This is a genomic window from Pseudomonas sp. WS 5146, from assembly GCF_012985495.1.
GTDB lineage: Bacteria > Pseudomonadota > Gammaproteobacteria > Pseudomonadales > Pseudomonadaceae > Aquipseudomonas > Aquipseudomonas edaphica.
Map to the genome: position 1 here is coordinate 1 of NZ_JAAQWL010000015.1, position 57,671 is coordinate 57,671.

A 57,671-nucleotide genomic window follows, 5' to 3' on the forward strand; every position below is an offset into this window, starting at 1 on the left:
TAGCAATCCGCCCGAACGCAGAAAGCGATGGTCTGTTCGACGTCTATTTCTGCCATCACTTTTTGCGAACAATCGACATTAGTAAGCCTGATTATGGTCAATAATGTGTCCACCATGTCCCCGCACACCCGTCAACCATGTGTCCGGTCCGTACACGTCCTTGCAAAAGTGACCCGCTGTAAGAGCGGAACCATAGGCCGCCGTTACCGCAGCAACGGATATGCCCCCCCGACCGCCCAGCCCCACCAAGGCCACCTCAACGTTAATGTTGTGTAGATGCCCATGCTGCGATGGCCTGACATACCGAGGCGTCTGCATCGCAGCGGTGCGACGATTCGACAAGCCAGCTCCCACAGAAATCAGCTCTTTGGTGTATGCCATTCGCTTTCGCTTTAGATCTAACCACTCAGGTCGAACGCAGGCTTGAATCAATGGCTAATCGGGTATGTACACAATCAACCCGCCGCAGTAGAGGGCTCCAACTGCCGCTGCGCCAACCAGATCTCCTCCTGCAACCACCGCCCGAAGACCTGCAACTGCGGCATATCCGTCTGCTCCGGCCGGGTCACCAGCCAATAGGACTGATGCCCTTCCACATGCACATTCAGCACCTGCGTCAACTGCCCACTGGCCAGTTCCGCTGCGACCATGTGCCAGTCGGCAATGGTAATCCCCAACCCATCCGTTGCCGCCCGAATCGCCAGGTCCAGCAAGTCGAATTCATAGCCGCCCTGGGTATCCACCCCATGAATCCGCGCCGCGTCCAGCCAATGCTTCCACGTCAAGTAACGCTGATCTTCACTGGCCAACACATGCAACAAGGTCATGCGATTCAGATCCACGCCATCGCTGCATTCCCGGGCATACAGCGACGGCGCGCACACCGCGATGTGCCGCTCCTGAATCAGCAACGAACTGTCCAGGCCATCCCACTCGCCATTGCCGAACCGAATGGCGCAATCGAGCGTGCTGGTCTGCGCCAGGCTGTCTTGCAGGCACGTGGTGATGCTCAGCTCCAACTCCGGATGCGCCTCGCGCAAACGCCCCAAACGCGGCATCAACCAGCGGCTGGTAAACGTCGGCGGCGCGTTGATGTGCAACCGGTTGGAATGGGTTTTCTGCTGGATGCTGCGCACTGTCAGCTCGATCTTGTCGAACGACTGGTGCAACGCCCGCAACAACACGCGCCCGGCGCTGGTGAGCTCGAGGTGATGGTGGCGCCGTTCCAGCAGGCTCTCCCCCAATTGTTCTTCCAACTGGCGTACCTGGCGACTGACCGCGCTCTGGGTCACGTTCAACAGCTCGGCAGCCCGGGTAAAGCTGCCGGTGCTGCCGGCGACTTCGAAGGCTTTGAGGGCATTGAGACCGGGCATTTTGCGTTTCATGGAGAGCACTCGACAACGATTAACAAGGAAGATTGAGCAGAGAAATACCCGTACAACATACCTTTTTGTATTGGGCCAGCGGTAGCACTCCCCCCACAGAGGAAAATACTCGACCGAAATCAGTCGTGTCGTTTTTTGACTAAACACGTCGCTGACGAATAAATAGCACGCGTATAACGCATGCACACTAAGACAATTAAGCATTGGCTGCCCGCGCACTACAAAAGTTAGTCTTCCCTCCAACTAATTCCATTGGCTCGTCGCCAACTAAATCGAGGCCGCGCCATGTCTAGCACCCCTATTTCAACGCGGCGAAGTATCGGTTTACTGGCATTGGTATTTACCGCCTGTAACGCGACCACCCACGGTTTCAGTATTTTTCTGTACTCCGCCTTATTGCCGCAGATCCGTGGGGTATTTGAACTGAACTACAGCCAGGCCGCCTTGATTGCAGCCGTGCTGCAGCTGTTCTACATGGGTGCCTCGATTGCCAGCGGCATCGCCGCGGCCTGGGTGAGCCCACGCAATATGGTGCGCCTGACCATCGTGTTAAGCCCGGTGTTGCTGGCACTGGCCGTCGCCACGCCTTGGGTAGTGCCGTTTGCGCTATGCCTGGCGCTGGTGTCGGCCTGCGCGGTGTCGAACTGGAACGCGATTGCCGCATTGGCCCGAGAAGTGATCCCGGCGACTCATCGCAGCCGCGTGCTGGGGTTGGCGTCGTCGGGGGCCGCTTTTGCCATTTGCGTGAATGGGCTATTGATCGCACTGTTGCAAGGTCTGTCATTGCGCCAGTTTTGGTTGATCTGTGCAGGCCTGACGCTGCTGGTCACGCTGCTGACCTTGTGGACCTTGGCTGCGCACGTCGAACAAGCGCCCCGCTCTGTCCAGCCGCCCGCATTCACCCAAGTGCTCAAACAATGGCTGCAACTGTGCGTGGACCAGCCAGTGGCCTTGCACATTGTGTTACTCAGCGGATTTATCGGCGCAATCAGTGGACCGTTCCTCAACTTTTTATCGGCCTTTGTCAGTGACCGCCTGCACGCCGGTGCGGCGGTTACGGGCTCGATGTGGACGTTGATCGGCATTGGCGGCGCCATCGGCGGGCTGCTATTGGGCTCGCTGGCGGATCGCTGGGGCGCACTGCGGGTGCTGGCGCTGAGCATTAGCGCATTCGGCCTCGCCATGCTCGGCCTGCTGGGGCATCCCAGCCTATTACTGAGTTGGTGCGCTGCCGGATTGTTCGCGCTGTTCTATTTCCCTTCATGGGGTTTGATGGCCGCCTACCTCAGTGCACGCCTCGATCCGGTGCAAAGCCTGCAAGTGGTGAGCCTGAGCATGGTCAGCTACGGGCTGGCCAGTGCTTCGGCCAATGGGCTGTGCGGTTGGCTGTTGCAGGTCAGTGGCGAATTTACCGTGGTACATGCCTGGATTGCCGGCTGGGTACTGGCAAGTTTGCTACTGCTCAAGCGCATGGCCCATCGGCAGGCCGTGGACGCGTTGGCCGTGCAAATACCCTGAACGTCCCAACTGGCGCTGCAAAATTTCCACCAGCGCCTCCACCTCCGGAACCTGGCAACCCACCGAGCGCCAAAACATCAGGCGCGCCGGTGCAATGGCTGGGAAGCCTTGCTGCTCATCCAGAATCTGCCAGCCCTCCGGCACCAGCCGCCGTGCCATCACGCCCACCGACAAGCCTTGCTCGATGGCAATCGCAATGCCGCGCGGGCTCTGACTCGTATAAACCACCTGCCACGAACGCCCGGCCTGGGCCAGCGCTTGCACGGCATTGGCACGGAACGCACACCCTTCGGCGTACACCGCCAGCGGCACCGACTGGCGCCCTACGCCACTCCAACTCGGCGCCGCCACCCACACCAACGGCTCATCACACAGGTATTCCCCCGGCTGCAGGCCCGCATGCTCAACACCCAGCACCAAGTCCAGCTCGCCGCGATGCAAGCGGCTGACCAGCGCGGTAGACATCTCACAGCAAATATCCGGGCGCACCTGGGCAAACTGCGCCTGAAAGTCCTTGAGCATCCCGCCCAGGCAGTATTGAGCGTAGTCCTCGGGCATACCCAGATGGATACACACCTGCTCATTGGGTAATTGAGCCGCGCTGACCGCCTCAAGGTGCAGCTTGAGGATCTGCCGCGCATAGATCAGAAAGGTTTCGCCGCTCGGCGTGAGGCCGATGGAGCGGCTGGTGCGGTGAATAAGCGGCGTTCCCACGATCTCTTCCAGGCGCTGCAAGCTCTGGCTGACGGTGGACTGGGTTTTATGCAAACGCTCAGCAGCCGCCGAAAACCCCTGGCATTCGATAATTGCCACAAACACTTTAAGTAAGCCCCCATCCAGTTCGCCTGACATAACTATCGCCCCTGCCGATGGATTCGATCACAACTTGTAATTTCCACTTCAAACCGGTTTACGCAACTATCGACTCAACACAACAGCCTACTTCAGGAGCCGTGTATGAGTCTTAAACTTGCCGATGCCGAAACCGGTGATATCAGCGATATCATTAATACAGCGCTGTATCCCATACATGATTCGGGCCATGTTCAACTGCGCGCATTAATTGAACATGCGCGTGCCGAACTGGCCGAAGACGGTTGCTGCCTGCTGAAGAACTTCCTGCGCCCCGAAGTGCTGGAACAGGCGCGCCTGGAAGGCCAGGCGCTGTCGGGCAAAACGTTCTATTCGGTGCGCAAGGTCAACCCCTACTTCACCGAAGACGACCCCAGCCTGCCCCAGGATGACCCGCGCCGCACGTTCATGGAGCGCACCAGTGGATTCGTGACCCGCGACATGATCGCCCCCGACGCGATCATCCATCGCCTGTACGTGTCGCCAATGATGAAGCGCTTTATCGGCGCCTGCCTCGACGAACCGGAGATTTTCGAATACGCCGACCCTTTCGCCGGCCTGGTGATCAACGTGATGCCCGAGGGCACCGAGCAGCCTTGGCACTTCGACACCAACGAATTCATCGTCAGCATGATGACCCAGAAGCCCGAGGCCGGTGGCCTGTTCGAGTACGCGCCGATGATCCGCTCGCGCAGCCAGGAGAACCTCGGCGCCGTCGGCAAAGTGGTGCGCGGCGAAGACCGCTCTCGGGTGCAGAATCTGGCGCTCAACCCCGGTGATTTGCAGATCTTCAGGGGCCGTTTCTCAGTGCACCGCGTCACCCGCGTGGAAGGCTCAACCGAGCGCAACACCGCGATCTTCGCCTACTCCGAGAAACCCGGAATCATTGGCCGCGCCCAACGCACCAAACAGCTTTACGGACGCCTGTCCGAAGCCCACCTGCAAGCCGAACGCAACCTGGTGCGCAGCGACCAGTTGCTCGACTGATTCACGCCCATAAAAAACCAAAAAACCGTCTTTGCCCTGCGAGGAACACCCATGAGTCTGTCAGGCCCCAACCGCAACCCCGCCGACTGCGAGCCCACTTATGACGAAATCCAGCAAATCCAGCTGGACCGCCTGCAACGGGTACGCAACGAACTGAAAAAACGTGACTACGCCGCTTGTGTGCTGTTCGACCCCACCCATATGCGCTACGCCACCGGCTCACGCAACATGCAGGTGTACTCGGCACGCAACCCGGCGCGTTATGCCTTTATACCGGCAGAAGGCCCAGTGGTGATCTTCGAGTTCGGCGGCTGTCTGCACCTGGCCGAAAGCCTGAATACCGTGGATGAAGTGCGCCCGGCCAAAGCCATTTCCTACTACTTCTGCGACAGCTTCTTGAACAATGTGACGGCCGACTGGGCCGCCGAGATAGATGAACTGGTGCGCCAGTGCGGCGGCGGTAAACGCATTGCCATCGAAAGCGCCACCTCGGCCGCCGCGTTCGAACTGCAACGGCTGGGTTACCAAGTGTTTGACGCCCAGGAACCGCTGGAGCGTGCGCGCTGCATCAAGGTGCCCAACGAACTGAAAATGATCCGCGCCAGCCTGCGCGCCACTGAAACGGGAGTGCGCCTGATGGAAAGTAAACTGGTGCCGGGCATCAGCGAGAACGAACTGTGGTCGCATCTGCACCAGCATGTGATCGCCACCGATGGTGATTACGTCGAGACTCGCCTGCTGTCCTCCGGCCCACGCACTAACCCGTGGTTCCAAGAGTGCAGCACGCGGCCCATCGAAGCCGGTGATCTGGTCGCGCTGGACACCGACGTGGTCGGGCGCTTCGGCTACTACGCCGACTTTTCGCGCACCTTCCTCTGTGGCGACCAGGCCGCCACCGCCAAGCAACAGGAACTGTACAAACTGGCCTACGAGCAAGTGCAGACCAACGTAGAAATGCTCAAGGCCGGGCGCAGCTTCAAGGAGTACGCCGAGATGGCCTGGAAGATTCCCGAACATTACAAAAACAACCGCTACTTCGCCCTGGCGCACGGGGTTGGCATGACCGGTGAATACCCTTACGTGGTACACCGCGAAGACATCGACGCGCTGGGCTATGACGGCGTGTTCGAAGCCGGCATGACCATCTGCGTGGAAAGCTACATCGGCCACGATGACGGCGGCGAAGGCGTGAAGCTCGAAGAACAGATCTATATCCACGAACACGGTATCGAGTTGCTCTCTGATTACCCGTTCGACCCGCGCCTGTTGCCACGCTGAACACGTCTAGCTCGAGAGGTGGCCTTGGGAAGGATCGGTAACATGCATTTATAGAAGGTTACTGCGCAGAATTTGTCGTTTGTCCATCTTTGCGCAAATGACAAAACTGCGGGCATCTCTAATAAAAACAACATGAGAGCTGCCCCTATGTCCTATCCCATTGCCCGCCTTCTGACTTCGTTGCGCCTTGTTCTTCTGCCGGTTTCACAGCGGTTCGTGCTGCGCCGTTGCTGCGCTTGCCACTGACCCTTGCGGTTCAACAAAAACGCATATTCGCAAGTACCGGAGAGGCTTATGAAAGACTTGACTACCCTGGACGGCGCCCCGCCGCATCCAGCCATCAACGACCTGTGTGTGCAAGTTAAAAGCGCTGAAATCAACCGCCGCCAGTTCCTGCGCACCGCCGCGCTATTGGGCGTCACCGTCGCCAGCGCCAGCACCTTTCTGGGCTCTGCTTTACTGGGCAGCGACGCCCAGGCCGCCGACGCCACACCGGCCCGCCAGGGCGGCAGCCTGCGCTTTGCCTGCGCGATCCAGGAAATCCAGGACCCGATGCTGATCACCTGGATCGAAGCCTCGAACCTGTTGCGCAATTCGCTGGAGTACCTGACCTGGGTCGACGCCGACAACATCACCCACCCGTACCTGGCAGAAAGCTGGAGCCCGTCCGACGACCTCACCACCTGGACCTTCAACCTGCGCCAGGACGTGAAATGGAGCAACGGTGACAGCTTCAACGTCGACGACGTGCAGCACAACATCGAACGCTGGATCGCTGCCGACTCCAAGTCGGTCAACCGCACCGCGTTCCAGGACATCAAAGCCTTCGAAAAAGTCAGCGACTACCAGTTCCGCCTGCAACTGAAACGGCCGATCCTGGCGATTCCGGAAATGCTCAACGCCTTCACGTGTGCCATCGTGCACCGCAGCTTCAAGGCCGGCGACGACTGGTCCAAGAACCCGCTGGCCACCGGGCCGTTCAAGCTGGTGGCGTTCGCAGTGAACAAGCAGGCGACCTTCGCCAAGCGCGCCGATTATTGGGGCAAACCCGCCAACCTCGACGAGCTGCGTTACATCGACATGGGCACCGACGTGTCTACCCACCTTGCCGCACTGCAAGCCGGGCAAGTCGACGTGCTGTACCGGGTGACGGTGGCCGAGCTGGACCTGGCCAAGCGCCTGCCGGGCGCGCAGTTGCTGACCTGCAAATCCGCGCAAACCGTGGTGATGCGCATGGCCTGCGACCAGAAGCCCTTCACCGACCTGCGCATCCGCAAAGCCGTGGTGCTGTGCGCTGATAACGCGCAGATGCTCAAGATCGCCTATCGCGGCATGGGCACCTTGGGCGAAGACCACCATGTGGCCCCCTCTCACCCCGAATATTTCCCGTTGCCCAAACGCGAGCGTGACGTGGCGGCGGCAAAAAAGCTGCTGGCCGACGCCGGTTTCCCCAACGGTCTGGACATCGACTTGATCGTCGGCAACACCCAGGGCCGTTATGAGCAGGACTGCGCGCAGATCCTGCAACAGAACTGCCTGGAAGCCGGGATTCGCCTCAACCTCAAGGTGATACCTGCCGCTCAATACTGGCCAATCTGGGACAAAGCCGCGTTCAGTCTCACCTACTGGGCCCATCGCCCACTGGGCGTGATGTCCCTGGAGCTGGCCTATCGTGGCGGCGGCGCCTGGAACGAAAGCCACTACAGCGACCCGGCGTTCGACGCCGCGCTGGACAAGGCCATGGGCATCATCGACCCCAAGCAACGCGCGGTGGCGATGCAAAGCGTCGAGCAGATTTTGCAGGACGCCTGCGTGATCGTGCAGCCGTTCTGGGGCGACAAGTTCACCGCCGTGAGCAAAAAAGTGCAGGGCTTTGAGGTGCATCCTTCCGACTTTTACCCCATGGGTAACGTGTGGCTGAGCGCCTGAGTCAAGGCGCGCGTTTCCTGCCCACATGGGCAGGCATTCCAACCTTCGTCGGAGCATGCACCCATGGCTCATTTTCTATTGCGCAAACTACTGGCGCTGCTGGCGACCTTGCTGTCAGTGTCCTTGATCGTGTTCCTGGCCCTGGAACTGAACATCGAGGACGTCGCCATCAACGTCCTCGGCCCCTACTCCGCCGCAGACCAGCGTGCGGCGTGGCTGGTGGAACATGGCTACAACCAACCCTTTGTGTGGCGTTATCTGTTGTGGCTCAAGGACTTTGTCAGCGGCGACTGGGGCACCTCAGTGTATTTTCGCGAATCGGTGATCAAACTGCTGCTGCCCAACCTGGCGCAAACCCTCACCCTGGCCGGCCTGGCCCTGCTGGTGATGGTGCCCGTGGCGTTGACCTTAGGCATTCTCGCCGGCATTCGCCAGGGTTCGTTGCTGGACCGGCTGGTGTCGTTCCTGTCGATCGTCACCACCTCGATCCCCGACTTTGCCAGTGCAGTGTTCGTCTCGGCGATCTTTGTGTTCTGGCTCAACTGGCTGCCAGGCGTAAGCAGCATGAGCGATGGTTTCAGCGCCGTGCAACTGGTGTTGCCGTTGATGGTGCTGTGCCTGTTCGGCATCGGCTACCTGGCGCGGATCACCCGGGCGTCGATGGTCGAAGTGATGCAGTCGCCCCACATCCGCACCGCGCGGCTCAAAGGCGCCTCCACCGCGCGCATCGTGGTACGCCATGCCCTGCGTAACGTACTGATCGCGCCGATCACGGTGATCATGCTCTACATCCCGTGGCTGCTGTCCAACGTGATCGTGGTCGAGGTGTTCTTCGCCTACAAGGGCTTCGGTTCGCTGCTCTACACCGCATCGCTGAACCATGACGTGTACCTGATCGAAGCCTGCGCGATGGTCAGCGCCGTGGTGGTGGGGGTTACCAAGATCTTCTCGGATCTGGCCTACACCTGGCTCAACCCGCGCATCACCCTGCGCAGCCTTGGGGGAGCAGCCCAATGAATCGTCTGCAAGCGTTTAAGCATCCCTTGGCCTTGCTCGGCCTGTTGCTGGTCGGCGGATGGGTGCTCATCGCAGTGTTCGCGCCTTGGCTCGCGCCCCATGACCCACTGGAAAGCTTCACCCCATTGCTCACGCCAATGACCACCGGCGACAACGGCCAGAGCTTCCTGCTGGGCACTGACATGATCGGTCGCGACATCCTCTCGCGGCTGATCTGGGGCACCCGCACGGTGCTGTTCTGGTCGATCCTGGCCACGCTCACGGCGTTCGCCGTCGGCATCGCCATGGGCCTGTGTGCCGGTTACTTCAACGGCTGGGTCGATGCGCTGCTGTCGTATGTGGCCGACACCGTGCTGTCGTTCCCGGTGCTGGTGTTGTACATCGTGATCATCATTGCCCTCGGCGCCTCGGCGCTGAACATCCTGATTGCGGTGACGTTTACCAGTGCGCCAGCGATCTTTCGCATCATGCGTGCGCTGACCATCGATATTCGCTCGCGCGACTACGTGCTCAGTGCAATCACCCAGGGCGAAGGCTCGCTGCGCATCATGCTGGTGGAGATTTTGCCCAACTGCGGTGGCCCGTTGATCGTGGATTTTTGCCTGCGCATCGGTTACACCGCGATCATGATTGGCGCCCTGGGTTTTCTCGGCCTCGGCCTGCCGCCGCCCACACCCGACTGGGGCGGCATGATCAACGACGGCCGCGCCATGGCCATCGCCTTCCCGCACCTGGTGATCTTCCCGTGCATTGCCATCTCCACCCTGATGCTGGGCTTGAGCCTGCTGGCGGACGGCCTGGATGAAAACGCCCAGCAAGGCGCAAGGAATTGAGCATGAACCCACAACCCGTATTGCGCGTGCAAAACCTCTCGATTGAACTGCCTGTCGGCGCAGACCGCAGCCATGCGGTGCACGGCATCAGCCTGGAGGTACGCAAGGGCGAAATCCTCTGTGTGATCGGCGAATCCGGCTCCGGCAAATCGGTGCTGTCGGCGGCGATTATGGGCGACTACGCCAAAGGCTTGCGCCACGCCGGTGGGGTGATCGACTTTCTTGGCGATGATATTTGCACCCTCGACGAAACCCGCCTGCGCCAGCTGCGCGGCAACCGCATCGCAATGATTTTCCAGGAGCCCATGGCAGCGTTGAACCCGGCGATCCGGATCGGCAAGCAAGTCGAAGAAATCTTCGATATCCATGCGCCGCAAATGCCCCAGCGCGAACGCCGCGAACGCATGCTCGCACTGCTGGAATCCACCCAGTTGCCCGACCCGCCGCGCATCGCCAACAGCTTTCCCCATCAACTCTCCGGCGGCCAATGCCAGCGGGTGGTGATCGCCATCGCCTTGGCGATGAACCCCGACTTACTGATCGCCGACGAACCGACCACCGCCCTCGACGTCACCACCCAGGCCCAGGTGTTAAAGCTGGTGCGCGACCTGCGCGGGCGCGGCCAGCATGGCATTTTGTTTATCACCCACGACTTCGGGGTGGTAGCGCAGATTGCCGACCGTATTGCGGTGATGGAAGGCGGCCGCCTGGTGGAAATCGGCGAGCGCGACCAGGTGCTCAACGCCCCGGCCCACGCCTACACCCGCAAGTTGATCGCGGCGGTGCCGGCGCTGCATCCTGAACTGCACACACCCAGTGCCGACGGCGAGCTGGCGCTGCGCATCCAGAACCTGACCAAGACCTACACCGTCGGCGGCAGTTCGGTCGCGGCCTTGCGTAACGTATCGCTGAACCTGCCACGCGGCAAAACACTGGCGATTGTCGGCGAGTCCGGCTCGGGGAAAAGCACGCTGGTCAAGGCTGCAATCCGCCTGGTGGACAGCGACAGCGGGCATGTATGGGTCGGTGATACGGACTTCCTGGCCTTGCGCGGCTCAGCATTGGCGGCCAATCGGCGGCGCATCCAAATGATCTTCCAGGACCCGTATGGGTCGCTCAACCCGCGCCATCGAGTCGGCGACATCATTGCCCGTGCTGCGCAACTGCGTGGTTTATCGGCCAAGGACGCCTGGGCCGAGGCCGGTGATTTGCTTGAACAAGTGGGCCTCAAGCGCGATGCGCTCAAGCGCAAACCCCGGCAGTTTTCCGGTGGCCAGCGCCAGCGCATCGGCATCGCCCGCGCCCTGGCCATGCGCCCGGAAGTGTTGATCGCCGATGAAAGCGTCTCGGCGCTGGATGTGTCGGTGCAAAAGCAGGTGCTGGAGCTGCTGGCCGATCTGCAAAAGCAACTCAACCTGAGCATCCTGTTTATCACCCACGACCTGCGCGTGGCGGCGCAGATCAGCGACCACATCGCCGTAATGCGCCAGGGCGAAGTGGTCGAATACGGCAGCGCCGAACAGGTGCTGTTGCGGCCCCAGAACAGCTACACCCAGGCGCTGCTTGCCGCCGCACCGGGCGCCACGCAATTACCGGCTGCCGGGCCGCCATTGAGGTTGATCCGCCCCGCGGCTCACTGAGTTTTCCCTTTCCCTGCGTCGCAGCGTCCGCTGCGGCAACGGGCTGCTGTTGCCAAAAATAACTAATAACGAGAGTAAAACCATGCGACCAACCCTACGTTTTATTGCCCTGGTCCCCGTGCTCGGCACCCTCGCGTCGCCTGCCATGGCCATCCAGGTCACCGACAACCTCGACCTCGGGGGCGCCGTACGCGCGCGCTGGGACTATGACCCGGATCGTGGCATCCAGAAGTTCGGCCTCGACACCGCGTTCCTCAGCGCCAAGTACAACTCCGACACCTGGATCGGTGAAGCGCAGTACCGCTTCTACGGGCGTTCGTACCCGTACCAGTACACCAAGAACTACGGTGATATCCAGTTCGCCAAATTCGCGTGGGTGGGCTACAAGTTCAATCCCGACCAGCAAGTGCAAGTGGGTCTGAACACCGTGCCGTTCGGCTTGCAGCCCTATTTCGGCAGCACCTTCTACGAAACCCTGGGCAATGTGATTGGTCTGGAAGACGTGCAACAGGTCGGCGCCAAATACATCCAGCAAAGCGGTGACTGGAATATTCAGGCCGGTTACTACCTGCGGCCGGCGTGGCAAGGTAAAGGCACCAGCAAAGGCGTGACCTATTCCAGCGTGGTCTCCGAAGCCGACAGCTACGTGGCCGACGGCAGCAACAACCAGGAACGCAACACCGTGGTGGTACGCGTGGCCAAGGCTATGGACCTGGGTAACTGGAAATCCGAAGTCGGCCTCTCCGGCTTGACCTCGACCCTGGAGAACAAAGACACCGGCAACGACGGCCGCCGCAACGCCGTGGCCATTCACTACCTGGGCAAGAACGGCCCGTGGGGTGTGCAACTGCAGGCGGCACGCCAGCAAATGTCGCCGCGCAACGAAGGCACCGACGGCGTGGTGACGCTGGGCGGGTATGACGGCACCTTCAACGTCGCCAGTCGCGGCAACTTGTATGTGGCGGATTTGAGTTACGACGTGGGCGGCAAGTACCTGTTCGATCAGATCAGCGGTGTGAAGCTGTATGCCAACTACAGTGCCTTTGACAAGTCTGACAATGACTTCAAAACCTCACAGCGGCTGATCCTGGGTACATCGTTTTCGGTCAGTAAATTATGGGTAGCGACGGAGTGGCTGATCGGCAAGAACGACCCGTACATTGGCGGCAGCAGCTACACCCAGAGTTTGGGCGCAGGCGGCAGTAATCAGTTGGAAAATCAGCTGTACATGAACATCGGTTACTACTTCTAATAGGCCACTGACGCTATCGCAGGCAAGCCAGCTCCCACATTGAAATGCGTTGCCAGCTTGGGAGTGGGCTTGCCTGTGATGAGGCCAGCAAAGACACCATAAAAATAACAAGTATGGACTCCACCCATGCGCCACCTGCCTGCCCTCAACATGCTACGCGTCTTCGAAGAAGTCGCCCGCCATCGCAGCTTCAGCCAGGCCGCCGTGGGCCTCAACGTTACCCAGGGCGCGGTCAGCCGCCAGATCAAGCAACTGGAAGACTACCTCGGCGTTGCCCTGTTCATTCGCACGCCCCAGGGCCTGTCCCTGACCGAAGCCGGCTTTGCCCTCTCGCCGCACCTGAGCGACGCCTTCGACCATATCGAGCGCGCCCTGCAAGCCGTACGCGTGCCCAACCTGCGCCAGCGCCTGCGCGTGGTCGCACCGCCTACCTGGGCCACGCGCTGGTTGTCGGCGCACTTGCGGCGCTTTTGCGAGCGCTACCCGGATATCAACCTCAGTGTCACCCACCAAAACACCCACGACAGCCTCGCGGAGATTGACTGCCGGATTCGTTTCGGCCTGCAGGCGGACCCGCATTGCAGCAGTGAGCTGTTGGTGATGGAGCGGCATATCGCCGTAGCCAGCCCGGAGTTGTTCGAAGGTGACCAGCCGCCGGATCTGCGGCGTTTCCCACTGCTGCATATCCTGCACGACGGTAAGCGTTTGAAGGTTTGGGAGAACTGGCTGGCGGCCATGGGCCGAGACGACATCGATGCGGGCCAGGGCCTGGAATTCAGCACTCTGGACCAGGTGATCCATACCGCCCTGGCCGGCGGTGGCCTGGCGGTGATCGACCGGCAGATGATCGAACGTGAATTGGCCAATGGCAGTTTAGTGCCGATCACTCCCGTGGAAGTGATCGGCCCCTATGGTTATTGGCTGGATGTGGCGGCAGACAAGCAGGGCTTATCCAAGGTTCGCTTGTTTACGCAGTGGCTGGGCCAGGTCAGCAATCCCTGACACCGACGGCGCTTGGGCTTTGCACGCCTGGCTCAAGGTCAACGCCTTGGTCTCTGGCGCCCAGGCCCAAGAGATGATCGCACCCAACATCAGGATAGCCGCGAGAATCCCCATGGTCGGGCTCAAGCCAATGCCCGCCACACTCACCGGCAGCAAAAACGTGCTGATCGCCGACCCCAACCGGCTTACCGCTGTCGCCAGGCCAATCCCGCTGGCACGCACTTCGGTAGGAAAGCTTTCGGCCGGGAACACGCCAACCAAGTTGCTCACCGCCGACAACACCAGCGTGAACACACCAAAGGTCAGCACCATCAACCACGCCATACTCCCTGGCAACACAGCGAGTAAAAACAACGCCGCCGCGAGGATGATGAATGAGTTGATAAGGAAGCCCCGCCGCGAAAACTTCACCGTGCACCAAATACCTATCAATGCACCGACAATCAGCAACAGGTTAAGCAGCAACTCAGTACCGAACCCCTGGGACAACCCCATCTTCTGCAAGATCGATGGCAGAAACGTATAGATCGCGAAATACGGCATCACGATGCAGACAAAAAACAGGCAATTGAACGCGGTGCGCTTACGGTACTCACGACTGAACAACACGCCATAACCGGAACGGGTCTGCGTCGGCGGTTCTTCATCCAACACCACATGCTCGCCCAAGTGCTTTTTGACGATGGCACGGGCCTCGGCGATGCGACCACGGTTGACCAGCCAACGCGGTGATTCCGGTGTGCCGATTCGGGCGATCAGGATCAACCCGGCCGGAATCGCCGACGACGCCAGCATCCAGCGCCAGGCGTCGTCGCCGAGGCTGAGCATCGCGGTACCGACAAAGGTTGCCGCCACATAACCAACGGTCCAGACCACGCTGAAGGAGCCGAGCAACACGCCGCGATGCTTCTTCGGCGCGAACTCGGCGAGCATGGCGTGACCCACGCTGAAATCACCGCCCAGGCCAATGCCGATGAGGATGCGGCACAGCAACAGGCCCATGGCCGTTTCAGCGTAGAACTGCATCACTGACGCGACGGTAATCAGTACAAAGCTGACCAGGAAGATTTTCTGCCGGCCGAGGCTGTCGGAAATCCAGCCGAAAAACAGGCTGCCCACAAACAGCCCGATCAGCGCCGAAGCGCCGATGAGGCCTTGCCAGAAGGCATCCAAGTGCATCTGTGGGCTGAGCAGGGTGAAAGCGATACCGATCAGGCCAAGGATATAGCCGTCGGTGAAATGCGCGCCGAAGGTGAGGCCGGCGATTTTCAGGTGAAAACGGCCGATGGGCAGGTCGTCGATTTTGACGGGTTGAGCGGTCATGGTGTTCTCCATTTTGTTGTTCTTGACGGAGTAACAGCGGGCTTATGCCGAATAATTGCTCTATGTGGGAGCTGGCTTGCCTGCGATAGCGGTGGATCAGCTAAATGATCGGGAACTGACCCACCGCTATCGCAGGCAAGCCAGCTCCCACATTAGGACTGCGTGGTCTTACAGCCCTCCCATCAACAGGTATTTGATCTCCAGGTAATCATCCAGCCCATACTTGGAACCTTCACGGCCCAGGCCTGATTCCTTGATCCCACCAAACGGCGCAACCTCGGTGGAGATGATCCCTTCGTTGATGCCGACCATGCCCGCCTCCAGGCCTTCGGCCATGCGCCACACCCGGCCGATATCGCGACTGTAGAAGTAGGCGGACAAGCCGAACGGCGTGTCATTGGCACGTTGCAGCACCTCGGTCTCATCCTTGAAGCGAAAGCACGCGGCTACCGGGCCAAAGGTCTCTTCCTGGGCGATCAGCATCTCGCCATGGGCTTCGGTGAGAATGGTCGGTTCGAAAAAGGTGCCGCCCAATGCATGGCGACGGCCGCCGCAGAGCAGTTTGGCGCCCTTCTCCAGCGCATCGCCCACATGCGCTTCAACCTTGGCCAAGGCCGCCGCATTGATCAGCGGGCCTTGCTCGGTGTCGCCGTCCAGCGCACTGCCCACACGCATGGCGCTGACGGCTTCGGCCAGTTTGCGCGTGAAGGCGTCGTAAACGCTGTCCTGGATAAAGAAACGGTTGACGCACACGCAGGTCTGCCCGGTGTTGCGGAACTTGGACGCCATGGCGCCTTTGACGGCGGCGTCCAGGTCGGCGTCGTCGAACACGATAAACGGCGCGTTGCCGCCCAGTTCCAGCGAGACTTTTTTCAGCGTGTCGGCGGCCTGGCGCATCAGCAGTTTGCCGATGCGCGTGGAGCCGGTGAACGACAGCTTGCGCACTACGCTGGAAGCTTGCAGCGCGCCGCCGATGGCCACCGCATCGCCGGAGACAATATTGAACACCCCGGCCGGAATGCCCGCCTGCTCGGCCAGTACCGCCAGGGCAAACGCCGACAGCGGCGTTTCTTCCGATGGTTTGAGAATCATCGTGCAACCGGCCGCCAACGCCGGGCCGACCTTGCGGGTGACCATGGCCAGCGGGAAGTTCCACGGCGTGATTGCCGCGACCACGCCGATGGCTTCCTTGGTCACAATAATGCGCGCGTCGGCCTTGTGGGTCGGTATCACGTCGCCATAGGCACGCTTGGCCTCTTCACCAAACCACTCCAGAAAGCTGGCGGCGTAGACCACTTCGCCCATGGCTTCGGCCAAGGGTTTACCCTGCTCCAGACTCAGCAGCCGGGCCAGGTCTTTCTGATTGCTGAGCATCAACTCGCTCCAGCGCTTGAGGCGCTGGCTACGCTCCTTGGCGGTGAGCTTGCGCCAGGCCGGCAGTGCGCGGTTGGCGGCGTCGATGGCCAGGTGGGTTTCTTCAGCGCCAGCGCGTTGCACCTCAACGATCAGCGCGCCATTGGCCGGGTTGACCACCGGATAACTCGGCCCACCGCTGGACCATTGGCCATCGATGTAGTTGCCAGTACGGATCAGCGGGTTCATGCCACGGCCTCGATCAGGTTGAAACGGTCCAGGCCCGGGCGGGCCGCGCGCAGGATGCGCTTGCCGGCGGTGTAATCATTGATCACGTCGCACGGCGTGTAATTGCGTTCCAGCTCGTGCAGTTCTTCGGCGTCGAGCTGGGTGTCCAAGGCCGCCAGCGCGCTGTCGAACTGCGCGGTGGTGTCGGCGCCCACCAGCATCACGTCGACGCCCGGGTGGTTGGCGACCCAGGCCTGGGCGATCTGTGCATTGGACACACCACGGGCACGCGCCACACGCTGAACCGAATGGGCGATGTCGAACGAGGCCTGGTCGCTGTACATCTGCTGGGTGAAAAAGTCGGTCTGGTTGCGCGTCGACTGCACTTCGCCGGTCAACAGGCCACGGGCCAGCGGGCTGAACACCGAGACGCCCAGGCCCTGGTCGCGGCAGAACGGGATCATCTCGCGCTCTTCTTCGCGGTAGGCGCAGTTCAGTTGCAGCTGCATATTGATCGGCTTGACCCAACCATTGCGTTCGCAGGCCATGAGGATTTTCGCCAGTTGACCGGTGAGCATGGTCGACACGCCGATGTAGCGAGCCTTGCCGGAACGCACGATGTCGTTCATCGCCGCCATGGTTTCTTCGACCGGGGTGTTCACATCGAAGTAATGCAGCATGAACACGTCGACGTAATCCATGCCCAGACGGCTGAGGGATGCGTCAATGCTGTCCATGATGTGCTTGCGCGAGTGGCCGCTGGCATTGATGCCACTGCGGGTGCCGTAGCCGACCTTGGTGGTGACCACAATGTCTTCACGCCGTGCCACGCGCTTGAGGATGCGCCCCACCACTTCTTCGCCGACGCCTGCGGAATAAAAGTCGGCCAGATCGATGAAGTTGACCCCGTTGTCCAGGGCGTGGGCGACGATCGGCTCGCTTTGCTTTTCATCGAAAATCCACGGTTTCCAGTCCGGGGTGCCCATGTTCATGGTGCCCAGGCACAGACGCGAGACTTGCAAGCCGGAGTTGCCCAAACGAATGTATTGCATGGCAGTCTCCTCAGGCCTTTGGCGTGTAGAAAGGGTTGCTGATGTGGTTGACCACATCAGCCAGTTGCGCGGTGTACGGCGTGCCATTGAGGGCCGCGCGGATGGCGGTGCGGCAGGCGTTGTAGTTGTTCAGGTAGACCGCATCGAGGTCGTCGCAGCCTGGGTTTACCCAGTTGGCGGTGACAATCGCCCACTCGTCTTCGGCTTCGGGCGGCAAGGTGCCGTCCAGCAAGGCTTCGAGCACCGCCTTGGCGATGCCGGCCTGGGACGCGCCCCAGGTGGCGTTGCCGTGCAGGTCGCTGCCGATCGCGGCTTTGTTGACGTAGAGGGTCATGGGTTTGACCGGGATATTCGGCTGGGCGATCACCATAAATGGGCAATGGCCCTGGCTTGGGGACGCCAGGCTGTTGGCGAACGCTTGGCCGGCAGGGCCGTTGCGGGGGCCGATCAGAATATTGATGTGGGCAGCATTGACGCCTGGGCCTTCGAAGCCTTCGCCGATGTACAGATCAAGTGCTTTCATTTTCGCAAACGCTCATTGTTGTTATGGGGAGCTGGTTGGCGAATTTTTAGCACTGACGGCAAAAGCGCCCGTAACCATTAAAAGTCATGGGGCTGTGAGTTTTTATCATGCCCCCGCTACAGCGCGAGCTCCATCTTGATAATCTCGATGGACACCGGGCTGTTGCCCCGACTGAAGGTGCCCTCGCCGACCTTGCGAAACCCGAAGGCGGCATAGAAGTTTTCGGCGTTGAGGGTCGCTTCCAGGCAGGCCTTGGCATGGCCGGCGTTCTTGATGCGCTGCAAGGCCTCATTGAGCAGGCGCGCACCAATGCCCTGCCCGGCGGCATCGCCGCGCACAAACAGTTTGCTGATTTCATGGCCGTCGATTTCGATAAAACCCTGCAGCCTGTCGGTGTGTGCCAGCCACAGGTTGCCGGCAGCAATGGCCTCGCGGTAGGTCGCGGGTGAGCGGCCGTTGAGCCACATGGCGATCTGCTCGGGGCCGTAGTCGCCCGTGCAGAGGTTTTCGACGGAATGCTTATGCACCTCGAAGATGCTTTGCGCGTCGTCCAGCAGGGCGGATCGGATCAGTACGTTTTTCATTCCCTTGAAATTCCACCGGCAGCCAATGAACCCAGGTTTTATAGCTCAACCGGCGATGTGCCGCGACCCAAGACCGCACATCTTGTGCGTTGACCTGTTTTGTTACACACCATATAGTGTGCCCACAAACACAAATCACCACTACATAGTGTGCAGTATCGGTATTTACCGACCACACTCTGCGCAGTATTTCAATGCCTTGAAGCCTGCAAAAACCTATTTTTCGAGTACCAGGAAGGAGAATTTCAATGTTGAGTTGGGATGAAGTCGACAACGAAGACACCGGTGCAGCGGTGATCAAAGGCGCCAACGCCGGCCACGCCACCGAAGCCAACATGGACCGCCTCGACGGTGCCGGCGCTGCCGCCGCCATCGAAGCCCGCGCCGTCACCGCCAATGACTCCGCCGCCATCGTGCGCGCCAAGGCCGCCCTGGACAAACTCGACGTCGCCGAAGGCCTCGCCGAGCTGGAAGGCTCCGCCGCCCGCGTCGCCGTTGACGAAAAGCGCATGATCAACTGCCGCGCCGACCTCAACCAACTTGTACCCTTCAAGTACGACTGGGCCTGGCAGAAGTACCTCGACGGCTGCGCCAACCACTGGATGCCGCAAGAGGTCAACATGACCGCCGACATCGCCCTGTGGAAAAACCCCGAAGGCCTCACCGACGACGAACGCCGCATCGTCATGCGTAACCTCGGCTTCTTCTCCACCGCCGACTCCCTGGTTGCCAACAACCTGGTACTGGCCGTGTACCGCCTGATCACCAACCCGGAGTGCCGCCAGTACATCCTGCGCCAGGCCTTCGAAGAAGCGATCCACACCCACGCCTACCAGTACTGCATCGAATCCCTGGCCATGGACGAAGGCGAGATCTTCAACATGTACCACGAGATTCCATCGGTCGCTAAAAAAGCAGCCTGGGGCCTCAAATACACCCGTTCGATCTCCGATCCGAAGTTCGAAACCGGCACCGTCGAGACTGATAAAGAGCTGCTGCGCAACCTGGTCGCCTACTACTGCGTCCTGGAAGGCATCTTCTTCTACTGCGGCTTCACCCAAATCCTGTCCATGGGCCGTCGCAACAAAATGACCGGCGTGGCCGAGCAGTTCCAGTACATCCTGCGCGATGAGTCGATGCACCTGAACTTCGGTATCGATGTGATCAACCAGATCAAAATCGAAAACCCGCATTTGTGGGATGCCGAGATGAAGGAAGAAGCGACCCAGATGATTTTGCAGGGGACGCAGCTGGAGATTGAATATGCGCGGGATACCATGCCGCGTGGGGTGTTGGGCATGAATGCGGCGATGATGGAGGATTACCTCAAGTTCATCGCGAACCGTCGTTTGTCGCAGATCGGTTTGAAAGAAGAATACCCAGGGACGACTAACCCGTTCCCGTGGATGAGCGAGATCATGGACTTGAAGAAAGAGAAAAACTTCTTCGAAACCCGCGTGATCGAGTACCAGACCGGCGGCGCGCTGAGCTGGGATTAAAAATGTAGGAGCGGGCTTGCCCGCGATGGCGGCGGGTCAGTTAAGCATATATTGGCTGACACTCAGCTATCGCGGGCAAGCCCGCTCCCACATGGGTTAGCGGTATTTTTTAGACTTGCGTACAAACTTTATGCCCAACCAAACCATCAAAACGCCCTGCGTCGGCCTGTGCTCCACCGTTTACGGCGACCTGGTCTGCCGGGGCTGCAAGCGTTATCACCATGAAGTCATTCAATGGAATGGCTACAACGCCGACGAAAAACAGGCGGTGTGGCTGCGCCTGGAACAGTTGCTGGTGCAGGTGATGGCCAGCAAGCTTGAGGTGTTTGACCCGCAGCTTTTGCGCCAACAACTTGAAACCCGCAAGATTCGCTTTATGCCACACCAGTCGCCGTACTGCTGGGCGTACCAGCTGATTGCCCGGGGCGCGCGGGTGATTTCCAAACTGGACGCGTATGGGCTGGCGCTGCTGCCGGAGTTTCGCGAGCGTCACCTGGCGGATTTGCGTGATGCGATTGACCGCGAGTTTTTCCTGCTGTCCGAGGCGCATTACGAGCGCTATATCGCGCCGGGCTTTTTGAAAGAAGCCTTTGGGCCATCACTGATCGCCACCTTCTAGACTTGCCGTCAGCTATGGACAGGCAGCGCTAACCCGAACAGCACAAAAAAACCACCGCAGACTTTATTGAATCGGCGTCCGGTTCGGGCTAACCAGGGCCTGACCCGATGTGCTGCGCTGGCCACCAGATATTCAACAACAAACTCCACCACGGCGTAGGTCAGCGCAATGGCGGCCGTCTGCGCGATGAGGCTTCGGTGTGGGTCCAGAAAAGGTGGAATGAAGGCGGTGAACAGCAGCAGCGCCTTGGGGTTTGAAATCGCCGATACCAGCCCTTGGCGAAACAGCGACCAGCTTCGCAGGCTGGTCGTAACGGCTGCCTCAAGACTCACAGGCGCCGAGCGCCACAACCCAAACCCCAGCCAGATCAGGTACAGCCCGCCAACCACCTTCAGTGCCGTGAACCAGGTGGCAGACGCCTGGATCAGTGCCCCCAAGCCTAAAGCGCAAAACGACAACACCACGGCAAAACCGAGCACGCCGCCCGAAATCGTGAAGAGTGTTTTGCGACGCCCGTGAATGGCGCCATGGGTCAGCACTAATAACGCATTGGGCCCTGGCACTATAGCGATGCCGCAGCAGGTAACCAGGTAGAGCAACCAGGTGTCGAATGGCATGGTCAAATCCAGCAGGCAGGGGTTGAGGCGAGGATTTTGCGGGTGAACAAACCTCTTGAAAAGCGCATAATTTACGTCACAGCCATTCGATTAACGAATAGAGGTCACCTGGATGCCTGCCAGCAATTTGCAGATCGATTGGCTCAAATGCTTTGTGGCCGTGGTGGATGCCGGCTCGCTCTCTGGCGCGGCCCATGAGGTCAACCGCTCGCAGTCCGCCGTCAGCATGCAAATGAAAAAACTGGAGACAGCGCTGGGGCGGCAGTTGTTGAGCCGTGGCCCGCGTCACCTTCAACTGACGGCGGACGGTCAGTTACTGCTGGGCTACGCCCGGCGCCTGCTCGCACTGCACGCCGAGACCCAAGCGGCCTTTCACGGTGAAGAATTGACCGGACGCATCCGCCTTGGCGTTGCGGAAGACTACGCGGCGATGTATCTCACGCCGGTGCTCAAGCGTTTTTTGCCGCGCTATTCGGGTGTGGAAATAGAACTGACTTGCGAACAGTCGGCCGCACTCATCCCGCGTGTGCGCAGCGGCGACCTTGATCTTGCACTCGTGTCGCGTGACGCCCCTCAAAGCGGCACTTTTCTGTTTAAGGAACCCATGGTATGGGTCGGTTCGCCCCAGTTCGAACTGTGGAGGCGCGATCCGCTACCTATCGCCGTCTACGAAAGTGCAAGCCTGGCCAGACGTTATGCGGTGAACTCACTGAGCCAAAAGGGACGTGAATTCAAGGTGGTTTACAACAGCTCCAGCCTTGCCGGCCAACTAGCCGCCGTTGAAGGTGGGCTGGCGATTGCCGCAATCACCCAATGTACCGTGCAGGCATCGCTTCAGGTTCTGGGCAGCGAGCACGGCTTGGGCAGGATTGAACCCATGGAGGTTTCAATCCTGCGAAGCCGGGCCTCGCGCGGGTCTGAAGCGGTTGATAGCCTGCATGCATTCATCATCAGCTCACTGAGGCAGCAGGCTTAACAGGGGTTCAAGAGGTCCAGGAAGGCTCGCGCTCCGCCTGCACGCCATACCGCTCGATCGCCTGCTGACAAACCTCGGGTTCCAGACGGCCCTGCTCCACCAACGCCGTCAGCGCCGCCAGCACAATGTGATAGCGATCCACCTCAAAGAAATCACGCAACGCTGCCCGAGTATCGCTACGCCCAAAGCCGTCGGTGCCCAACACCGTGTAGCTGCTGTCCAGATACGAAGCGATCATCTGCGGCACCGCCCGTACATAGTCGGACACCGCAATCACCGGTACACCTTTAGGCAAACATGCATTTACATGACTGGAGCGCTTCATATCCTGAGGATGCAACCGATTCCAGCGCTCCACCTGTCGCGCATCCCGTGCCAGCTCGCTGAAACTGGTCACGCTGAACACCTCGCTCGCCACCTGCCAATCCTCCTCCAGTAACTGCGCGGCTGCCTGGGCCTCACGCACCAGCGTGCCGGAACCCAGCAGGCGTACCTTGGCATCCGCAGCACCTTGCAACCGATACATGCCCTTGATAATCGCCGCCTCCACGCCTGCCGGCAGCGTCGGTTGCGGGTAGTTTTCGTTCATCAGGGTCACGTAGTAGAACTCGTCCACATCGTGCTCCAGCATCTGACGCATACCGTGGTCGAGGATCACCGCGAACTCGCCGGCAAACGCCGGGTCGTAGGCGCGGCAGTTGGGCACCGTCGCGGCTGCCAAGTGGCTGCTGCCGTCCTGATGCTGCAGGCCTTCGCCGCCCAGGGTGGTGCGCCCGGCGGTGGCGCCGAGCAGGAAACCACGGGCGCGCTGGTCGGCGGCAGCCCAGATCAGGTCGCCGACGCGCTGGAAGCCGAACATCGAGTAATAGATATAGAACGGCAACATGCGCAGCCCATGCACCGAATAACTGGTGGCGGCCGCCACCCAGGAGCTGATGGCGCTGGCCTCACTGATGCCTTCTTCGAGAATTTGCCCGTCGGTGGCCTCGCGGTAGCTGAGGATCGAGCCAATGTCTTCCGGTTCGTAACGTTGCCCAACACTGGAATAGATGCCGATCTGCTTGAACAGGTTGGCCATGCCGAAGGTGCGTGCTTCATCCGCAACGATTGGCACGATGCGCGGGCCGAGAGCCTTGTCCTTGAGCAGGTTGGTGAGCATGCGCACAAACGCCATGGTGGTGGACATCTCCTTACCCTCGGCTGCCGTAGCGAAACCGGCGTAACCCGCCACCGGCGGCACGCTGACGGGTGCGGCCAGCGGGCTGCGGCTTGGCACATAACCGCCGAGTTTGTGCCGACGTTGATGCAGGTAACGCAGTTCAACGCTGTCCTCGGCGGGTTTGAAAAAACTTAAGGATTCGGTCTGCGCATCCGTGAGCGGCAACTGGAAGCGATTGCGAAAAGCGAGCAGCGCGTCGCGATCGAGCTTCTTCTGCTGGTGCGTGGTCATCTTGCCCTGCCCGGCTTCGCCCATGCCGAAGCCCTTTTTGGTCTGGGCCAGGATCACCGTGGGCTGGCCTTTTACCCGGCGCGCGGCATGGTAGGCAGCGTGGATCTTGACCATATCGTGGCCACCGCGCTTGAGGCGGTCGATTTGCTCGTCGCTCATGCCCGCCACCAGGGCCGCCAGCGACGCGCTTTGGCCGAAGAAGTGCTCGCGGTTATAGGCGCCGTCTTTGGCGGCAAAGGTCTGGAATTGCCCGTCGACGGTGTTCGACAAGGTTTCCACCAGTGAACCGTCAGTGTCCTTGGCCAGCAAGGCGTCCCAGTCCGAGCCCCACACCAGCTTGATCACGTTCCAGCCGGCACCGGCAAACAAGGCTTCGAGTTCGTCGATGATGCGCCCGTTGCCGCGCACCGGACCGTCGAGGCGCTGCAGGTTGCAGTTAACCACCCAGGTCAGGTTGTCCAGGCCTTCGCGGGCAGCCAGGGTCAGGGCCGACATGCTTTCCGGCTCGTCCATTTCGCCATCCCCGAACACACCCCAGACGTGCCGGTCGGTGGTGTCCAGCAAGCCGCGATGTTGCAGATAGCGCATGAAGCGCGCCTGGAAAATCGAGCTGATCGGGCCGATGCCCATGGAGCCGGTGGGAAACTGCCAGAAGTCCGGCATCAGCCACGGGTGCGGGTAGCTGGAAAGGCCGCGTGCGCCGGCTTTTGGCCCGCCGATTTCCTGGCGGTAGTGCGCCAGGTCGTTTTCCGTCAGGCGCCCTTCCAGATAAGCACGGGCATATATACCCGGTGCCGAATGCGGCTGGTAGAACACCAGATCGCCACCGAAGGTGTCGCTGCGCGCCCGGAAGAAGTGATTGAAGCCGACTTCGAACAAGTCCGCCGCACTGGCATAACTGGCGATATGGCCACCGAGTTCGCCATACGCCTGGTTGGCGCGCACCACCATGGCCAAGGCGTTCCAGCGCACCAGCGAGGCGATGCGTTCTTCGGTGGCCAGGTCACCGGGAAACGCCGGTTGCTGCTCAACACTGATGCTGTTGATATAGGGCGTGCCGTGGCGCGGTTTCCAGTCGATGGGCGCAGCGCTGCCTTCGCGGGCCAGCAGGTCGAGGATCTGGCGCGCCCGTTCTGGCCCGGCATTGGCCACCAGCGAGGCCAGGGCGTCGCGCCACTCATCCAGTTCTTGTGGGTCTTGGGCTGTGTGATTGACTGCACTCGCGAAACCGTTCATGGGCACCTCCGGGCTTTTTTTCCAGTTTATGTCGGTGCCTGAGGATTTTTTGCCTGTTATCAAGCGCAGGTTCAAGCATTTTGAGCATGAATCACTGCCAATCATCTTTTTAGCAGCACGTTGTGCTCAAACACGACGAAGCACCGCAACTGTGTTTAAAATGCCGCCCGCTCAACGACTGACGCTCAACGATGAACCCAGACGCACTCGCTACCCTGCACGCCCATTTGCTCACCGCCCTGGCCAACCCGCCGAGTGAAACCCGGCGCCTGTTCCACGGCCGTGGCCGCTGCTGGCCGGGCCTGGAGCAACTGACGGTGGACTGGTTGCAGGGCGTGCTGCTGGTCTCGTTGTTCAAGGAACCCGAGCCTGCGCAGCTCGAAGCCCTTAAACAACTGCTGCAAACGCAGTTCAGCGCTTACACCGTCGCCTTGCAACACCGCTACCTGCCGCAAAGCACCACTGAATGGCTCGCGGGCGAAGCCGTTGACGAGCTGACCATTACCGAAGGCGGCCTGCGTTACCTGATCGACCTGGGTAAAAAACAGAACAGCGGGCTGTTCCTCGACATGCGCTACGGCCGCAACTGGGTGCGCGAACAGGCCAAGGGCCAGCGCGTGCTCAACCTGTTCGCCTACACCTGTGGTTTCTCGGTGGCGGCCATCGAAGGCGGCGCCGACCATGTCGTAAACCTGGACATGGCCCGTGGCGCCTTGAGTCGCGGGCGCGACAACCATCGCCTCAATGGTCATGACCTGAGTAACGTCAGCTTCCTGGGCCACGACCTGTTCAAATCGTGGGCCAAGGTGACGAACAGCGGCCCTTACGATCTGGTGATCATCGACCCGCCGTCGTTCCAGAAAGGCAGCTTTCTGCTGACCAAAGACTACCAACGCGTGCTGCGCCGCCTGCCGGATTTGCTCACAGCCCACGGCACGGTGTTGGCCTGCATGAACGACCCGGCCTTCGGTGAAGACTTCCTGATTGACGGCGTAACCCGCGAAGCACCGGGCGTGCGCTTTATGCAGCGATTGGAAAACCCGCCGGAATTTCCCGATGTCGACCCGCAAAGCGGTTTGAAGGCATTGGTGTTCCGTCAGGGTTGATGCCGAAACGTCTGACCCTTGCTACGCTAAGTGATACACCGGGGCGGTGAACCTTATTCCCTCCTTCCCGGTCGATACCTGCATTCCCTGGCCAGACTCGACGGCGTTACGTCGTCGGCTGCCCTGTTTCATCTTTTGGAGAGCCGCCCGTGATATCGACCCTGCATGTAGCCAGACTCAAAGCCTGGGGCGCCCACGGCTTTACCGCCACCGGCGTGGTGCTGGCGTTCCTGGCCACCCTGGCATTGCTGGAAAACTCACCCAAGGCCTGCCTGCTGTGGCTGGGCCTGGCGCTGGTGGTCGATGGCGTCGATGGCTCGCTGGCGCGACGAGTGAATGTCAGCACGGTACTGCCCAGCTTTGATGGCTCGGTGCTGGACCTGGTGATTGACTACCTGACCTATGTGTTTATTCCGGCGTTGTTTATCTACCGCTATATCGACCTGCCGGACTTTACCCACCTGTTTACCGTGTCGGTGATCCTGGTGTCGTCGCTGTTCTGCTTCTGCAATGTGAACATGAAGAGCAAGGACAACTATTTTGTCGGCTTTCCCGCGGCCTGGAATGTGGTGGCCTTGTGCGTTTACATCATCCAGCCGGACGCCTGGGTGACCCTGGCCACAGTGATCGGCCTGGCGCTGCTGACCGTGACACCGATGAAGTTTCTGCACCCCTTCCGGGTCAAGCGCTTTATGCCGATCAACATCGCCGTGACCACCATCTGGTTGCTGTGCAGCTTTTTGATGGTGGTGGATTACCCCAATACCAACCCATGGACGTTTGGGTTGTGGTCGGTGATGTCGGCGTATTTTCTGGGGATTTGTGTGTGGCGCACGGCGTTGGAGTGGCTGGACAAACGTCACAGCTGAAGATCCAGAGCAGACGCAGAGCGTCAGAGGCGGCATTCCCACGCAGAGCGTGGGAACGATCACAGTCAGGCGGGCACGGTTTAAAGGTGGGAGCTGGCTTGCCTGCGATGGCGTCGGGTCAGTTACAGCAGTTGGGCCTGCCCTGCCGCTATCGCAGGCAAGCCAGCTCCCACATTTGGATCGCGTAGAACAACAAGATACAAGTAAGATACCGGCCTTTGGCGCAGCCCTTTTCTGCGCCCTGCCAATAATAAGCCCTGCCCATGCCCTTCGAACTCAGCGTTGACCTGACCACCCTCGCCATTCTTGCCTGCGTGGCCTTTATTGCCGGCTTTATCGACGCCATCGCCGGCGGCGGCGGCCTGCTTACCACGCCGGCCCTGCTCACCGCCGGCATGCCACCGCACCTGGTGCTGGGCACCAACAAGCTCAGCTCGACCTTCGGCTCCGCCACCGCCAGTTTTACCTTCTACCGGCGCAAGCTGTTCCACCCGCGCCAATGGGTACACGCCATCGTCGGCACGCTGGTCGGCGCGCTGGCTGGCGCAGTGGTCGCCCACTACCTGCCCGCCGAAACCCTGAACAAAATGCTCCCGGTGATCGTGTTCGCCTGTGGTGTGTATTTGCTGTTTGGCGGCACGCCCAAGGCGCCGCTGGACGCCGATGCACCGATCAAGAAGAAATGGCAATCGACCCAAGGCTTCGGCCTGGGCTTCTACGACGGCGTGGCCGGCCCCGGCACGGGTGCGTTCTGGACAGTCAGTACAATGCTGCTGCACCCTATCGACCTGGTCAAAGCCAGCGGCGTGGCGCGCAGCATGAACTTCGTCAGCAACGCAGCGGCGCTGTCGGTGTTTATCTTCAATGGCTCGGTGGACTGGATCGTCGGCCTGGCGATGGGCTTCTCGGTAATGTGTGGCGCGTTCTTTGGCGCACGCAGCGCAATCAGCGGCGGCGCCAAATTCATTCGCCCGGTGTTTATCACCGTGGTCCTCGGCCTGACGGTGCGCCTAGCCTGGCAACACTGGTTCAGCGTGGCCTAAACGGCGCGCCAGGTAGAGGTCGATCAGGTAACGCGCGATCGAACGTGACGCCGGCAACGGCGGCAAGTCGTGAATGTTGAACCACTGCGCGTCTTCGATCTCATCAGCCTGGGGCACGATGTCACCCCCGGCGTACTCGGCATGGAAGCCCAGCATCATCGAGTGCGGGAACGGCCAGCACTGGCTGCCCATGTACTGGATGTTCTTGACCTCCACCTGCACTTCTTCGCGCACTTCACGGATCAGGCAGTCTTCGGCCGACTCCCCCGGCTCGGCGAACCCCGCCAGCGTGCTGTACACACCCGTGACAAAACGCGGCGACCGCGCCAGCAGAATCTCGTCGCCACGGGTCACCAGCACAATCATGCTCGGCGAAATGCGTGGGTAGCTGCGCAGGTCGCAGGCCTGGCAATACATCGCACGTTCGCGCGGCACCTGCACCATGGCCTGGCCGCAACTGCCACAGAACCGATGCTCCCGCGCCCAGGTGCCGATCTGCGCGGCGTAGCCCAGCACTTTGTACAGGGTGTGGTCGCCCTGCAACATAAAGCCGCGCAAACCCTGCCAACTGCAACCTGGCACCTCGGCCGCCGCGTTCAGCTCCAGCAAGTAAACAGGCTCACCGTCAAGATGGCCGATGCCGTGTTCGGCGAACACCGACAGGTCCTGGCGCTTGAGCCATTCACGCGGGAACAGCGGCCCGTTGGTGTCATGCAAAAAGCCCTCGCGGCTGCGGGCGACGGCCCAGCCGCCAGGGGCGTCGTTGTCCAGCAGCGTTGTGGTAATCCAGCCTGGGGTCATGTCAGTCAATCCACGAATTCGGGTTTCTGCTTACTCATATGGGCCGCGATGGCCACGCGCAGGTCGTTGGATTGCAACATAGCCGAGTTCCAGGTGGCAACGTATTCCAGACCATCATTGACTGTGTGGTCACGCATATAACTGATCATGGCTTTGGTGCCGGCCACGGCAATCGGTGATTTGCTCGCGATTTCATGGGCGATTTCCATTACACCGGCCAACAGGCTGTCCTGATCGGGATACACACGATTGACCAGGCCAATGCTGCGCGCTTCTTCTGCGCCGAACGGGCGACCGGTGTAGGCCAGTTCACGCAACATGCCGTCGCCAATGATGCGTGGCAGACGTTGCAGGGTGCCGACGTCGGCGGCCATGCCGATGTCGATTTCCTTGATCGAGAACTGCGCGCCTTCGGCGGCGTAGCGCATGTCACAGGCGCTGATCAGGTCAATGGCGCCACCAATGCAGTAACCCTGGATCGCCGCCAGCACCGGCTTGCGGCAGGTGTCGACGGCATTGAACGAGGCTTGCAGCTCGAGGATCTTGCGCCGCAGCAAGCGTGCATTGCGGCCCACGTCCTTGCCGAAGCTATTGGCCACCGAGGCCATCATCATCAAGTCGATGCCGGAGGAGAAATGCTTGCCGGCGCCGCTGAGCACCACGGCGCGCACGGCGTCGGTGTCTTCGACCCATTGGAAGATGTCGATGATCTCGGTCCAGAACGCCGCGTTCATCGCGTTGATCTTTTCCGGGCGGTTGATCTGCACATGGGCAACATTGCCGGTGAGTTCGACGATGAAAGCTTGGTATTCGGACATGGCAGTGATCCCTGACTGGCGAGTAATAAGGCTCGAACTATAACAAGGGAGCATGACGGCGCATCGGCCAAAAACGGGACTGGCAAAAGTAATGAAATGTTGTGGGCGCGGGGTTTATGACCTGCCGATACATTTCACCCAGGCACCGCACTTTATCGGCTATACACTCAGGGCCATTGCCTGGAGCCCGCTATGCCGCCCACCTTTCGTTCATCATTGATTCTGGCCCTGGTGGTCGTGCTGACCGGCATTGGCGCCGGGCTGGGCGGGATGCTGCTGGCGTTACTGCTGCATGGCATCCAGCACCTGGCCTACGGTTACAGCCTCGACAGCCTGGTCAGCCACGAAACCTTTTTGTGGGGCGTCACCGCTGCCGCACCGGAGCGCCGTCTGCTGGTGCTGGTGGTGTGCGGCCTGGTCGCCGGGCTGGGCTGGTGGACGATTTATCGCTATGGTCGCCCGCTGGTGAGCATCAAACAGGCCGTGTCTGAAAAGATGCCGATCATGCCGCCCAAGACCACCCTCGCCCACGCCGTGCTGCAGATCATCACCGTGGCGCTTGGCTCGCCATTGGGCCGTGAAGTGGCGCCGCGTGAAGTCGGCGCGCTGGCCGCGACCTGGCTGTCACAACGCGCGCGCCTGGAACCGCACATGCACCGTTTGATCGTGGCCTGCGGTGCCGGTGCCGGGTTGGCGGCGGTGTATAACGTGCCCTTGGGCGGCGCTGTCTTTGTGCTGGAAGTGCTGGTGGGCGCCTTCAGCTGGCCGGCGGCGGTGATTGCGCTGGCGACCTCGGCGATTGGCGCTTCGGTGGCGTGGATCGGGCTGGGTGCGGAATCGCAATATGCAGTGCCGCACTTTGTGCTCAGCCCGGCGCTGATCGCCTGGGCGGTAGTGTGCGGGCCGGTGTTTGGCGTGGCCGCTTATGGGTTCAGCCGTTTTACCGGCGCCGCCAGGGCCAACGCCGCGCGCGGCTGGCGCCTGCCAGTCATGTCGCTGATCAACTTCACCATTATCGGCGGGCTGGCGATGCTGCTGCCGCAGATACTGGGCAATGGCAAAGGCCCGGCGCAACTGGGCTTCGACAATGAGCTGACGATAGGCCTGGCCGCCATCCTGCTGCTGGTCAAGGTGCTGATCACTGCGAGCAGCCTGCGCGCGGGCGCCGAGGGTGGCCTGCTGACGCCGGGCCTGGCCAATGGCGCGCTGCTGGCGATTCTGCTCGGCGGTGCCTGGAGCCTGGTGTGGCCCGGGGTGCCGCTCGGCGCGTTTGCGATTATCGGCGCGGCGGCGTTTTTGGCCTCCAGCATGAGCATGCCGCTGACCGCGATTGTGCTGGTGGCCGAATTTACGCGCATCGAGCATGACTTTCTGGTGCCGATCACTCTGGCGGTGGTGGGTTCGATGTGCGTGAGCAAGCTGTGTCAGCGCTGGGAAATAAGTGGAAAAAAGCCCGCCCAAGCGCCATCCTCTGCGCTTTAAGCCGCCCACTTCGCGGCGCTCGACGTTTAAAGGATATGCCCATGCTCGCCCAACCCCTCACCACTGCCGATTTCGACTTCATCGACGAAACGCTGTTGAAATACGGCGACGATCATTCGGTGCTGAACCTGGCTGAACTCGACGGCTACTTCACCGCGCTGGTCTCCAGCCCGGCACAGGTGGACGTGGGTGAGTGGTTCCCGGCGATCTGGGGTGGGCAGAACCCGGAGTGGGAAAACGTCGAAGAAGCCCAGCGCTTCCTCGAGCTGTGCGTGCACCATATGAATATGCTGGCGGCGCAATTGGCCACCAATGCGCAAGGCTTCAAGGCGCGCTTCGATGACACCGAGCACCAAGGTCAAACCGTCACGCTTGCCGAGGAATGGTGCTTTGGTTATATCCGTGGCGCCGCGATTGGCAACTGGCCAGAACTGCCGGCCGAACAGGCGGCGCTGCTGGAGAAGATTTCCTGGTGCGCCGAGCAGGACAACTTCGAACTACCGGCCGACCTGGATGTAAACGCCCACCAGCAGCGGGTTCGAGCCATCGAACCCGCCGCGCGGGCGCTGCATGACTACTGGTTGGCCCAGCGGTAACAGCGCTTATTTGAAGTCCAGGTCAAACGCCTGGTAGAACGCGTTGCCGGTGTTGGCCACGATCCACATCAACACCACCACATGCCGGCCTTTCTTGCCCTTGGGCAGCGTGACCTGGTGTTCGACCTTGGCCTTCATTTCATCGGCGTGCTGGTAGTACGGCACCTGGGTGTAGAAGTCTTCGAAAAACGGCTTGGCCTCAAGTTGCGCACGGCTGATGCGTTGCTTGGGGTCCCAGCCATCCTTGGTGATCAGCCAGCGATAACCACGGGTGACGTGGGCGGCGGTGTACTCCCACTGCACCTTGAACACCTGGCCAGCCTCGACATTCAGCAACGGCCAAGTGAAGGGGCTATTGAGCTTTTTGCTCATCTCCTCGTCGGTGAAGTTGATGCAATCGCGGTCGTCGGTTTTGCCGCCGCTCAAGATATGCCCGTCGCCAGGCGGTGTGACGCTTTGATCATCGGTTTCATAAGGTGCCGGGAATGGCCCGGCGGCGAGCGATGGGAAGTTTTTACCGCCTTCCATCTCGTTGACTTGCCAGTTGCCGAGCAGCCCACGCTCCACCGCCACTGAACCACGGCTGGCCGGGGTCACCACGCGACCGTGACGAAGTTGGGTCTGGGGTTTATTCATTTCATTCACTCCTTGATTGAATGTGCCCCGTCATGGGGCACGCCTTGAACTTACCTTGGCGGGCTTTATTGTCCAGTCGCCACTTCTCTCGGAAAGATCTCACGTCGCCCTCGTTTCGCTAAGTGAGCGCCGTTGTCCTGCATCAGATTTGCTGCTTGTCCTACGCCCGCAGGAGTAGTTCGACTACAGGAGCAGTCCATTCCCCGGACAAGTCGGCGACCGCCTCGAAATACGTGCCCTACCACGATCCCTGCTCGACAAGGGTGGCGTGTTTAGCTGATTATTCGGGTCCGCCCGTCGGCCACTCCCTACCGCCTTGCCTTGATCAGGAGCCTTGTACCTTGAGTTCGCAGAAAACCGTGACCGTTACACCGCCCAATTTCGCCCTGAACGGCAAGGTCGCGCCCCCCGGCTCCAAATCCATTACCAACCGCGCCCTGCTGCTGGCCGCCCTGGCCAAGGGCACCAGCCGCTTGAGCGGCGCACTGAAAAGCGATGACACCCGCCACATGTCGGTGGCCTTGCGCCAAATGGGCGTGAGCATCGATGAACCGGACGACACCACCTTCGTTGTGACCGGCTCCGGCAAGTTGCAATTGCCGTCGCAGCCGCTGTTCCTCGGCAATGCCGGCACCGCGATGCGTTTTCTGACTGCCGCCGTGGCGACCGTCGAAGGCACCGTGGTGCTCGACGGCGACGACTACATGCAAAAACGTCCGATCGGCCCGCTGCTGGCCACCCTCGGCCAGAACGGCATCCGCGTCGACAGCCCGACCGGCTGCCCGCCGGTGACCGTACACGGCGTGGGCAAGGTGCAGGCCAAGCGTTTTGAGATTGATGGCGGCTTGTCCAGCCAGTACGTGTCAGCCCTGTTGATGCTCGCCGCCTGCGGCCAGGCGCCGATTGAAGTGGCGTTGACCGGCAAGGACATCGGCGCCCGTGGCTACGTCGACCTGACCCTGGACTGCATGCGTGCGTTCGGTGCGCAGGTCGAGGTGGTCGACGACAGCACCTGGCGCGTAGCCCCCACCGGCTACAGCGCCCATGACTACCTGATCGAACCCGACGCCTCCGCCGCCACTTACCTGTGGGCCGCCGAAGTGTTGACCGGCGGGCGCATCGACATCGGCGTGGCCGCGCAGCACTTCACCCAGCCGGACGCCAAGGCCCAGGCCGTGATCGCGCAGTTCCCGAACATGCAAGCCACGGTAGTCGGCTCGCAGATGCAGGACGCAATCCCGACCCTGGCCGTGCTGGCTGCGTTCAACAACACCCCGGTGCGCTTCACTGAACTGGCCAACCTGCGCGTCAAGGAATGTGACCGTGTACAGGCGCTGCACGACGGCCTCAACGAGATTCGTCCAGGCTTGGCGACCATCGAGGGCGACGACCTGCTGGTGGCCAGCGACCCGGCGCTGGCCGGCACCTCTTGCAATGCGCTGATCGACACCCACGCCGACCATCGCATCGCGATGTGTTTTGCCCTGGCCGGGCTGAAGGTGGCGGGAATCCGCATTCAAGACCCGGACTGCGTGGCCAAGACCTACCCTGAATACTGGAAGGCCTTGGGCAGCCTTGGGGTAACGCTCAGCTACTGAGCCAGCACGTCGGCGTAGGGAGGGAATGCACATGTCAATTCGCCAACCCTGCCCACCCGGCGTCTGCGCTTGCGACCGCGAACAGCTGTTGCAAGCGCCCGGCGCCGACCTGCGCATTCTCAGCCTGACGCGTCAGGAAGAAAAAAAGCTGGTCGAGCGCCTGGAAAACCTCCAGAGCCTGCAAGACCTGGAACACATGCAACAGAAGATGTTCGAGCTATTGGGCATCCGCGTGCAGGTAGCGCCGGGGCACACCGAGGTCAAGAGCATGCGCGGCATTCAGATCAACATCGATGAGCAGCCCGGCCTGTGCCGCAAAACCCGCCAGGCGATTCCGGCAGCGATTCGCCGTGGCATGGAGAAGCGCCCGGAAATCGCCTACCGCCTGTTGGATGCTCACGATCTGTTTCGCGAAGGCTGACTAACCAGCCACCGTTTCGTGTGCAAACAAGCCCTGCCCTATGGCTTTCGCGGTGTGCAAGTGCGCCTGCGCAGCGCCGCTTTCCGAATCCAGCAGCAGCGTTGACGTCACCACCTGCGCCCCACAGTAATCAAAAATCCCGTAGTCGATTTGCGTGCGCATGGCCTTGGCATAACCGTGCCGATCAAACGCGCTTTCATCTGCCGCACCCAACGCCAGCAGGTGCACCTGCAAGTGCCGCAGTTTTTTCACCACCGGCGTATCGGGGCCGTAATCAATCGCCCAGCCGTTGACGAACACGCGGTCAACCCAACCTTTGAGCAGCCCCGGCAGGGACCACCAATAAATCGGAAACGCCAGCACCAATGCATCGGCGCGGTCGATGCGCGCCTGCTCGGCGAGCACATCGGCGGGCGGCTCAGCGCGAGTGCGGTGTACGAGGTGGTCAGCGGCGGTATAGCGCGGGTCGAAGCCTTCGGCGGCGAGGTCGGCAACCTCATAAGTGTGGCCGCCCGCCGTGAGCCCGGCCGCCACTTGCGCGGCGAGGCTATGGGTGAGGGATTGCGGGTCGTGATGGGCTACAACGATCAGTGCGTGCATGACATTGACTCCATTTCAAGCTAGGCTGGGCGCTAGCTACTTTTAGTAGGTTACGCACTTTAAGTTACTTTTGGTATATAAGCATGTCAAGCGCTGAATCCCCTGCCCCACGCCGCCGCCTGTCCCGCGAGGATCGCCTGCGCCAATTGCTCGACATGGCCTGGCAACTGGTGCGCGAAGAAGGCACCGAAGCCCTGACCCTGGGCCGCCTGGCCGAGCTGGCGGGCGTCACCAAGCCGGTGGTCTACGACCATTTCGTCACCCGCGCCGGCCTGCTGGCCGCACTGTATGAAGACTTCGATAGCCGCCAGAACCAGGTGTTTGCCGATGCGCTGGACACCAGCACCGCGACCCTGCAGGAGCAAGCCTGGGTCATCGCGTCGTGCTACGTCGATTGCGAGTTGTTGCAAGGGCGGGAAATTCCGGGGGTGATTGCCGCCTTGAGCAGCTCGCCGGAACTGGAAACGCTGAAGCGCAAATACGAGGCGATCTTTCTGCAAAAGTGCCGCGACGCACTGGCGCCGTTCGCGCCCAACGGCACTGTTTCCCAGGCAGGCTTACGCGCCATGCTGGGTGCCGCCGAAGCCTTGTCCCAGGCGGCCGCCAGTGGTGAGATCAGCCGTGAGGAGGCGCAGCAGGAGTTGCTGGCGACGATTCTGGCGATGGTCAATCGCGGCACGGTGAAATGATTCTTCACGTGGGAGCAGGCTTGTCGAATCGTCGCACCGCTGCGATGGCATCAACTTGATGTACCTGCGATACCGAGGTGCCTGCATCGCAGGCAAGCCAGCTCCCACAGAAAAGCAGCTCTTCAGTGTATGCAAATCCGCAGCCGACCTCATATTCAAAACTGCATGCGATCAACTGTGGGAGCGGGCTTGCTCGCGAATGCGGTGTGTCAGAGACAGATGAATTGACTGACCCACCGCATTCGCGAGCAAGCCCGCTCCCACATTTAGACCGCGTTGCATCAGGTAGATAGGCTTTGGATTTGCACTTGATCTGGCTCTTGCTTCAACCACTCAGGTCGGCTTTCAGGCCGCCGTGCTGTAGATCTTGATCTTGATTTTGATCTGAGGCGCCCCGTTAACCACGATGGCCGAACGCAGGCTTGAATCCGTGGGTAACCCGGCAGGACGCCGGGTTAGCCGCGCTGGGCCAAGGATGGCCCATCGCGGCGGCCCACGGATTCAAGCCGGAGTGCGGGCATGCCGAGCCTAAGCGAGGCACCGAGTGGTGGGGCACAGACCTTTTGGTTACTTTTGGCTGGGCCGGCATTCCGGGCGTTTGCCAAAAGTGACCCGCCGTCAGGGCGGAACCCTAAGCCGCCGTTACCGCAGCAGCGGATATACACACACCCCCTCTACCCAAGGAAGGTCTTTTACATTCAGGCCTGATGCTCGCTTAAAAATAGCTGCACCTTACGCGCAAGGTAATCCAAGTGCCGATCCCGCTGCTTCTCGGCATCAACCATCGCGCGCTTGCCGTGTTTTTGCAGCAAGTAGGTATGAATCTGTCGCACCTCCAGCGAGCTATAGATCGCAGCCACATCCAGCACGCCCATCAAGCCATCGGTGCCGTAATCGCGGGTGTTCATCAACACTTGGGTGCCGCGTGCGCCACGCACCTGAAAGCCCAGCGCTTGGAACGCCGGCACTTTTTCCACTGAGCAGGCCAGCTCTGCGTGGGGGTAATGCGCCAGCACCTCGCCAAGCATGGCGCGGGCCACGCCCTGGCGCCGATGCCCGGCTTGCACCGCCATAAAGGCGATGCCACAGGCGTGCGGATCGTCCTTGACGGGCAGGTACAGGCAAAAGCCGATCACCTGTTCGTCCCGCATCGCCACCACCAGTTCAACCGCGATGCCCTTGGCGCCAGTCAGCGCTTCAAGGTACAGGTGTACCTCATAACCGACGGCATATTGATAGATGTTGTAGAGCAGGTTGCTCGGCGGCAACGCCACACTGCTGATGTCGGTGAGGTTGTCCACCACCATCTGCAGGATCTGGCTGTTGATCGGCTCGGGGCACGCGGTGGTGTAGCGGGTAAGGCTGAACATGCAAATTCCTGGGTTTAGCGTCAAGGCAGCGGTGATTGTACCTGCTGCCCGCACACCTGGCGCAAACAGCCGCGCAACCAGCGGTGGGCCACATCGGCATCCAGGCGTGGGTGCCAGAGCATGGCCACGGTGAACGGCGGCACGACTATCGGCAGCGCGAAGCTGTACAGCCCGTCGCGCTGATGGGCGGTGTAGCGTTCGGGCACGCTGGCGATCAGGTCGGTGTCGCGGGCCAGGGCGATGGCGGTGGCAAAGCCGGCGACGATGGTGCTGATCTCCCGCGTCAGGCCCAGCGCTTGCAGGGCGTCGTCGACTTGGCCACGGTCCAGCCCACGGCGTGACACGTAGACATGCTGGCCCTGGGCAAAGCGCTCGGCGCTGACTTCACCCTGGCTCAGCGCATGGCCGCTGCGGACCACACCGATCAGTCGGTCACGGAACAGCGCCTGGGTCAGCAGTTCGGGACTGGCGCTGGCGTCGACCACGCCAATCGACAGGTCAATACTGCCCTCGCGCAGCAGCGCCGAGTCCTTGTCGCTCTTGTCGACGAAACGCAGGCGCACGCCCGGCGCTTCCTGGGCGATACGCGCGAGCAACGCCGGGCCGAGGTTTTCGACAAACTCCTCGCTCGAGCGCAGCGTGAACGTGCGTACCACCTGGCCCATGTCCAAGGTTTGCGCAGGGCGCAGCACCGCCTGGGCCTCCTGCACCAAACGGCTGACCTGTTCACGCAGTTCGAACGCCCGCGGGGTCGGCACCAGCCCGCGCCCGGCGCGCACCAGCAAGGGGTCACCGGTGGTTTCACGCAGGCGTGCCAGCGCGCGGCTCATGGCCGAAGGGCTCAGGCGCAGGCGCGTGGCGGCAGCGGCGACACTGCCCTCGCTAAGCAACGTATCCAGGGTAATGAGCAAATTCAGGTCGGGCATACGTGTTCCTTATCAGGCGTTTGATGCAGGTATTAGCTGCAACCCATGCGTCTTCCGCCATATTAGGCCACGCCGTAGAGTTGTGTCAGTTGCCTTCACTCAAGGAATCGTCCATGCACAACTCTTCACGCGCCGCGCTCGTCAGTCTGTCGCTATCCATGTTGCTGGCCGCTTTGGGCACCAGCATCGCCAATGTCGGCCTGCCCAGCCTGGCCCAGGCATTTGATGCATCCTTTCATGCCGTGCAGTGGGTGGTGCTCGCCTACCTGCTGGCGATCACGGCGGTGATTGTCGGCGCCGGCCGCCTGGGCGATCGTTGGGGGCGCCGACGCGTATTGCTCGCCGGCTTGCTGCTGTTCGCCGTGGCGTGTGCACTGTGCGCGGCAGCACCTTCGCTTAAATGGTTGATTGCCGCGCGCGCCCTGCAAGGCCTGGGGGCGGCGAGCATGATGGCGATGACCCTCGGGATGGTGGGCGACACGGTCACCAAGGCGCGTACCGGGCAGGTGATGGGTTTGCTCGGAACGATGTCAGCAGTCGGCACCGCCATGGGCCCCAGTGTCGGCGGGGTGTTGCTGAGCCTGTGGGGCTGGCGCGCGTTGTTCGCGGTCGGCGTACCGTTGGGCCTGTTGGCCGCCGCCCTCGCCTTTTATTACTTACCGGCAGACCGCCAGGCCAGCGCCCGCGCCCGCGAATCGGCAGGTGCTTTCTGGCAGCCTTTGCAAGACCCGACGCTGCGTGCCGGGTTGGCGATGAGCGCGCTGGTGGCGGCAGTGATCATGGCCACATTCGTGGTCGGGCCGTTTTACCTCTCCCGTGGCCTGGGGCTCGACCCCGCCTGGATGGGCCTGGCCATGGCCGTCGGCCCCTGTGTTGCGGCGCTGACCGGTGTGCCGGCGGGCCGCCTCACCGATCGCCTGGGCAGCCATCACATGACCCTCGCGGGCTTGGGGGTGATGGCCCTGGGTGCCCTGTCGCTTTCGTTGACGGCGGGACTGCTCGCTTACCTCGGCGCCCTGATCCTGCTGACGACGGGCTATAGCCTGTTTCAAGCCGCCAATAACACCGCGGTGATGAGCGATGTCGCGCCGACACGCCGAGGAACCGTCTCTGGCCTGCTGAACCTGTCGCGCAACCTGGGACTGATTTTCGGTGCCTGGGCCCTGGGCGCGGTATTTGCCTGGGCCAGCCCCGATGTGGCCCACGCAGCGCCACCCAGTGTTGCCAATGGCTTGCATGTGACCTTCGCCATGGCGTTGGTCCTGATCGTCACCGCCAGCACGTTTGCCTGGGGCCGCAACCGCGCCACGATCTGCCCGCAGAACACCCGCTGAGGCAAAAAAACAAAAAAGGCGTTGCCCCAAACCGGGTTACTTCGCGCATCATGGGCACTTTCAAGCTCAAGGGTAACGTCCATGCGCGTGCTGTCATTGATGATGGGTCTGACGACGCTGGCCGCCAATGTGGTGTTCTGCGCCAGCGCGATGGCGAATGAAGAAAGTCAGTTAGTGCAACAGATCAACGAATACCGCAGCCACGTACAACGCTGCGGCAACCAGGGTTCCCAGGAACTGCCACCGCTGGCCAGCGACACCCGACTGGTGCTGCCGGCCACCAATGTCGGCGACTTGCAGCAGGCGCTCGCGCGGGCCGCGTACCCGATGGTGAATGTGCAGGCCATCAGCCTCTCCGGCCCCAAAGACGCCGAGGCGGCGATGAAGGCCGTGCGCGAAAGCTTCTGCCGCGTGGTACTGGACCCGCAATTTGTCGATATTGGCGTGAGCAACAGCGGCCAGGACTGGCGCATCGTGCTGGCGCGCCCGCTGCTCACCAGCGGCCTTGGCGACTGGCAGACCGAGGGCAAAAAACTTCTCGATCTGGTCAACACCGCCCGTCAACAACCACGCCAATGCGGCACCCAGGCGTTTAGCGCGACCACGCCGCTGTCGTGGAATGACGACTTGGCCAGCGCCGCCAACAGCCATTCGCGCAACATGGCTAATGGCAATTTCTTCGACCACCTGGATCATGACGGCCGCACGCCTGGTGATCGTGCGGAACTGGCCGGGTACATCGCAAAAAACATCGGCGAAAACATCGCCGCCGGCCTCGACAACCCGCGCAAGGTGGTGGACGGCTGGCTCGCCAGCCCCGGGCATTGCGCCAACCTGATGAACCCGCAATTTCGTGAATTGGGCGCGGCCTACGCCATGGACCCCAAGAGTGATGCCGGCATTTATTGGACGGGGGTTCTCGGCGCGCAATAGGCGTCTTAGGCCCGACTGCAGGCCTATTCATTTGTATAGAACATCAAATTGCTATCACCTGAATAATCGTGCTGAACTGGCAGCATTCATTCCGGTCTGTTGCTTGTTAGCCTGACCGCTTCAGGCCCTCGACAGACCGTGGTAAACAAGGTGTTCTCGCAATGATGAATTGGCTGCAAAGCAGCAGCGAAATGGCTGAGCGGGTTCGCCAGCATGACTGGGCGAACACGCCACTAGGCCCGCTGGAGCAGTGGCCCGACGTGCTCAAGACCACCGTAGCGCTGTGCTTCGCATCGAGCTTTCCCCAGGCGATTGTCTGGGGGCCGCAGTTGATCACACTCTACAACGATGCATTCATTCCGATCCTGGGCACCAAGCCCGACCCGTTGGGGCGCCCGTTCAACGAGGTGTGGCATGAGGTGTGGGCGGATATCAGCCCCATCGCCGATGCCGCCTTCCAAGGCCATGCCACCTACATCGAAAATTTCCCCCTGGTGATTGAACGCGGCCCGACGCGGGAACAGGCGTACTTCACCTTTTGTTATAGCCCGATTCGCGACCCCGAGGGCAAGGTGGTCGGCATTCTCGACACCGTGTCGGAAACCACCACCACAGTATTCCTCGCCCGTCGCCTGGCGGTATTGGAAGCCATCAGCCACACGGTGGCCAATGCGGCAGATGCCGAAACCATTCTGAGCAGCACCACTCAATTGGTCGCCGAACATCTGCAGGTGAGTAACTGCGCCTACGCCGATATGGACGCCGATGAAGACGGCTTCACCATCCGTGACAATTGGACAGCCCCCGGTTCGCCCAGCATTATCGGCTGCTACAGCCTGGCGGCTTTCGGTGAAACGGCCGTCAACTGCCTGCGGGCCGGTGAGCCACTGGTGATCCATGACAACCTGCGCGAGCTGCCACCAGAAGAGTCAGCGTCCTTTCAGGCATTGGGCGTCAGCGCCACGATCTGCATGCCACTCATCAAAAATGGTCGGCTGACGGCCTTGATGGCGGTACACGATAAAGTCCCACGGCTGTGGTCGAGCTACGACCTGGCTTTGCTGCGCGAAGTCACCGAGCGCTCCTGGGCGCATATCGAGCGCGTGCGCGCCGATGCCCATGTGCGTGAAGGGCTGGCAGCCTTTGCCGAACTCAACACCACCCTGGAGCAGCGTGTCGAAGAACGCACCCTGGCGCTGGCCCAGGCCGAAGCCGCTCTGCGCCAGTCGCAGAAACTCGAAGCCATCGGCCAGTTGACGGGCGGCGTGGCCCATGACTTCAACAACCTGCTGACCATCATCCGCTCCTCGGTGGATTTTCTACGCCAGCCGGGGTTGTCCGAAGAGCGCCGCCAACGCTACATGAGCGCGGTGTCCGACACTGTCGAGCGGGCCAGCAAACTCACCAGCCAACTGCTCGCCTTTGCCCGCCGCCAACCGCTGAACCCGGAAGTTTTCGATGTGAGCCTGCGGGTCAAGAACATCGGCGAGATGCTCGAAAGCCTCACCGGTGCGCGTATCCGCGTGCAGTTGGAGTTGCCGCAGCGACCGTGCCATGTGCGCGTCGACTCCAGCCAATTTGAAACCGCCCTGATCAATATCGCGCTCAATGCCCGCGATGCCATGGAAGGTCAAGGCACCCTGACCCTGCGCGTCGCCCACATTGCCAGACTGCCGCGTATCCGTGGCGATGCCGAATCAAACCAGCCCTTTGTGAGCATTGCCTTGGCCGATACCGGCAGCGGCATTGCCGTTGACACCGTCGAGCGCATTTTCGAACCCTTCTTTACCACCAAGGCGGTGGGCAAAGGTACCGGGCTTGGCTTGTCCCAGGTGTTCGGGTTTGCCAAACAGTCCGGTGGCAACGTCGACGTCACCAGCAACCTCGGCCAGGGCAGCGTGTTTACCCTGTATCTACCCGAGGCCGAGCCTGTGGTGGTGCAGGCCTGCCCGGTCCAGGAAGATCAGAGCCCGCTGCCCGCCACTGCGGCGCGCCACATCCTGATAGTCGAAGACAACCTCGAGGTCGGCCGCTTTGCCAACCAGATCCTGCAGGACCTGGGTTACCGCACCACCTGGGCCACCCATGCCGAGCAGGCACTGGCACTGGCCGGCCCGGACGACATGGCGTTTGACGCGATTTTCTCGGATGTGGTGATGCCAGGCATGACCGGCGTGGCCATGAGCAAACTGCTGCGCCAGCGCCGCCCCGACTTGCCGGTGGTGCTCACGTCAGGCTACAGCGAAGAACTGGCCGACAGCGGTTATGAAGGCTTCGAATTCCTCCCCAAGCCCTACTCCGCCGACCAAGTGGCGCGGGCATTGGCCAGGTCGATGCTCAAGGAGTGAGGCGCTACTGCGCGACGGCCACCTGATTACGCCCCATAGCCTTGGCGCGGTACAGCGCTTTGTCGGCGTTGTTCATCAGGCTGTGCAAGTCCTGATCAAGGCTGCGGGTAGTGGCCACACCGAGGCTGGCGGTCAAGCCCTTCACCGGTTCACAGGTCAGGCCCGAAATCGCCTGGACCAGTTGCTCGGCGATGCCTCGCGCGGTTTCAAGTGAGGTGTTGGGCAGCAACACCGCGAATTCTTCACCACCGAGCCGACCATAAACATCGGCTTGGCGAAACGACGTGCTGATCACCCCGCCAATCTGGCGCAACACCTGGTCGCCGGCCTGATGGCCGTAGGTGTCGTTGATGTCCTTGAAATGGTCCATGTCCATCATCAACGCGCTCAGCGGCTGCTGGTGGTGGTGGCAATGCGCGTACAGCAGGTGGGCCTGTTCGAAAAACGCGCGACGGTTCATCAGCCCGGTGAGCTCGTCGGTCTGGGCGGCACGCGTGGAGATATGGTGAGCACGTTCCATCTGTCGGGTCAGTCGAAAGGCTTTTTCCAGCGCATCCGAGAGCTTGCGCGTGGCACTGACCACAAAGGTCGAGAACACCAGCACCGCAATCGCCACACCTACTTGCATCGGCGCCGGCTGGAACAGCAACCACAGGGTGCACGGCAACAGTACCAGCGCCATGGAGCCCAGGGTCATATAGCGATAGGCCGAATAACACGAAACCGCGCTCACTGACATGCCCACGGTAAACAGCATGACCAGCACCTGGGAGACACGATCATCCGTCGGCATCACGGCCAGGGCGCCAAGGCCCCAGGTGCCGGCTGACAGCATCAGCGTGACCCAATAGCGGCGCTCCCAGCGCCGGGGCGTGCGCTCGCTGTCGGGGCAGCGAAACCAGTCGGTGAACAGTTTGACGCGCACCAGCGATGTCACCGCCAGCAACCCCAGCCAGACCAGCATGACCTTGTGGTCAAACCGGCCCCAGCACAGCCAGCAGAGCATGACAGCGCCCAGGTAGCTGCCGAAAATAGCCGAGAACGATTGGCGAAACAGCTGGTGCAAACGGTCGGTTCGCACCTGCTGTTCGATGAGTTCATCCGGGTCTTGCCCACGCCCAAGGCCGTTCATGAAATGCGCCTGCTTCGACTGCCACGACAAAGGCGCCATTGTGGCACCCTGCCAGTAGTGCGGACAACAGAATCCACCACACTAGAGCCGTTACAGCGCTTGCGGGCGAAGAATCAACACGCCCAAAGGCGGCAGATTCAGCGACAGCGACACCGGCTGCCCATGGCGCGGCTCCTCTTGGGTGAGCACTTCGCCGCCGTTGCCATAATTGGAGCCGGCATAGGTGTCGGCATCACTGTTGATCACCTCGCTCCAGCGCCCGGCAAACGGCACGCCGACCGCATAGCCCTCACGCGGCACCGGGGTGAAGTTGGCCACCACCAGCACCGGTTTGCCGTCCTTGCTCCAGCGTAGCCAGGCATAGACACTGTTGATCGCATCGTCGCCAATCAACCACTGGAACCCTTGGGGCGCATCGTCCTGCTCATGCAGCGCCGGTTCCTCGCGGTACAGGCGGTTAAGGTCACCGACCAGTTTCTGCACGCCTCGGTGTTCGGGGTATTGCAGCAAGTACCAATCCAACTGCTGATCGTGGTTCCACTCGCGCCATTGGCCGAATTCGCAGCCCATAAACAGCAGCTTCTTGCCGGGGTGCATCCACATAAAGCTCAGATAGGCGCGCAGGTTGGCGAATTTCTGCCAGCGATCGCCGGGCATCTTGTCGATCAGTGAGTGCTTGCCGTGCACCACTTCATCGTGGGAGATCGGCAGGATAAAGCGTTCGGACCACGCATACACCAGGCCGAAACTCAGCTCATTGTGATGATGGGCGCGGTACACCGGGTCTTGCTGGATGTAGTGCAGCGAATCGTGCATCCAGCCCATGTTCCATTTGTAGTTAAAACCCAGGCCGCCCTGCTGCGTGCTCTGGCTGACGCCCGGCCAGGCTGTGGACTCTTCGGCAATCACCAGCGCACCCGGCGCTTCCAGCGCGACCACATCATTGAGATGGCGCAGGAAGTCGATGGCCTCCAGGTTTTCGCGGCCGCCATGGCGGTTGGGCACCCACTCACCGGCTTTGCGCGAATAATCGCGATACAGCATTGAGGCCACGGCATCTACGCGCAAACCGTCGATGTGGAAGTGCTTGAGCCAATGCAACGCCGAAGCGAGCATAAAGCCGTGCACTTCGGTGCGGCCCAGGTTGTAGATCAGCGTGTCCCAGTCCTGATGGAAGCCTTCCAGCGGGTTGGCGTATTCGTACAAGGCCGTGCCGTCGAACTGGGCCAGGCCGTGGGTATCGGTGGGGAAATGCGCCGGCACCCAGTCCAGAATCACACCAATGTCGGCCTGGTGCAGGGCGTTGACGAAAAACCCGAAGTCCTCCGGCGAGCCAAAGCGTGCGCTCGGCGCAAACTGCGACAGCGCCTGGTAACCCCAGGAGCCACCGAACGGGTGCTCCATGATCGGCATCAGCTCGATATGGGTAAAGCCCAATTGCTGCACATAAGGAATCAAGCGCTCGGCCAGTTCGCGCCAGCCATATTGGCGCGACACTTCACCGGCCTCGTCGAGTTCACACTGCCAGGAACCGACATGCAGCTCATAGATGGATAATGGCGCCGAGGCCTTTTGCTTGTCGGCACGCGTCTGCATCCACTCATGGTCTTGCCAGTCCACCTGCAACGGCGCGGCGACTTTTGAGGCAGTGTCGGGCGGCAGTTGAGTAGCAAGCGCCATGGGGTCGGCCTTGAGCGGCAGAATCCCATGGGCGCCGAGAATCTCGTACTTGTAGGCCGCGCCCGTTTGCAGACGTGGGATAAAGATCTCCCACACGCCCGACGGATGCCGCAGTCGCATCGGATGGCGGCGGCCATCCCAGATATTGAAGTCACCCACCACCGATACGCGCCGCGCATTCGGCGCCCACACCGCAAAACGCACGCCTTGCACGCCGTCGACGCTGGTGACCTGCGCGCCCAGGCAACTGCTGAGGTCACGGTGATTGCCTTCGGCGAACAGGTACAAATCCATCTCACCCAGCAGTAACTGGCTGAAGCTGTAGGGGTCTTCGGTGATCTGCTCGCCGCCGGCCCACTGGATCTTCAGCAGGTAGCCCTGGCGCGTGGAAAAATGCCCGACAAACAAACCCGGCACCTGGGTCGCATCCAGGCTGCCGATGGCTTCACCGCTTTCGCGGGCCAACACCTGGACGCTCAAGGCTTCGGGCAGGAACGCGCGGATAAATTGCCCGCCCTGCTCGTCATCGTGCGGCCCCAGGATGGAAAAAGGGTCCGGGTGTTCCGCGCGCACCAGCGCTTCTACATCTTTGGGCGCCGGCATGGCGGTCAACTTCGCTTGCAGCGGTTCTCTCTGTGTAAAACTCATGACGTCTCCCCACCGCGTGCATTATTCGCTTGAGATAGCAGCCCGCTGAGTAAACCGTGCAGCCCTTGCAGGGGCACCGGCAACCAGGTCGGGCGATTTTCTGCTTCGTAAGCCACTTCGTACGCGGCCTTCTCCAGGCTGAACAACGTCAGCGCTGCGTCCTGCCCATTGGCATCCTGCCAGTCATGCGCCAGTGTAGACGTAGCCTGATGATAAGCCTGGATAAATGCCTTGCGCGCTTCACTCAGGTAACGGTCAGTCACACGCTGGCGGGCGGTATCCGCTTGCGGCGAGTGATCCACACCTTGCACATTCAGGGCCATGGCGGCGGCGTAATCAAACGAGCGCAGCACGCCACTTACATCTTTATACGGGCTGTGCTTGCCGCGCCGTTCATGCAGCGGGCGCGCCGGCTCGCCTTCAAAGTCGATCAAGTACGCATCGCCCTTGACCACCAGGACCTGCCCCAGATGCAAGTCACCGTGGACCCGAATGCGCAAACCGCCGGCCGTGGCTTTCGCCAGAGCCTGGACACTGCTGGCCAGCGCTTTTTTCTGCCCCAGCATTTCACTGACCAGCGCCTGATCGGCGGGGTTCAACTGGCTTTGATGAAGTTTTAACAACTGCAGCGCGCGGTCGATCTGCGCGCCGACGTCCTTGGCCCAGGCCTGGGTGTCCTTGGCCGTGGTGGTCTCGGGCTTGAAGTCTTGGTTGGTGGTTTGTGCTGCCAGCACCCCGTGCATTTCGCCCAGGCGCTGGCCGAGTAAACCGGCAAAATCCTGCAGTTCACCCAAGGCGTTGTAATGCTGCTCCTGCTCGGAAATCGCTTGGGCCAGCTCGTCGCGAATCGCGCGCTCCAGGTTGTTCTGGGTCCAGCTCCAGGCGTCGCCCTGGTTGCTCAGGTAGCCTTGGGCAATCATCAGCAGGTTGTCCTGCCCCTGGCCATCGCGACGAATCATCGAGCCCAGCAACGGCGAAATATTCGGGTAATCGGCGGCCGTCAGGTAAGCGCTCATTTCCAGCTCCGGGTGCACCCCGGCGCTGACTTTGCGGATCAGCTTGAGCACCAGGCTCTCGCCCACCACCACCGAACTGTTGGACTGCTCGGCCGACAGGTAGCGCACCTGCGCCTCATCGGTCAGTTGCAGCGCGGCCAAGTGCGGCGTGGCTTCAAAACGCAAATCACCTTCGTGGGTGTTCAACACCGTGCCCGCCTGCAATCCCTGGATCACCGCCCGGACAAAGTGTTCCAGGCTGAAAGCGTCGGTCACCAAACCGACCTGACGCCCCCGGCGTACGCGGGCCAGCGCCAGTTGCTGGGGCAAGGCACTGGTGAACTGGTCTTCGGCTAAAAAGCCGAACGGCAATTGATAACGACTGACCTGGCCGCCGCTGGTCACCTCGACCTCACTGAGCAGCACCGGATGCTGCGGGTCGCCAAACCGCACGCCGTAGGCAATTTGCACCTGGTCGATGGCCGTGTCTTTACCGGCATACCAGCGCCGCTTGGGCAACCATGCCGGCAGCGAGGTATGCTCCAGGGTGGTGCGGCACGGCTCGTCGAGTAACTCTTCCATGCGTTGTTTGAGCACCAGCGTGGTGAAATCCGGCATGCTCTGCGCCGGCTCAACATGCCAGCTGGGCATCTGGTTTTCGGCCGCCAGCACAAACCAATAGAAACCGTACGGCGCCAGGGTCAGCAGGAAATTCAGCTGGCCGATGGGCGGGAACGCGTTACCGCCGAGCATCTCCACCGGCACCATGCCGGCGAAGGCGGATAAGTCCAGCTCGGCCGCCTGGGCGCTGCGCGACACGTTGGCCACGCACAGAATGGTTTCCGTGCGGCCATCGTCGCCGGTGAACTCACGGGTATACGCCAGGATGCGGCGGTTGCTCGGCGAGAGCATTTTCAGGCTTCCACGCCCGAAGGCCTTGGACTGCTTACGCACCGCCAACATGCGCCGGGTCCAGTTCAGCAGCGAATGCGGGTCCTGGGCCTGGGTTTCGACGTTGACCGACAGGTAGCCATATTGCGGGTCCATGATCGGCGGCAAGACCAGGCTGGCCGGGTCGGCGCGCGAGAAGCCGCCGTTACGGTCGATGGACCATTGCATCGGCGTGCGCACGCCGTCGCGGTCGCCCAGGTAGATGTTGTCGCCCATGCCGATTTCATCGCCGTAGTACAACGTCGGCGTGCCGGGCATCGACAGCAACAAGCTGTTGAGCAGTTCAACGCGGCGACGGTCACGCTCCATCAGCGGCGCCAGGCGCCGACGAATGCCCAGGTTAATGCGCGCACGGCGGTCGGCGGCGTAGTAGTTCCACAGGTAGTCGCGCTCTTTGTCGGTGACCATTTCAAGGGTCAGTTCATCGTGGTTGCGCAGGAAGATCGCCCACTGGCAGTTGGCGGGGATCTCCGGGGTCTGGCGCAGAATATCGGTAATCGGGAAACGATCTTCCTGGGCCAGCGCCATGTACATGCGCGGCATCAGCGGGAAGTGGAAGGCCATGTGGCATTCATCGCCGTCGTCGCCTTTTTTGTCACCAAAGTACAGCTGAGTATCTTCCGGCCACTGGTTGGCTTCGGCCAACAGCATGCGGTCGGGGTAATGCGCGTCGATCTCGGCGCGGATCTGCTTGAGCACGCCGTGGGTTTCCGGCAGGTTCTCGTTGTTGGTGCCGTCGCGTTCGATCAGGTAGGGAATGGCGTCCAGACGCAGGCCGTCGATGCCCATGTCCAACCAGTAGCGCATCACCGAGAGCACGGCTTTCATGACTTGCGGGTTATCGAAGTTCAGGTCCGGCTGGTGCGAATAGAACCGGTGCCAGAAGTACTGGCCGGCGACCGGGTCCCAGGTCCAGTTGGACTTTTCGGTGTCGAGGAAAATGATGCGGGTGCCGTCGTACTTCTGGTCGTCATCGGACCACACGTAGAAGTCCCGTGCCGCCGAGCCCGGCTTGGCCTTGCGCGCCCGCTGGAACCACGGATGCTGGTCGGAGGTGTGGTTGATCACCAGTTCAGTGATGACCCGCAGGCCCCGTTTGTGCGCCTCACTGATAAAGCGCTTGGCGTCGGCCATCGTCCCGTAGTCGCTGTGCACGCCACGGTACTCGGCGATGTCATAGCCGTCGTCGCGGCGCGGCGACGGGTAGAACGGCAGCAGCCAGATGGTGTTGACGCCCAGATCGGCGATGTAGTCGAGCTTGGCGATCAGGCCGGGAAAGTCGCCGATACCGTCATTATTGGAGTCGAAATAGGATTTGACGTGAACTTGGTAGATCACCGCGTCCTTGTACCAGAGCGGGTCTTTGATAAAAGTGGCTGGGGTGGGTTTCTTCGCCATTGGAAACTCCTGGAACACTGAAAATTGTGCAGAAGACATGCAATCAAGGTGGGAGCTGGCTTGCCTGCGATAGCGGTGGGCCAGCTAGCCTTTTCGGTGCTGACATACCGCTATCGCAGGCAAGCCAGCTCCCACCGTTGATCCCTGACAGTTAATCCCTGTCAGGCTCAGGAGACGGTGATACGCCAGATCCCGAATGGCATCTGCGGCTCGATGCGCATCCATTGGTTCTTGCCATACCAGGTCCAGCGATGGCCATTCATCAGGTCTTCGCCTTGGGTCTGGGCATCGTCCGGCAGGCCCAGCTCCCACAGGGGCAATTCGAAATGGGCCTCTTGGGCGTTAAACGGGTCAAGGTTGACCGCCACCAGGATAAAATTGCTGCCGTCATCGCTGCGCTTGCCGAAGTACAGGATGTTGTCGTTCCAGGCGTTATAGAGCTTCAAGCCCAGATGGGTGTGCAGTGCCGGGTTCTGCCGACGAATACGATTGAGCTGGGCGACCTCGGCAATGATGTTGCCGGGCGCGGTGAAGTCCCTGGGGCGGATTTCGTATTTTTCCGAGTCCAGGTATTCCTCCTTACCCGGTACCGGCGCCGCTTCGCACAGTTCAAACCCCGAATACATGCCCCACAAGCCTGAGCCCATGGTGGCCAGGGCGGCGCGGATGAGAAAGCCCGGGCGCCCGGATTCGTGCAGGAAGCCGGGGTTGATGTCCGGGGTATTGACAAAGAAATTCGGCCTGAAGCACTCGCGCCACGGCGATTCGTTCAACTGTGTGAAGTACTCGCTCAACTCGGCCTTGGTGTTACGCCAGGTGAAGTAGGTGTAGCTCTGGGAATAACCGACCTTGCCCAAGCGCGCCATCATCGCTGGCGTGGTGAAGGCTTCAGCCAGGAAGATCACCTCCGGGTGCCTGGAGCGCACGTCACTGATCAGCCATTGCCAAAACGGTAGCGGCTTGGTGTGCGGGTTATCCACGCGAAAGGTTTTCACGCCCTCTTGCACCCAACCTATAACAATGTCGCGCAACTCGGTCCACAGGCTCGGAATAGAGTCGGCGGCATAGAAATCGACGTTAACGATATCCTGGTATTTCTTCGGCGGGTTTTCGGCGTATTTGATCGTGCCGTCCGGGCGCCAGTTGAACCAGCCTGGATGATGCTTGAGCCACGGGTGGTCCTGGGAGCACTGAATGGCAAAGTCGAGGGCGATTTCCAGGCCATGCTCGGCGGCGGCCTTGACCAGCCGGCGGAAGTCCTCGCGGCTGCCCAACTGCGGGTGGATGGCTTCATGGCCGCCCTCCTCGCTACCGATCGCATAAGGGCTGCCGGGGTCATCGGCGCCTGCGGTCAGCGAGTTATTCTTGCCCTTGCGATGGCTGCGGCCGATCGGGTGGATCGGCGGAAAATACAGCACGTCAAAGCCCATGTCATGGATCATCGACAGCCGCGCATGCACGTCATTAAAGGTGCCGTGGCGCGCCGAATCGTCGGTGACCGAGCGCGGAAACAGCTCGTACCAACTGGCAAATTGTGCGGCCTCACGCTCCACGTCGAGCGGGTATACGGTGCTGATGCTCAAGTAAGCGCGGTGGTCGGCCTGGGTCATCAAATGTGCACTGTCTTCGTGCAAGAACTGCGCGACCTGCTCGGTTTCCAGCAAGCCCGACAGCTCGTGGTGCAGCAGCATCAAGCGGTCGCGTAACTCATTGTCGCTGCGCTCGGCGGCCTGCAACACCAGGCTGCGGCCTTCCTGCAGCTCAAGGCTGACCGGCACACCGGCCTCATGTTTTTTGCGCAGTTCGTAGCAGAAGCTCGCAAAGGTATCAATCCAGGCTTCGATGCAGTATTCGTGCGGGCCTTGCTGGGCCACGGTAAACGCGCCCTCCCAGCCATTGTTGCCCACATCCGTCATCACTACGCTGTGCCAGCTTTCGTCCTGCAGCGGGCGCCAGCGGATCAGCACGGCGAGCTTGTCATGGCCGTCGGCAAACACCTTGCTGGTGACGGTGACGCGCTGGCCCACCACGGCCTTCACAGCAAATTCGCCGCCATCTATGACGGGCGTAGTGCTTTCAATCGCGATCCTTGGCAACAACAAGGCCTGGGACAGCGGCAATATGGAGTCTTCTGGAGTCAGTGTTTCAGCAGTCATCGAGCATCTTCCCCTTACGCCCTGTGGACGCTCTTTGCTTGATCCGAATTCTGAGACGGCGACGCTCTCCCTGAGCAGGGCCGTAATAGGTCCGAGCCTGGGCTGCGCGGAAAAGTTCAGGTGGATGTGCCGCCATTGGGCGGGAATCAAACCTGCCCGGCGGTTGTCCACCGATAGAGCAAAGCACAAAGGAGGCCACACCGATGAATATCCCGATCCCGGCTGAAACCCCGGACCCGAATATCGACAACCCAACGCTGCCGCCGAGTGAACCGGAACCGATCCCGGAGAAGGAACCACCGGAAAACCTGCCGCCACCCGTGGAGGAACCGCCCACAACCATGCCGCCGGTGATTGTTCAACCTTGTTGATCAACGCCATCACTCACACGCGTACTCGCGTCAGGATGCCTGCCTTAAAAACGCATTAACCTGCGCGCACAGGTGAAATAGCCTACATCTCGCCTGTGCGCCTATTGCTACAGTCCCACACGCGCTTACTTGAGCACATTTCATTTACCCCCTCTTAAACGCGAGCAGGTTAATACCATGTCGGACATTCACGTGAAGCAAAGCCGCCACCAACACGTACATTCAGACGTTTCCGTCAGCCGGCGTTATCTCACCGAGCTTAAAGCAAGCCTCACAGAGGAGGACATCGCCCAGGTTTTGCGTGCGCCCAACGACCTGAAGTCGCGTAAAGTCCTCAATGAAATGCGCATGCATTTCAGCCAGGAAAGTGTCGACTCCATGTTGAAAGAACCAGACGCCGAGGAAGTTGCTCACCTTCTGACGGACATCGGCAAGTTCCTGCAAAAAAATAGTGACGAGGCCTGCGTAAAATTATCCACCCAACTTTATTTCAGCGACTATCAGGCAGCCTATGACAAACAGAAAATCGCCTTACTGTTAAAGTTGATATCGGGTAAGGACGATTATGGCTTTCGCCATGTCTATGAGTTTTTCAAAGGCACGGCCGGAGCATTCGAGCACCTGAATGGGTGCGTGAAGGACACAGCCCAAACGGTGATGGATATGAACACCATCACCGAGGCGCTCAACCCAACACACATTAAATCAAGGATGAAGGCTCACTGATCATGGACTCAACGTTCCTTCTCGAAGAGCCTGACGACTTTGGGCATTAAGCCAAGTACAACGAGCGCCAGCAGTGTACTCAATACCGCCGTTGATTCACGCCCAACCCCTGCCGCCACGCCAATGGCGGCGGTCATCCACAACCCGGCAGCGGTGGTCAGGCCTTTGACGTGCTGGCCCTCTTCATCCTCCTTGCCCTTGAGGATAGTGCCGGCACCCAGGAAGCCGATCCCGGCGATAACCCCCTGCAAGACCCTGCTCATGGCGTCCGACTGGCTGCCTGACATCTGCGGCACCAGCACAAACAGTGCAGCGCCCAAGGCCACGAGCATGTGGGTGCGCACCCCCGCCGCCTTGCCCTTTTGCTCACGCTCAAACCCCAGGATACCGCCCAGGATCGCGGCGATAAGCAGGCGAACGGTTATCTGAGTGAGCTGCTTTGCATCAGCGATGTCAGCAAATTCTGCATGCAGGGTTTGAAGCACTTCTTGCCACCAGGCGTCCATGGTCGTTATCCGTTTTAGTGTGGTTAGACGATGGACAGCGCCGACCGCCAGTCAGTTGCCTGGAACACCTGGCACTGCGCGACGCCCTAACCCATGACTGCCCATAAAAAGGAGAGCACCATGCCTGTACGTATCGACAATCAAACGTGCTTTTTCAAGGTCGCTGACGACGGCCAGGAATACGCCCTGCCCGCCACGGGTGTGACGGTGAGTACCGACAGCGCCAAATCCATGTCTTTTGTAGAGTTAAAAGGCGATCGGGTCTACATCACTGAAGCCGAAGCGGACGCACTGACCGTCGCCGGTGCCAGGGACGGTCGCAAACACTTGAAGGCGACCGACAGTGATTCGGTGATTTGATTGATCTGTATCAACCCCCGCACAAGCCAGCTGCACCCCAGGCGCTACGGGGTGCAGCACATTGTCACAGTGACGTATAGAAAGCCCATCTGATCCGCTTTTTATCGACCTACCTGAGTCTGTTATGCAAACAGCGTGAAGTTCATAGTTCATTGGCCTGATGGAGGCTGATGAGCGAACGACCATGAGCGAAAGAATCCCAACCGTGGACACCTTTGAGCCCATACACCCAAAGAAGGTGAAGGCCAAATCCAGTGACAACCTGATCCATACCCGCAGCTTCACCGGCGTGTTCCGCACTTTGCGTGTGGGCGGTGCCGCTGTGCTGTTCCTGGCGTTTTTTGGCACCGTGTGGCTGAACTGGTCCGGGCGCCAAGCCGTGCTGTGGGACTTGGCCGAAAGCAAATTCCACATCTTCGGTGCCACCTTCTGGCCCCAGGATTTCATCCTGCTGTCGGCGCTGTTGATCATCTGCGCTTTCGGCCTGTTTGCCATTACCGTATTTGCCGGCCGCGTTTGGTGCGGCTACACCTGCCCGCAAAGCTCGTTCACCTGGCTGTTCATGTGGTGTGAAAAGGTCACCGAAGGTGAACGCAACCAACGCATCAAACTGCAAGCGGCACCCTGGAGTCTCAACAAACTGGCGCGGCGTTCGGCAAAACATACGCTATGGCTGGGTATCAGCGTGCTGACCGGGCTGACGTTTGTCGGCTACTTCACGCCAATCCGCCCGCTGGCCAGTGAGTTGCTGACCTGGCAGATGGGCGGTGTGAGCCTGTTCTGGGTGCTGTTTTTTACCGCAGCCACCTACATCAACGCCGGCTGGCTGCGCGAAGCGGTGTGCATGCACATGTGCCCGTATGCACGTTTTCAGAGCGTGATGTTCGACAAAGACACCCTGACCATTTCCTACGACGCGGCGCGTGGCGAAAGCCGAGGCCCGCGCAAACGCGAGGTGAAACCGGCGCAGGTTGGCCTGGGGGATTGCATCGACTGCCAACTGTGCGTGCAAGTGTGCCCCACCGGCATCGATATCCGCGATGGCCTGCAAATGGAATGCATTGGCTGCGCCGCATGCATCGACGCCTGCGATTCGATCATGGACAAGATGGGCTATGCCCGTGGTCTCGTCAGCTATACCAGCGAACATCAACTGCAAGGTGGCAAAACGCACCTGCTCAGGCCACGCCTGATCGGCTACAGTGCCGTGCTGCTGGTGATGATCGCCGCCTTGGTGGTGGCCTTGATTGAACGGCCAATGGTGTCACTGGACGTGACCAAGGACCGTGGCATGTTCCGTGAAAACAGCCAGGGGCTGATCGAAAACATCTACAGCTTGAAGGTCATCAACAAGACCCAGCAGCGCCAGGATTACCGCCTGGAACTGGTGGACGCCGAGGGCTTCCAGTTGCAAGGCAAGACCCGGCTCAGCCTGGCGCCGGGGGAAATCAGCGATGTGCCGGTGTCGGTGGCGTTGCTGGCCGATAAACCGGCGAGCAGCTCGCAGACCTTGCGCTTCAAGGTTGTGGATGTGGATGAACCGTGGATTTACAGTGCAGCGGACAGTCGCTTTGTGGCGCCGTTGAATCGTTGATATCCAACACACACAGAAGATCAAGTGTGGGAGCTGGCTTGCCTGCGATGGCGCCCGGTCTGGCACGGATGATGTTGAATGTGCCACCGTCATCGCAGGCAAGCCAGCTCCCACATTTTGCCCTGCGAACACTATTGGAACGTTAATCAGGCCGCCATGAAACGCTACGAAAAATTTGCCGACGACATCGCAGAACTGATTCGCTCCGGCGTCCTCGGCCCTGGCCAGCGAGTGCCCTCAGTGCGCTATGCCAGCCAGACCTATGGGGTCAGCCCGTCCACGGTATTCCAGGCTTACTACCTGCTCGAACGCCGTGGCCTGATTCGTGCGCGGCCGCGCTCCGGCTACTTCGTCAACACTCACGCGCCCAGCCCGTTTTCCGAGCCGGTGGTGAGTGAACAGGTGCACGAGTCCACCGAAGTCGATGTGAGTGAGTTGGTGTTCTCAGTGCTCGACTCCATCAAAGACCCCAACACCGTACCGTTCGGCTCGGCCTTCCCCAGCCCCATGTTGTTCCCGCTGCCACGCCTGGCGCGCTCGTTGGCCAGTGCCGGCCGTGAGATGGACCCACGCCTTGTCGTCACCGACATGTCACCGGGTAACCCGCAACTGCGCCGCCAGATCGCCCTGCGCTACATGGTGGGCGGCCTGATGCTGCCGATGGAAGAGCTGCTGATCACCAACGGCGCCCTGGAAGCGCTGAACCTGTGCCTGCAAGCGGTGACCGAGCCGGGCGACCTGGTCGCTATCGAAGCCCCGGCGTTCTATGCCTGCCTGCAAGTGCTCGAACGCCTGAAGCTCAAGGCGGTGGAAATCCCCGTACACCCACGCGATGGCATCGACCTCAATGCCCTGGCGCAAACCCTTGAGCGCTACCCGATCAAAGCCTGCTGGACCATGACCAGCTTCCAGAACCCCATGGGCGCCACGCTGCCAGAGGCGAAAAAACAGGCGCTGGTGGAACTGCTGCGCAGCCATCAAGTGCCGATGATCGAGGACGATGTATACGCCGAGTTGTATTACGGGCAGCACGCGCCAAAACCGGCCAAGGCCTTCGACACTGAAGGGCTGGTGATGCACTGCGGTTCCTTCGCCAAGAGCCTGGCACCTGGCTATCGCGTCGGCTGGGTCGCGGCCGGGCGCTATGCGCAGAAGGTTGAACGCCTGAAGCTGATGACTTCGCTGTGCCCCTCGATGCCGGCCCAGGCGGCGATTGCGGACTACCTGCAACACGGCGGCTATGACCGGCACCTGCGTAAATTGCGCTACGCCCTGGAAGAACAGCAGAGCGCCATGCTGGCCGCCATCGCGCGCTATTTCCCGGCACAGACGCGGGTCAGCCAGCCGGCTGGCGGCTATTTCCTGTGGCTGGAACTGCCGGAGCAAACCGATTCGTTGAAGCTGTTCCAAATGGCCCTGGCCCAGGGCATCAGCATTGCGCCGGGGCCGATTTTTTCGGCGACCCAGCGCTTCAGAAATTGCATTCGCTTGAACTACGGCAGCCCGTGGACCGAGGCATCGGAAAAGGCCATGGAAACACTCGGGCGCATTGTGCGGTCCTTCTAGGCTCGGTTGTTGCCTTATCTGACGCCATCGCGGGCAAGCCCGGCTCCCACAGTGAAATGCGTTCCACTGTGGGAGCCGGGCTTGCCCGCGATGGCGCCTTGACTGACGCTAAAGACTCAACGGCCACCGCCCAAATCCAGAAAAGTGCCAGTGGTATACGAAGCCTTGTCCGACAACAACCAGATAATCGCCTCCGCCACTTCATCCGGGCGCCCGCCACGGGCCATGGGGATGCCGGACTCCAGCTTGCTGACTCGGTCCGGGTCGCCGCTCAGGGCATGGAAGTCGGTAAAGATGTAGCCAGGGCGCACCGCGTTGACACGGATCCCTTCACCCGCCACCTCTTTGGACAGGCCGATGGTGAAGGTATCCAGCGCGCCCTTGGACGCGGCATAGTCGACATATTCGCCCGGCGAACCCAGGCGCGCGGCTACCGACGACACGTTGACGATGCTGCCGCCCTGCCCGCCATGCCTGGGCGACATGCGCAGCACCGCTTGCTTGGCACACAGGATCGGCCCCAGCACATTGGTCTTCATGATTTTGAGGATGCGGAACTCGGACATTTCATCGACCCGCGACTTGTGCCCCACGGTGCCGGCGTTGTTGACCAGTGCCGTCACGCGCCCAAGCTCGGCATCAACGCGATTGAACAATGCGATCACTTCATCCTCGATGCTGACATCGGCCCGCACCGCAATGGCCTGTGCACCCAAGGCGCGCACCTGGTCCAGCACACGCTGGGCCGCTGCCTCATCAGACTGGTAGTTGATGCAAATGCGGTAGCCCTGGCGTGCAGCCAGCAAGGCCGTCTCAGCGCCGATACCACGGCTGCCTCCAGTGATAATGACGACTTTGTCCATGC

General features: G+C 60.9%; 49 protein-coding genes. 28 read left to right on the plus strand and 21 right to left on the minus strand.

Annotated elements, in window-relative coordinates:
* Positions 1–455: 455 nt before the first annotated feature.
* On the minus strand, positions 456–1,385 hold the full coding sequence (locus HBO41_RS27300; protein WP_026013561.1) for a LysR substrate-binding domain-containing protein: 930 nt from the start codon (positions 1,383–1,385) through the stop codon (positions 456–458).
* Between the two features lie 285 nt (positions 1,386–1,670).
* Here HBO41_RS27300 and HBO41_RS27305 point away from each other — a divergent pair, with 285 nt between their 5' ends.
* Positions 1,671–2,903: an MFS transporter gene (locus HBO41_RS27305; RefSeq protein WP_169988479.1), complete on the plus strand. Its 1,233-nt coding sequence runs from the start codon at positions 1,671–1,673 to the stop codon at positions 2,901–2,903.
* Here the strand turns inward: HBO41_RS27305 and HBO41_RS27310 are convergent.
* Positions 2,841–3,755, minus strand: a complete 915-nt coding sequence (locus tag HBO41_RS27310; protein WP_138453137.1) for a LysR family transcriptional regulator — start codon at positions 3,753–3,755, stop codon at positions 2,841–2,843. The two genes, HBO41_RS27305 and HBO41_RS27310, sit on opposite strands and share 63 nt — an antisense overlap.
* A 105-nt stretch (positions 3,756–3,860) precedes the next feature.
* On the opposite strand from HBO41_RS27310, the gene HBO41_RS27315 reads away from it, so the two are divergent.
* From HBO41_RS27315 to HBO41_RS27350, 8 genes are all read left to right on the plus strand, one after another.
* Positions 3,861–4,742: a hypothetical protein gene (locus HBO41_RS27315; RefSeq protein ID WP_169988481.1), complete on the plus strand. Its 882-nt coding sequence runs from the start codon at positions 3,861–3,863 to the stop codon at positions 4,740–4,742.
* Positions 4,743–4,793: 51 nt separating this feature from the next.
* Entirely contained in the window at positions 4,794–6,020 is a 1,227-nt protein-coding gene (locus HBO41_RS27320) for a Xaa-Pro peptidase family protein (protein WP_017135444.1), read from the plus strand.
* 294 nt (positions 6,021–6,314) lie between these two features.
* Entirely contained in the window at positions 6,315–7,949 is a 1,635-nt protein-coding gene (locus tag HBO41_RS27325; RefSeq protein ID WP_017135443.1) for an ABC transporter substrate-binding protein, read from the plus strand.
* Between the two features lie 63 nt (positions 7,950–8,012).
* Positions 8,013–8,966, plus strand: a complete 954-nt coding sequence (locus HBO41_RS27330) for an ABC transporter permease (RefSeq protein ID WP_169988483.1) — start codon at positions 8,013–8,015, stop codon at positions 8,964–8,966.
* Complete coding sequence (locus HBO41_RS27335) at positions 8,963–9,799, plus strand: ABC transporter permease (protein ID WP_099550110.1); 837 nt, start codon at positions 8,963–8,965, stop codon at positions 9,797–9,799. The genes HBO41_RS27330 and HBO41_RS27335 overlap by 4 nt, the downstream gene beginning before the upstream one ends.
* Positions 9,800–9,801: 2 nt before the next feature.
* Positions 9,802–11,439, plus strand: coding sequence for an ABC transporter ATP-binding protein (locus HBO41_RS27340; RefSeq protein WP_017135440.1), 1,638 nt, complete (start codon positions 9,802–9,804; stop codon positions 11,437–11,439).
* Between the two features lie 82 nt (positions 11,440–11,521).
* Positions 11,522–12,691: a hypothetical protein gene (locus HBO41_RS27345; RefSeq protein WP_169988485.1), complete on the plus strand. Its 1,170-nt coding sequence runs from the start codon at positions 11,522–11,524 to the stop codon at positions 12,689–12,691.
* A 126-nt stretch (positions 12,692–12,817) separates the two neighbouring features.
* Positions 12,818–13,693 carry a LysR substrate-binding domain-containing protein gene (locus HBO41_RS27350; RefSeq protein WP_169988487.1) on the plus strand — a complete coding sequence of 292 codons (876 nt, stop codon included), beginning with the start codon at positions 12,818–12,820 and terminating at the stop codon, positions 13,691–13,693.
* Here the strand turns inward: HBO41_RS27350 and HBO41_RS27355 are convergent.
* The 5 genes from HBO41_RS27355 to HBO41_RS27375 form a co-directional block, all read right to left on the minus strand.
* Positions 13,640–15,016, minus strand: coding sequence for an MFS transporter (locus HBO41_RS27355; RefSeq protein ID WP_099550113.1), 1,377 nt, complete (start codon positions 15,014–15,016; stop codon positions 13,640–13,642). The two genes, HBO41_RS27350 and HBO41_RS27355, sit on opposite strands and share 54 nt — an antisense overlap.
* 168 nt (positions 15,017–15,184) lie before the next feature.
* A complete protein-coding gene (locus HBO41_RS27360; protein WP_169988489.1) occupies positions 15,185–16,618 on the minus strand; it encodes an NAD-dependent succinate-semialdehyde dehydrogenase in 1,434 nt (477 codons plus the stop codon).
* Entirely contained in the window at positions 16,615–17,649 is a 1,035-nt protein-coding gene (locus tag HBO41_RS27365; RefSeq protein WP_017138436.1) for an aldo/keto reductase, read from the minus strand. The genes HBO41_RS27360 and HBO41_RS27365 overlap by 4 nt, the downstream gene beginning before the upstream one ends.
* 10 nt (positions 17,650–17,659) lie before the next feature.
* On the minus strand, positions 17,660–18,172 hold the full coding sequence (gene fae / locus HBO41_RS27370; RefSeq protein ID WP_017138437.1) for a formaldehyde-activating enzyme: 513 nt from the start codon (positions 18,170–18,172) through the stop codon (positions 17,660–17,662).
* A gap of 116 nt (positions 18,173–18,288) precedes the next feature.
* Positions 18,289–18,756 (minus strand): GNAT family N-acetyltransferase, encoded by a 468-nt coding sequence (locus HBO41_RS27375; RefSeq protein WP_017138438.1) that lies wholly within the window; start codon positions 18,754–18,756, stop codon positions 18,289–18,291.
* 248 nt (positions 18,757–19,004) lie between these two features.
* Between HBO41_RS27375 and HBO41_RS27380 the strand changes: the two genes are divergently transcribed.
* Together HBO41_RS27380 and HBO41_RS27385 are read left to right on the plus strand one after the other, a co-directional pair.
* On the plus strand, positions 19,005–20,255 hold the full coding sequence (locus HBO41_RS27380; RefSeq protein WP_169988491.1) for a ribonucleotide-diphosphate reductase subunit beta: 1,251 nt from the start codon (positions 19,005–19,007) through the stop codon (positions 20,253–20,255).
* A 130-nt stretch (positions 20,256–20,385) separates the two neighbouring features.
* Positions 20,386–20,874: a DUF1289 domain-containing protein gene (locus HBO41_RS27385; RefSeq protein ID WP_017134687.1), complete on the plus strand. Its 489-nt coding sequence runs from the start codon at positions 20,386–20,388 to the stop codon at positions 20,872–20,874.
* Positions 20,875–20,882: 8 nt separating this feature from the next.
* On the opposite strand, the gene HBO41_RS27390 is transcribed toward HBO41_RS27385, so the two are convergent.
* Entirely contained in the window at positions 20,883–21,491 is a 609-nt protein-coding gene (locus HBO41_RS27390; protein ID WP_099548301.1) for a LysE family translocator, read from the minus strand.
* Positions 21,492–21,603: 112 nt separating this feature from the next.
* On the opposite strand from HBO41_RS27390, the gene HBO41_RS27395 reads away from it, so the two are divergent.
* Positions 21,604–22,467, plus strand: a complete 864-nt coding sequence (locus tag HBO41_RS27395; protein WP_169988493.1) for a LysR family transcriptional regulator — start codon at positions 21,604–21,606, stop codon at positions 22,465–22,467.
* A 7-nt stretch (positions 22,468–22,474) separates the two neighbouring features.
* Here HBO41_RS27395 and mdeB read toward each other — a convergent pair whose 3' ends face one another.
* A complete protein-coding gene (mdeB, locus tag HBO41_RS27400; RefSeq protein WP_169988494.1) occupies positions 22,475–25,153 on the minus strand; it encodes an alpha-ketoglutarate dehydrogenase in 2,679 nt (892 codons plus the stop codon).
* A 191-nt stretch (positions 25,154–25,344) separates the two neighbouring features.
* Between mdeB and HBO41_RS27405 the strand changes: the two genes are divergently transcribed.
* From HBO41_RS27405 to HBO41_RS27415, 3 genes are all read left to right on the plus strand, one after another.
* Positions 25,345–26,259 carry a class I SAM-dependent methyltransferase gene (locus HBO41_RS27405; RefSeq protein WP_169988496.1) on the plus strand — a complete coding sequence of 305 codons (915 nt, stop codon included), beginning with the start codon at positions 25,345–25,347 and terminating at the stop codon, positions 26,257–26,259.
* A 149-nt stretch (positions 26,260–26,408) separates the two neighbouring features.
* Positions 26,409–27,128: a phosphatidylcholine synthase gene (gene pcsA, locus HBO41_RS27410; RefSeq protein ID WP_017134682.1), complete on the plus strand. Its 720-nt coding sequence runs from the start codon at positions 26,409–26,411 to the stop codon at positions 27,126–27,128.
* Between the two features lie 263 nt (positions 27,129–27,391).
* Positions 27,392–28,171, plus strand: a complete 780-nt coding sequence (locus HBO41_RS27415; protein WP_017139107.1) for a TSUP family transporter — start codon at positions 27,392–27,394, stop codon at positions 28,169–28,171.
* Here the strand turns inward: HBO41_RS27415 and nudC are convergent.
* Both nudC and HBO41_RS27425 read right to left on the minus strand, forming a co-directional pair.
* Positions 28,139–28,972: an NAD(+) diphosphatase gene (gene nudC / locus HBO41_RS27420; protein WP_017139108.1), complete on the minus strand. Its 834-nt coding sequence runs from the start codon at positions 28,970–28,972 to the stop codon at positions 28,139–28,141. The genes HBO41_RS27415 and nudC overlap by 33 nt on opposite strands.
* Before the next feature lie 5 nt (positions 28,973–28,977).
* Positions 28,978–29,790 carry a crotonase/enoyl-CoA hydratase family protein gene (locus HBO41_RS27425; RefSeq protein ID WP_017139109.1) on the minus strand — a complete coding sequence of 271 codons (813 nt, stop codon included), beginning with the start codon at positions 29,788–29,790 and terminating at the stop codon, positions 28,978–28,980.
* 192 nt (positions 29,791–29,982) lie between these two features.
* Here HBO41_RS27425 and HBO41_RS27430 point away from each other — a divergent pair, with 192 nt between their 5' ends.
* Together HBO41_RS27430 and HBO41_RS27435 are read left to right on the plus strand one after the other, a co-directional pair.
* A complete protein-coding gene (locus HBO41_RS27430) occupies positions 29,983–31,272 on the plus strand; it encodes a chloride channel protein (RefSeq protein WP_169988499.1) in 1,290 nt (429 codons plus the stop codon).
* A 41-nt stretch (positions 31,273–31,313) separates the two neighbouring features.
* Complete coding sequence (locus HBO41_RS27435; RefSeq protein ID WP_169988501.1) at positions 31,314–31,868, plus strand: UPF0149 family protein; 555 nt, start codon at positions 31,314–31,316, stop codon at positions 31,866–31,868.
* A 6-nt stretch (positions 31,869–31,874) separates the two neighbouring features.
* Here HBO41_RS27435 and HBO41_RS27440 read toward each other — a convergent pair whose 3' ends face one another.
* Positions 31,875–32,504, minus strand: coding sequence for a lytic polysaccharide monooxygenase auxiliary activity family 9 protein (locus HBO41_RS27440; protein ID WP_138450233.1), 630 nt, complete (start codon positions 32,502–32,504; stop codon positions 31,875–31,877).
* A 341-nt stretch (positions 32,505–32,845) separates the two neighbouring features.
* On the opposite strand from HBO41_RS27440, the gene HBO41_RS27445 reads away from it, so the two are divergent.
* Positions 32,846–34,102: a 3-phosphoshikimate 1-carboxyvinyltransferase gene (locus HBO41_RS27445; RefSeq protein WP_169988503.1), complete on the plus strand. Its 1,257-nt coding sequence runs from the start codon at positions 32,846–32,848 to the stop codon at positions 34,100–34,102.
* Between the two features lie 31 nt (positions 34,103–34,133).
* Positions 34,134–34,523 (plus strand): hypothetical protein, encoded by a 390-nt coding sequence (locus tag HBO41_RS27450; RefSeq protein ID WP_099548288.1) that lies wholly within the window; start codon positions 34,134–34,136, stop codon positions 34,521–34,523.
* Here the strand turns inward: HBO41_RS27450 and HBO41_RS27455 are convergent, their stop codons facing one another.
* Positions 34,524–35,123 (minus strand): NAD(P)H-dependent oxidoreductase, encoded by a 600-nt coding sequence (locus tag HBO41_RS27455; RefSeq protein WP_099548286.1) that lies wholly within the window; start codon positions 35,121–35,123, stop codon positions 34,524–34,526.
* Positions 35,124–35,206: 83 nt separating this feature from the next.
* Between HBO41_RS27455 and HBO41_RS27460 the strand changes: the two genes are divergently transcribed.
* Positions 35,207–35,812 (plus strand): TetR/AcrR family transcriptional regulator, encoded by a 606-nt coding sequence (locus tag HBO41_RS27460; RefSeq protein WP_169988505.1) that lies wholly within the window; start codon positions 35,207–35,209, stop codon positions 35,810–35,812.
* A 698-nt stretch (positions 35,813–36,510) separates the two neighbouring features.
* On the opposite strand, the gene HBO41_RS27465 is transcribed toward HBO41_RS27460, so the two are convergent.
* Together HBO41_RS27465 and HBO41_RS27470 are read right to left on the minus strand one after the other, a co-directional pair.
* A complete protein-coding gene (locus HBO41_RS27465; protein WP_099548283.1) occupies positions 36,511–37,182 on the minus strand; it encodes a GNAT family N-acetyltransferase in 672 nt (223 codons plus the stop codon).
* A 20-nt stretch (positions 37,183–37,202) separates the two neighbouring features.
* Positions 37,203–38,108, minus strand: coding sequence for a LysR family transcriptional regulator (locus tag HBO41_RS27470; protein ID WP_099548282.1), 906 nt, complete (start codon positions 38,106–38,108; stop codon positions 37,203–37,205).
* A 113-nt stretch (positions 38,109–38,221) separates the two neighbouring features.
* On the opposite strand from HBO41_RS27470, the gene HBO41_RS27475 reads away from it, so the two are divergent.
* The 3 genes from HBO41_RS27475 to HBO41_RS27485 all read left to right on the plus strand — a co-directional run bounded on the left by HBO41_RS27475 (position 38,222) and on the right by HBO41_RS27485 (position 42,723).
* Entirely contained in the window at positions 38,222–39,442 is a 1,221-nt protein-coding gene (locus HBO41_RS27475; protein WP_138450226.1) for an MFS transporter, read from the plus strand.
* Positions 39,443–39,523: 81 nt separating this feature from the next.
* Positions 39,524–40,375, plus strand: coding sequence for a CAP domain-containing protein (locus HBO41_RS27480; RefSeq protein WP_017139121.1), 852 nt, complete (start codon positions 39,524–39,526; stop codon positions 40,373–40,375).
* Positions 40,376–40,536: 161 nt separating this feature from the next.
* Entirely contained in the window at positions 40,537–42,723 is a 2,187-nt protein-coding gene (locus HBO41_RS27485) for a GAF domain-containing protein (RefSeq protein ID WP_169988507.1), read from the plus strand.
* A 4-nt stretch (positions 42,724–42,727) separates the two neighbouring features.
* Here HBO41_RS27485 and HBO41_RS27490 read toward each other — a convergent pair whose 3' ends face one another.
* The 4 genes from HBO41_RS27490 to HBO41_RS27505 all read right to left on the minus strand — a co-directional run bounded on the left by HBO41_RS27490 (position 42,728) and on the right by HBO41_RS27505 (position 51,683).
* Positions 42,728–43,894 carry a GGDEF domain-containing protein gene (locus HBO41_RS27490; protein ID WP_017139123.1) on the minus strand — a complete coding sequence of 389 codons (1,167 nt, stop codon included), beginning with the start codon at positions 43,892–43,894 and terminating at the stop codon, positions 42,728–42,730.
* 51 nt (positions 43,895–43,945) lie between these two features.
* On the minus strand, positions 43,946–46,183 hold the full coding sequence (gene glgB, locus HBO41_RS27495) for a 1,4-alpha-glucan branching protein GlgB (protein ID WP_017139124.1): 2,238 nt from the start codon (positions 46,181–46,183) through the stop codon (positions 43,946–43,948).
* On the minus strand, positions 46,180–49,527 hold the full coding sequence (treS, locus tag HBO41_RS27500; protein WP_169988509.1) for a maltose alpha-D-glucosyltransferase: 3,348 nt from the start codon (positions 49,525–49,527) through the stop codon (positions 46,180–46,182). The genes glgB and treS overlap by 4 nt, the downstream gene beginning before the upstream one ends.
* 167 nt (positions 49,528–49,694) lie before the next feature.
* Positions 49,695–51,683: an alpha-1,4-glucan--maltose-1-phosphate maltosyltransferase gene (locus HBO41_RS27505; RefSeq protein ID WP_169988511.1), complete on the minus strand. Its 1,989-nt coding sequence runs from the start codon at positions 51,681–51,683 to the stop codon at positions 49,695–49,697.
* Between the two features lie 203 nt (positions 51,684–51,886).
* Here HBO41_RS27505 and HBO41_RS27510 point away from each other — a divergent pair, with 203 nt between their 5' ends.
* Both HBO41_RS27510 and HBO41_RS27515 read left to right on the plus strand, forming a co-directional pair.
* On the plus strand, positions 51,887–52,054 hold the full coding sequence (locus HBO41_RS27510; RefSeq protein WP_017139127.1) for a hypothetical protein: 168 nt from the start codon (positions 51,887–51,889) through the stop codon (positions 52,052–52,054).
* 177 nt (positions 52,055–52,231) lie between these two features.
* Positions 52,232–52,780, plus strand: a complete 549-nt coding sequence (locus tag HBO41_RS27515; protein ID WP_017139128.1) for a hypothetical protein — start codon at positions 52,232–52,234, stop codon at positions 52,778–52,780.
* An 8-nt stretch (positions 52,781–52,788) separates the two neighbouring features.
* Here the strand turns inward: HBO41_RS27515 and HBO41_RS27520 are convergent, their stop codons facing one another.
* Positions 52,789–53,286, minus strand: a complete 498-nt coding sequence (locus tag HBO41_RS27520) for an MgtC/SapB family protein (RefSeq protein WP_017139129.1) — start codon at positions 53,284–53,286, stop codon at positions 52,789–52,791.
* Between the two features lie 120 nt (positions 53,287–53,406).
* On the opposite strand from HBO41_RS27520, the gene HBO41_RS27525 reads away from it, so the two are divergent.
* The 3 genes from HBO41_RS27525 (at position 53,407) to mapR (ending at position 56,806) form a co-directional block, all read left to right on the plus strand.
* Positions 53,407–53,646: a DUF3203 family protein gene (locus HBO41_RS27525; protein WP_017139130.1), complete on the plus strand. Its 240-nt coding sequence runs from the start codon at positions 53,407–53,409 to the stop codon at positions 53,644–53,646.
* A 184-nt stretch (positions 53,647–53,830) separates the two neighbouring features.
* A complete protein-coding gene (gene ccoG, locus HBO41_RS27530; protein ID WP_099548274.1) occupies positions 53,831–55,240 on the plus strand; it encodes a cytochrome c oxidase accessory protein CcoG in 1,410 nt (469 codons plus the stop codon).
* A 156-nt stretch (positions 55,241–55,396) separates the two neighbouring features.
* Positions 55,397–56,806, plus strand: a complete 1,410-nt coding sequence (gene mapR, locus HBO41_RS27535; protein ID WP_017139132.1) for a GntR family transcriptional regulator MpaR — start codon at positions 55,397–55,399, stop codon at positions 56,804–56,806.
* A gap of 116 nt (positions 56,807–56,922) precedes the next feature.
* Here the strand turns inward: mapR and HBO41_RS27540 are convergent, their stop codons facing one another.
* The gene (locus tag HBO41_RS27540; RefSeq protein ID WP_017135063.1) at positions 56,923–57,669 is read right to left on the minus strand and encodes an SDR family oxidoreductase; all 747 of its coding nucleotides are present in this window, start codon (positions 57,667–57,669) and stop codon (positions 56,923–56,925) included.
* Between the last annotated feature and the right edge of the window lie 2 nt (positions 57,670–57,671).

Bases quoted from the DNA above. Each gene is read 5' to 3' on its own strand.
- HBO41_RS27470 (WP_099548282.1), bottom strand. From the start codon at position 38,108: ATGCCCGACCTGAATTTGCTCATTACCCTGGATACGTTGCTTAGCGAG.
- HBO41_RS27305 (WP_169988479.1), top strand. From the start codon at position 1,671: ATGTCTAGCACCCCTATTTCAACGCGGCGAAGTATCGGTTTACTGGCA.
- HBO41_RS27525 (WP_017139130.1), top strand. From the start codon at position 53,407: ATGCCTGTACGTATCGACAATCAAACGTGCTTTTTCAAGGTCGCTGAC.
- ccoG (WP_099548274.1), top strand. From the start codon at position 53,831: ATGAGCGAAAGAATCCCAACCGTGGACACCTTTGAGCCCATACACCCA.
- mapR (WP_017139132.1), top strand. From the start codon at position 55,397: ATGAAACGCTACGAAAAATTTGCCGACGACATCGCAGAACTGATTCGC.
- HBO41_RS27465 (WP_099548283.1), bottom strand. From the start codon at position 37,182: ATGTTCAGCCTTACCCGCTACACCACCGCGTGCCCCGAGCCGATCAAC.
- treS (WP_169988509.1), bottom strand. From the start codon at position 49,527: ATGGCGAAGAAACCCACCCCAGCCACTTTTATCAAAGACCCGCTCTGG.
- HBO41_RS27510 (WP_017139127.1), top strand. From the start codon at position 51,887: ATGAATATCCCGATCCCGGCTGAAACCCCGGACCCGAATATCGACAAC.
- HBO41_RS27365 (WP_017138436.1), bottom strand. From the start codon at position 17,649: ATGCAATACATTCGTTTGGGCAACTCCGGCTTGCAAGTCTCGCGTCTG.
- HBO41_RS27440 (WP_138450233.1), bottom strand. From the start codon at position 32,504: ATGAATAAACCCCAGACCCAACTTCGTCACGGTCGCGTGGTGACCCCG.
- HBO41_RS27395 (WP_169988493.1), top strand. From the start codon at position 21,604: ATGCCTGCCAGCAATTTGCAGATCGATTGGCTCAAATGCTTTGTGGCC.
- HBO41_RS27540 (WP_017135063.1), bottom strand. From the start codon at position 57,669: ATGGACAAAGTCGTCATTATCACTGGAGGCAGCCGTGGTATCGGCGCT.
- HBO41_RS27340 (WP_017135440.1), top strand. From the start codon at position 9,802: ATGAACCCACAACCCGTATTGCGCGTGCAAAACCTCTCGATTGAACTG.
- HBO41_RS27435 (WP_169988501.1), top strand. From the start codon at position 31,314: ATGCTCGCCCAACCCCTCACCACTGCCGATTTCGACTTCATCGACGAA.
- HBO41_RS27335 (WP_099550110.1), top strand. From the start codon at position 8,963: ATGAATCGTCTGCAAGCGTTTAAGCATCCCTTGGCCTTGCTCGGCCTG.
- HBO41_RS27380 (WP_169988491.1), top strand. From the start codon at position 19,005: ATGTTGAGTTGGGATGAAGTCGACAACGAAGACACCGGTGCAGCGGTG.
- HBO41_RS27405 (WP_169988496.1), top strand. From the start codon at position 25,345: ATGAACCCAGACGCACTCGCTACCCTGCACGCCCATTTGCTCACCGCC.
- HBO41_RS27330 (WP_169988483.1), top strand. From the start codon at position 8,013: ATGGCTCATTTTCTATTGCGCAAACTACTGGCGCTGCTGGCGACCTTG.
- HBO41_RS27325 (WP_017135443.1), top strand. From the start codon at position 6,315: ATGAAAGACTTGACTACCCTGGACGGCGCCCCGCCGCATCCAGCCATC.
- HBO41_RS27460 (WP_169988505.1), top strand. From the start codon at position 35,207: ATGTCAAGCGCTGAATCCCCTGCCCCACGCCGCCGCCTGTCCCGCGAG.
- HBO41_RS27350 (WP_169988487.1), top strand. From the start codon at position 12,818: ATGCGCCACCTGCCTGCCCTCAACATGCTACGCGTCTTCGAAGAAGTC.
- HBO41_RS27490 (WP_017139123.1), bottom strand. From the start codon at position 43,894: ATGGCGCCTTTGTCGTGGCAGTCGAAGCAGGCGCATTTCATGAACGGC.
- HBO41_RS27315 (WP_169988481.1), top strand. From the start codon at position 3,861: ATGAGTCTTAAACTTGCCGATGCCGAAACCGGTGATATCAGCGATATC.
- HBO41_RS27385 (WP_017134687.1), top strand. From the start codon at position 20,386: ATGCCCAACCAAACCATCAAAACGCCCTGCGTCGGCCTGTGCTCCACC.
- HBO41_RS27505 (WP_169988511.1), bottom strand. From the start codon at position 51,683: ATGACTGCTGAAACACTGACTCCAGAAGACTCCATATTGCCGCTGTCC.
- HBO41_RS27390 (WP_099548301.1), bottom strand. From the start codon at position 21,491: ATGCCATTCGACACCTGGTTGCTCTACCTGGTTACCTGCTGCGGCATC.
- HBO41_RS27520 (WP_017139129.1), bottom strand. From the start codon at position 53,286: ATGGACGCCTGGTGGCAAGAAGTGCTTCAAACCCTGCATGCAGAATTT.
- HBO41_RS27345 (WP_169988485.1), top strand. From the start codon at position 11,522: ATGCGACCAACCCTACGTTTTATTGCCCTGGTCCCCGTGCTCGGCACC.
- HBO41_RS27415 (WP_017139107.1), top strand. From the start codon at position 27,392: ATGCCCTTCGAACTCAGCGTTGACCTGACCACCCTCGCCATTCTTGCC.
- HBO41_RS27430 (WP_169988499.1), top strand. From the start codon at position 29,983: ATGCCGCCCACCTTTCGTTCATCATTGATTCTGGCCCTGGTGGTCGTG.
- glgB (WP_017139124.1), bottom strand. From the start codon at position 46,183: ATGAGTTTTACACAGAGAGAACCGCTGCAAGCGAAGTTGACCGCCATG.
- fae (WP_017138437.1), bottom strand. From the start codon at position 18,172: ATGAAAGCACTTGATCTGTACATCGGCGAAGGCTTCGAAGGCCCAGGC.
- HBO41_RS27475 (WP_138450226.1), top strand. From the start codon at position 38,222: ATGCACAACTCTTCACGCGCCGCGCTCGTCAGTCTGTCGCTATCCATG.
- HBO41_RS27480 (WP_017139121.1), top strand. From the start codon at position 39,524: ATGCGCGTGCTGTCATTGATGATGGGTCTGACGACGCTGGCCGCCAAT.
- HBO41_RS27425 (WP_017139109.1), bottom strand. From the start codon at position 29,790: ATGTCCGAATACCAAGCTTTCATCGTCGAACTCACCGGCAATGTTGCC.
- HBO41_RS27320 (WP_017135444.1), top strand. From the start codon at position 4,794: ATGAGTCTGTCAGGCCCCAACCGCAACCCCGCCGACTGCGAGCCCACT.
- mdeB (WP_169988494.1), bottom strand. From the start codon at position 25,153: ATGAACGGTTTCGCGAGTGCAGTCAATCACACAGCCCAAGACCCACAA.
- HBO41_RS27300 (WP_026013561.1), bottom strand. From the start codon at position 1,385: ATGAAACGCAAAATGCCCGGTCTCAATGCCCTCAAAGCCTTCGAAGTC.
- HBO41_RS27355 (WP_099550113.1), bottom strand. From the start codon at position 15,016: ATGACCGCTCAACCCGTCAAAATCGACGACCTGCCCATCGGCCGTTTT.
- HBO41_RS27515 (WP_017139128.1), top strand. From the start codon at position 52,232: ATGTCGGACATTCACGTGAAGCAAAGCCGCCACCAACACGTACATTCA.
- HBO41_RS27455 (WP_099548286.1), bottom strand. From the start codon at position 35,123: ATGCACGCACTGATCGTTGTAGCCCATCACGACCCGCAATCCCTCACC.
- HBO41_RS27485 (WP_169988507.1), top strand. From the start codon at position 40,537: ATGATGAATTGGCTGCAAAGCAGCAGCGAAATGGCTGAGCGGGTTCGC.
- HBO41_RS27360 (WP_169988489.1), bottom strand. From the start codon at position 16,618: ATGAACCCGCTGATCCGTACTGGCAACTACATCGATGGCCAATGGTCC.
- nudC (WP_017139108.1), bottom strand. From the start codon at position 28,972: ATGACCCCAGGCTGGATTACCACAACGCTGCTGGACAACGACGCCCCT.
- HBO41_RS27310 (WP_138453137.1), bottom strand. From the start codon at position 3,755: ATGTCAGGCGAACTGGATGGGGGCTTACTTAAAGTGTTTGTGGCAATT.
- HBO41_RS27450 (WP_099548288.1), top strand. From the start codon at position 34,134: ATGTCAATTCGCCAACCCTGCCCACCCGGCGTCTGCGCTTGCGACCGC.
- HBO41_RS27375 (WP_017138438.1), bottom strand. From the start codon at position 18,756: ATGAAAAACGTACTGATCCGATCCGCCCTGCTGGACGACGCGCAAAGC.